The organism is Stenotrophomonas nitritireducens (assembly GCF_001431425.1).
GTDB classification, from domain to species: Bacteria; Pseudomonadota; Gammaproteobacteria; order Xanthomonadales; family Xanthomonadaceae; genus Stenotrophomonas; species Stenotrophomonas nitritireducens.
This window is the reverse complement of the sequence record NZ_LDJG01000005.1, coordinates 1-57,671: the sequence shown is the minus strand read 5'-3', so window position 1 is coordinate 57,671 and position 57,671 is coordinate 1. Positions and strand designations below refer to the sequence as shown.

The window sequence follows — 57,671 nt, the reverse complement described above, 5'->3', positions numbered from 1 at the left end:
CGCCCCGTCGTACGAAGACCAGTCCTCCTCGACCGAGCTGCTGGAAACCGGCATCAAGGTGATCGACCTGATGTGCCCGTTCGCCAAGGGCGGCAAGGTCGGCCTGTTCGGCGGCGCCGGCGTCGGCAAGACCGTCAACATGATGGAGCTGATCAACAACATCGCCAAGGCGCACAGCGGCCTGTCCGTGTTCGCCGGCGTGGGCGAGCGTACCCGCGAGGGCAACGACTTCTACCACGAGATGAAGGACTCCAACGTCCTCGACAAGGTGGCGATGGTGTACGGCCAGATGAACGAGCCGCCGGGCAACCGCCTGCGCGTCGCCCTGACCGGCCTGACCATGGCCGAGTACTTCCGCGACGAGAAGGACGCCAGCGGCAAGGGCAAGGACGTGCTGCTGTTCGTCGACAACATCTACCGCTACACCCTGGCCGGTACCGAAGTGTCGGCGCTGCTGGGCCGCATGCCGTCGGCGGTGGGTTACCAGCCGACCCTGGCCGAGGAAATGGGCGTCCTGCAGGAACGCATCACCTCGACCAGGACCGGTTCGATCACCTCGATCCAGGCCGTGTACGTGCCCGCGGACGACCTGACCGACCCGTCGCCGGCCACCACCTTCGCCCACCTGGATTCGACCGTGACCCTGTCGCGTTCGATCGCCTCGCTGGGCATCTACCCGGCGGTGGACCCGCTGGACTCGACCTCGCGCCAGATGGACCCGCAGGTCATCGGCTCGGAGCACTACGACACCGCCCAGCGCGTCCAGCAGACCCTGCAGAAGTACAAGGAACTGAAGGACATCATCGCCATCCTGGGCATGGACGAGCTGTCCGAGGAAGACAAGCAGGCCGTGTCGCGCGCGCGCAAGATCGAGCGCTTCTTCAGCCAGCCGTTCCACGTGGCCGAAGTGTTCACCGGCTCGCCGGGCAAGTACGTGCCGCTGAAGGAAACCATCCGCGGCTTCAAGGGCATCGTCGAGGGCGAGTACGACCACCTGCCGGAGCAGGCGTTCTACATGGTCGGCGGCATCGAAGAAGCGGTCGAGAAGGCCAAGAAGATGGCCGAAAAGGCCTAATTCCGGCGTAAGGCGGAGTCCGCTCCGCCTCCGCGGCATCCTGCGGTGGGCGCAGGCCCACCCAACCAGGCGAAGAGAGTTCCATGAGCACCATCCGTTGCGACATCGTCAGTGCCGAGCAGCAGATCTTCAGCGGCGAAGCGACCCTGGTCGTGGCCACCGGTGAGCTGGGCGAGCTGGGCATCGCGCCCAAGCACGCGCCGCTGATCACCCGCCTGAAGCCGGGCAAGGTCGTGGTCACCACCGCCACGGGCGAGCACCTGGATTTCGCCATCTCCGGCGGCATCCTGGAAGTGCAGCCGCAGGTCGTGACCGTGCTGGCCGACACCGCCATCCGCGCCACCGACATCGATGAAGCGGCGGTGCGCAAGGCCAAGGAAGAAGCCGAGCGCGTGCTGGCCAACCGTGGCGAAGCCATGGAACTGGCCGAGGCGCAGCAGCGCCTGGCCGAGGTCACCGCGCAGCTGCAGGCGCTGGAGCGCCTGCGCCGCAACCTCAAGCACTGAGCGCGGAACTGCGGAAGAACAGGAACGCCGGGCTTGCCCGGCGTTTTTTGTTGGGCGGCATTCCTCCGTGCATCCGGCCGCAGGAGCGCGCTTCAGTGCGCGGTGGGGCTGCGATGCGGGCACTCGCGCGACAGCTTGCCTGTCCTTGCGCGGGTGCACGGGGAAAGCTCCATCGCGCGGTGAGGCGCGCCCCTGCAGAAGCGTTCCGGCTCAGCGGTAGACCACGTGCCGCAGCAGGAAGAAATTCAGCACCGCCAGGCCACCTTCCACCAGTGGTTTGGCCAGCCAGGCCATCTGCAGGCCCAGCGTCTGCGCGGCCCAGGCCAGCAGCCCGCTGCTGAGCGCGGTCATCAGCAACCACAGGGCGAGGAAACGCGCGAAGCGCTTCCATCCATGGCGGCGCCCGTCCTCGCGCGGGAAGGTGTAGCGGCCGTTGAGCCAGAACCCCAGCAGCGCGCCGCTGCTGCGCCCGAGCAGGTTGCCGGGCACGGGCGGCAGGCCGGCGGCCGTGGCTGCCACGAACACCAGCCAGTCCAGCAGCAACTGCATCAGGCCGGCGGCGATGTAGCGGCCACCTTGTCGCAACAGGGTCATGGCGATGGGAGCAGGCGGTGGAAGCCGCCCATGCTACCGATTGCCGGCGCATGCGTATCCATGCGCCGGCGGCAGCGGGGCTGAAATGCGGCACGCCGCCGGCCGGTGCCGCCATGTCGCGGGAGTGCGATGGTCGCCACGGAGGGCCTTCGCGCCCCATTCCCCGGCACGGCCATCGCCTGGACCGGCCTGCATCCGCCCGGCATCGGCAGGTGCCGCGCTCGACGGCTTGCCGGCGCGTTCTTAGAATCCGGGCATCGATCCACGGAACTCCCCCGATGAGCCAACCGCTGCATGTCATCATCCTTGCCGCCGGCGCGGGCAAGCGCATGAAGTCGCTCCTGCCCAAAGTGCTGCAACCGGTGGCGGGGCGGCCGATGCTGGCGCATGTGATCGAGACCGCGCGGCAACTGCAGCCGGCCGGCATCCACGTGGTGCATGGCCACGGCGGCGAGGCGGTGCGTGCCGCCTTTCCCGGACAGGACGACCTGGTCTGGGCCGAGCAGCTGCAGCAGCTGGGCACCGGTCATGCCGTGCTGCAGGCGATGCCGGCGGTGCCGGATACCGCGCAGGTGCTGGTGCTGTACGGCGACGTGCCGCTGATCCGCGCCGATACGCTGCGTGCGCTGCTGCACGACGCACCGCGGCTGGCGGTGCTGGTGGCCGAACTCGACGACCCCACCGGCTACGGCCGCATCGTGCGCGATGCCGAGGGCAAGGTCGCGGCCATCGTCGAGCAGAAGGACGCCGACGATGAGCAGAAGCGCATCCGCACGGTGAACACCGGCATCATCACCGCCGAGTCGACCGCGCTGCGGCGCTGGCTGTCCGGCCTGTCCAATGCCAACGCGCAGGGCGAGTACTACCTGACCGACGTGTTCGCCGCGGCTGCGGCCGAGTACACGCCGGCCGCACTGGTGCACGTGGCCGATCCGCAGGAAGCCGAAGGCGCCAACGATCCGTGGCAGCTGGCGCAGCTGGAGCGTGCCTGGCAGCTGCGCGCGGCGCGTGCGCTGTGCGAGCAGGGCGTGCGCCTGCTCGATCCGGCGCGCCTGGACCAGCGCGGCACGGTCAAGGCCGGGCGCGACGTGCAGATCGACGCCAACGTGGTGCTTGAAGGCGAAGTCGAACTGGGCGACGGCGTCGTCGTCGGCGCCTTCGTGCGGCTGAAGGACGTCCGGCTTGGCGCAGGCACCGAAGTGCGCCCGCACTGCGACCTGGAGGGCGTGGTCAGCGAAGGCGCGGCGCAGATCGGTCCGTTCGCGCGGCTGCGCCCCGGCACCGTGCTGGCCGATGGCGTGCACGTGGGCAACTTCGTCGAGACCAAGAAGGCGACGCTGGGCAAGGGCAGCAAGGCCAACCATCTCACCTACCTGGGCGATGCGGTGATCGGCAGCGGCACCAACATCGGCGCCGGCACCATCACCTGCAACTACGACGGCGTGAACAAGTTCCAGACCACCATCGGCGACCGCGTGTTCGTCGGTTCAAACAGCTCGTTGGTGGCGCCGGTGACACTGGGCGACGGCGCCACCATCGGCGCCGGTTCGGTGGTCACCCGGGATGCGCCGGAAGAGCGGCTGACGGTGGCGCGCAGCCGCCAGCAGACCATCGAAGGCTGGAAGCGCCCGCAGAAGAAATCCTGATCAACCCAGCCGGGACAATGGCGTATGGATGGCTTTGAACAGCAACTTGCGGCATGCAGTGCGTTCTTCATCGCTACCGCGCAGATCGGCGGTGGCCTGCTCGGCCTGGTGTTCGTGGCGATGACCTTCGACCGCGACCGGCGCGGACTGGGCAGGGATGGCGCGATGCATGCGCTGGCCCAGCAGGTGTACCTGGATTTCCTCGGCGTGCTGGTGTGCTCGCTGCTGCTGATCGTGCCGGTGCTTGGGCGGATCAATCACGGCCTGCTGCTGCTCGCGGTGGGCGGGGTGCTGGTGATCCGCACCGTGCGCGGCATGGCCGCGCTGCGCCGCGAGCTGCGGTCGCGGCCGCTGCTGCTGCAGCGCTTCGGCCTGTCGATCATGGGCCAGCTGTTCTTCCTGGCCGCCGGCGTGCTGCTGGTGCTGCCGCGCGTGGCGGAGGCCTTCGTGCTGGCGATGTGCGCGGCGCTGGCGCTGCTGGTGGCGGGCAGCCGCAGCGCGTAGCTGCTGGTGGCGACGGACGGGGCCGGGCCGCGGGCCTGAGCCGCGTCAGGCTGGATCAGGCGCCCGCCGGCAGCAGGATGGTCACGCACAGGCCGCCATCGTTGCGGTTCTGCAGCGAGATGCGGCCGTCGTGCGCTTCGACGATCTCACGGGTCAGCGCCAGGCCCAGGCCGGTGCCGTTGCGCTTGGTCGAATAGAACGGCATCAGTGCGTTCTGCAGCACCGCCTCGTTCATGCCGCTGCCGCGGTCCAGCACCTCGATGCGCAGCCAGTGCGGCAGCCGTGCCAGCCGCACCTCCACCGCGTCGTCGGTGACGCCGTTGTCGCTGCTGGCCTCGTGCGCGTTCTTGAGCAGGTTGAGCATCGCCTGCGAGAACTGGGCCGGGTCCAGGCGGCTGCACAGGTCTTCCGGCGGCGGCACCATGCGGAACGGGATCTGCTGCTGCAGTCCGCCGAGGAACGGCGCCCAGGCGATGGTCTGCAACTGCGGCTGCGGCAGCTTGGCGAAGCGCGCGTAGCCGCGGATGAAGCCTTCCAGGTGGCGCGCGCGCTCCTCGACCGTGCCGAAGATGTCCTCCAGGCGGTCGGTACGGCCGCGCCGCACCAGCTCCGCGCCGGAGTGCGCCAGCGAGGCGATCGGTGCCAGCGAGTTGTTGAGTTCGTGGCTGATGACGCGGATCACCTTCTTCCAGGTCTGCACTTCCTGGCGGCGCAGCTCGGCGGTCAGCAGGCGCAGCAGCAGCAGGTCGTGCGGGCGGCCGTTGAGATGGAAGCCGCGCCGCGACAGGTGGTAGATCTGTTCGTCGTCCTCGTCGCCGTCCGCCTCGCGTACCGCGAACAGGCTGTCGCCGCCGCGGGCGATGGCGTTGCGCAGCTCCACCGGCATGTTCTCCAGCAGCTCGTGCATGCGCTTGCCCTCCAGCTTCCAGCCGCCGTGCAGCAGCTTGCGCGCGGACAGGTTGGAGAACGCCACGCGCTGGACGCCATCGCCGCCATCGGCCAGCAGCAGCATCGCCACCGGCGTGTTCTGCACCATCGTGTCCAGCAGCAGTTCGCGCTGCACCAGCGACTGGCGCTGCTCGCGCAGCACGTCGCCAAGCTCGGCATGCGCCTTCACCAGCTGCGCCAGCTCGTCGTCGCCGCGCCAGTGCACGCCGAAGTTGTATTCGCCGTCGCGGTAGCTGCTGGTGATGCCGGCCAATGAGCGCAGCAGCGAGCGGATCGGCGCGGTGGCGCGGCGCAGGGTCCACCACATCAGCGCCAGCAGCAGGGCCGTGGAGACCAGGGTGACCACCCAGCCGCGATCCATCCAGTAGGCCAGCAACCACGGCAGGGCCGCGGCCAGTCCCAGCACCGGCAGCAGGCGCAGGAACAGGCGGAAGGTGAAGGAGCGCGTTCTCAACATGGCCGTTTCATTCGCGCGGGATGCCGTGGCGGTCCATGCGCCGGTACAGCGCCTGCCGGCTCAGGCCGAGGTCGGCGGCGGCCTGGGCGATGACGCCGCCGGCGCGCTCCAGCGCGCCGACGATGCGCGCGCGGTCCGGCTCGTCCGCCGGCGCGGTCGGGCGCAGCGGCGCGCGCGGCAGGTTGAGGTCGGGCGCTTCGATCCGGGGCCCCTGCGCGAGCAGGCTGGCGCGCTGGATCACGTTGCGCAGTTCGCGCACGTTGCCGGGCCAGGTGTGCCGCTGCAGCGCCTGCACGGCCTGCGGCGACAGCGCCTTGCCCTCGTCGCCGAGGAAATGGCGCGCCAGCGGCAGGATGTCCTCGCGCCGCTCGCCCAGCGCCGGCAGCGCCAGCTCCACGGTGTTGAGGCGGTAATAGAGGTCTTCGCGGAAGCTGCCGTCGCGGATCATCGCCGGCAGGTCGGCGTTGGTGGCGCTGACCACGCGCACCTTCACCTGGCGCTCGCGGTTGGAACCCAGGCGCTCGAAGCGGCCGGTCTCCAGCACGCGCAGCAGTTTCATCTGCCCGGTCAGCGACAGGTTGCCGATCTCGTCCAGGAACAGGGTGCCGCCGTCGGCAGCCTCGAACTTGCCCTCGCGCGCCTTGTTGGCGCCGGTATAGGCGCCGGCTTCGGCACCGAACAGTTCGGCCTCGATCAGCTCGGCGGGGATCGCGCCGCAGTTGAGCGCGACGAACGGGCCGCCGCGCTTGCCGGAGTTGGCCTGGATGATCTCGGCGATCTTCTCCTTGCCGGCGCCGTTGGGGCCGGTGATCAGCACCGGCAGGTCGGAGCGGGCGACTTGGCACGCCAGGCTGATGACGCGCTCGCTGGCCGGGTCGGCGAACACCACGCCGGCCAGGTCGTAGCGCTCGTGCAGGCTCTGCCGCTGTTTCAGCTCGCGCTGGCGGCGGCGGCTCAGTTCGCGGCGGGTCTCGGCCAGCTCCAGCAGGTTGTTGACCGTGGTCAGCAGGCGCCCGTCGTCCCACGGCTTGGCCAGGTAGTCGGCGGCGCCGGCCTTGACCAGTTCCACCGCGCTGTCCAGATGGGTCCAGGCGGTGAGCAGGATCACCGGCAGGTCCGGCCAGCTGTCGCGGATCTGCCGGAACAGCACCTGCCCTTCCTCGCCGGAGGTGGTATCGGCGGTGAAGTTCATGTCCTGGATCACCAGGTCGAACTCCTGCTCGGCGAGCATCGCCAGCCCCTGCTCGGGCGAGCACGCATGCCGCGTCTCGATGTCGTGCAGCGAGAACAGCACGTCCAGCGCGGTGGCCACGGCGGCGTTGTCGTCGATGATCAGTATCTGCGGCATCACGGTTGGGGCAGGCGGGAGGAAAAGGGAAGCGCAGACCTTACACGCTGCGCACCGCATCCGCAGGTGGCGGCTGCGGCTTCGAAAGGCGTCTGGCGGGCGTTGGCCGGCATCATGCGCCGCGCGTTGCCATGGCCGGTGAAATCGACGCCGCGCGACGGGCCGGGCCGGACACCGCGCACTGGCCGGTGAGCAGCAGCACCGCCGCACCGATCGGCAGCCAGTGCAGCGGCAGCCGCGGCAGTTCGTGGTAGTGCATCAGCAACTGATTGATCGCCAGCGCCAGCGGCAGGCCCAGCGCCAGCCCGGCGCAGCCCAGCAGCAGGTTTTCCCAGCGGAAATGGCCCAGGATCTGCCGCCGGGTAGCGCCCAGCGCGCGGCGGATGCCGATCTGCCGGGTACGTTGCTCGATCCAGTAGCCGCTGAGGCTGGCGATGCCGATCACGGTGATCAGGGTGACCACCACGCAGACGGTGCCGAGCAGCCAGACGGCCGCGCGCCGTTGCGTGAATGCGTCGCGCCGCTGGCTTTCGTAATCGATGACGACCGGCGGCACGCCGCGCATCAGGCGGCCGCCGAACTGGCGTTCCAGCAGCGCGGGGATGGCCTTGGCCACTTCGTCCCGGCGCAGGGGATCGGTGCGCACCACGTAGGACATGACCGGCAGGTTGTCGAACCTGCGCGCCGGGTAGAGCATCGAATACTCGGCCTGGCCGTCGTCCAGTTCGCCGAGCTGGTAGCGCAGCAGATGGCGGACGGTACCGACTACCACGTAGTAGCTGTCGTCGTCGGGGCCTTCGTCGCCGCCCAGCCGGCCACCGAGCGCGCCGCCATCGGGGAACAGGTGCCGGGCCAGGGCTTCGGTGATCACCACCGGCACGATGTTGCCGCGGTTGCCATCGCCGAACAGGGCGCCGGTGGCGGCGTACTCGTCGTCGCTGAAATCCCGGCCCTGCACGATCTCCAGGCCCAGCGCCTGCACCAGTCCGTCGCCGGCATAGCCGGTGGCGGCCACCGCGACGCCGGCCGGGCTTTTCACCGGCAGTTCGAAGGTCATCACCTGGCGCATCGGCACGCCGGTGGTCGGCGCGACCGCGCGCACGCCGGGAAGCGCGCGCAGGGCTTCCCGGGTGGCCTGCACCTCGGCGGTGCTCCAGCGGCCCTTGCCCAGGATCAGCTGGTCCACCAGCAGCACTTCGTCGCGGACGATGCCGTCGTCGACCAGCAGCGGCGCCAGTTGCCTTTGCAGCAGGAACAGGGCGTTGGTCAGGATGGCGCAGGCCAGGGCGATCTGGGCGATGACCAGCAGCGGCATCAGCCGATGGCGGCGCAGCCCCGAGATGATCGGGCCGATGGCGGGTAAGGTGAAAGCGGTTCCCATGGTCATTCCCCGTCAGAGGCTCTTCACCTGCAGCGCCGGCTCGATGCGTGTCGCCCGCCAGGCCGGCAGCACGCCCACCAGCAGGCCGACCAGCATCGCCAGTGCGAGCAGGGCGAGGAACAGCAGCGGATTCAGGTGCGCCAGTTCGGTATAGCCACGGTCCTGCAGGCGCACCACCCACAGCCCGAACAGGGTCAGCGGCAACGCCAGCAGGCCGCCGGCCAGGCCGGCGATGCCGGCTTCGGTCAGGCATTGCAGGACGATGTCGCGGCGCGACGCGCCCAGCACGCGGCGTACCCCCAGTTCCGTGCCGCGACGCAGGAAGCGCGCCGCCAGCAGCCCGGCGACGTTGACCATGCACAGGCCGAGCAGGCCTGCCGCCAGCCACAGGTTCAGGTGCACGCTGGCCGGCACTGCGCGGTTGGCGGCCAGCCATTGCCGCACGCTGTACAGCCGCGACTGCGGGGGACGCACGAAGACGCCCTCGGCATGGCGCTGGCGGGTGTAACCGTCGAGCTGGTCGTTGAACGAGCGCACGGATTCGGGCGTGGTCAGCTCGGCCCACAGCTGCAGGAAGCGGCAGGCGCCGACGTCGAGTTCGTTGAAGCGGAACCCGCCATGCTTGCCGCGGTCGCAGTCCTGGCTGCTCGCCGGCGTCACGCCGGCATCCAGCGCGCTTTCCAGCGGCAGGTAGACGCGCACGGCGAACTGCTTGCCCCACGCGCTCTCGTTGCCCTGCAGCGCGTAGAAGTGCGGTTGCGGATTCCACCCGGCGCTGATGCCGATGACCTGGAACAACGTCCTGCCGATACGGACCCGCTGGCCGGTGCCATTGGCGGTGCCGAGCAGTTTCAGGCTGGTTTCGCGGTCGATGATCGCCACCGGGGCATGTTCGCGTTCCTCCTGCGCGGTCCAGTAGCGGCCGTGCTGCAGCGGTACCGCGAACATCGACGGCATCGGCCCGGTGGCGAGCAGCGCGCGCACCGAGGCCTGGGTGCTGCCGTCCTCGTTGTCGAGGGACAGCGAGGTCGGCACCAGCGCCGCCTGCCGCGCCTGCGGCATGGCAGCGGCAAGCGCCTTTACGTCGGCCAGCTTCAGCAGGCGCGGCGGCGTGCGGCTTTCGTCGTCGAGCTTGTCGCCGGCGTCGGGCGCCTGCCGCGAATCCACCCACGCCAGGTACAGGTTGCGGCTCTGGCCCGGCAGCGGATCGGCCGAGAGCATCGCCAGCAGGGTCAGCATGGTCATCGTCGCGGCCAGGCCCAGCGCCATCGTGAACACCGCCAGCAGCATCGTGCGCGGGTGCCGGCACAGTCCCTTCAAGCCCAGCTCCAGCGTGTAGTTCATGGCTGCACCGCCGGTGGATGGGCTGCGCGGTGGGCATAGCTCAGCACGCGGGTGATCGACCACTGGCCATCGTGCAGGCGCCAGAGCATGACGAAGTCGGCCAGCCCCTCGCACCTGCCGCTGGCGGTATCGCAGAAACGGTGGCTGCCCTGGGCGATGGCGCCGAAGTCCTTGACCGGGAATACCTGCAGGCTGCCGGCCACCCGTTCGCGGGTGTAGCGGCCGCAGGCGTGGCGGCGCGTGTTGTCCAGCATCGCCTCGCGGGTCCAGGTGACCCCGCCGGTGTCGTGGTAGAACTCGACCGCCGGGTCGAAGTAGCCGGCGTGCTTCTGCAGCTGCGCAGGGTCCTGGCACTGGTTGAAGCTGTCGAACACCGCATCGTCGAGCGCGGTGATGGTGGTGGCCAGGTCGTCGGCCGCCAGCACGGCGGCGGCGGGCGACATCAGCAGCAGGGGCAACAGGCGCAGCGTGGTCTTCATCAGGAGTTCCCGCGGATATCAGGCGCTGCGCGTGGCGACGGCCGGTGGAATGGAGGCGGCGCGGCGCGCGGGTCCAAGTACCGCGGCCTGGCCCAGCAGCCACAGCAGCAGCGCGCTGGCCGGAATGTAGACCAGCGGCAGGCGCGGCAGTTCGTACTGGCGCATCAGGGTCAGGTTCAAGGTATAGGCAAGCAGCACGCCGAGCACGATGCCGGTACTGGTGAGCACGAAATTCTCCGCCTGGAAATAGCGCAGGATCTGCGCGCGGGTGGCGCCGAGCGCGCGGCGGATGCCGATCTGGCGGGTACGCTGCTGCACCCAGAAACTGGCCAGGCCGACGATGCCGAAGGCGGTCACCGCCAGCAGCGCGACGCAGACGCTCACCAGCAGCCAGATCACCGCGCGGTCGCGGCTGTAGAAGTCGCGGCGCATTTCGCTCACCGTGCTCTGCGTGTCGATGATCCGGTTGGGATCGGTCCGGTTGAGCGCGGCCACGGCGGCCTTGAGCACTTCGCCGCGGCGTTCGGGATCGGTGCGCAGCACGTAGTCGCCGTTGGATGTCCACAGCGGGAAGATCATGGTGTGGAAGCTGTCCTCGAAGGTGCGGCCGCGCCCCGGCGCGATGAGCCGGTCGACCACGCCGACCACGCGGCTGGGCTTGTCGCCCCAGACGTAGATGTCCTGGCCGAGCGCGCTCCTGCCCGGGAACAACCGCGCCGCCAGCGAGCGGCTCAACAGGACGGAAGGCACCTGCGGCGTCGGTCCGGCCGCCTCCAGCGCATCCTGGCTCTGGTATTCGTCGGGATTGAAGCCGCGGCCCTCGGCGATGCGCAGACCCAGGGTGGGCAGCAGCCGGCCATCGTCCATGTAATTGGACGCGGTGACGATGGACTCGGCCTGGCCCGGGCGCAGGTTGATGCCCGAGGCCCAGACGTTGTCGCCGTAGGGCAGCTGGTTGACGCTGGTGACCGACCTGACCCCGGGCACGGCGGCCAGGGTGGCGGTGTCCTCGCGCCGCATCGCGTCGCGGTTGCGGTCCGGCTGCAGGCTGCTGACGCTGATGTAGACCAGTTCGTCCTCGGCGATGCCGCTGTCGCGGCGCATCTCCCCGGTACGGTGGCCGATCACGAAGATCGCATTGCAGATGATCGCGCAGCTCAGCGCGATCTCAAGCACGATCAACGCCGCGGCGGTCTTGTGCCGCATCAGGACGGAGAGGATGGGGCGGATTTCCATGGCGTTTCTCTCCTTACTGGCTCTTGAGCTGCAATGCCGGCGGCACCTGCATCGCCCGCCACGCCGGCAGCATGCCGGCCAGCAGGCTGGCCAGCAGGGCCAGTGCGAAGGTCATCAGCAGCGTGCCGATGTCCAGCTGCGCCAGGCGTGCGTAGTCGTCCGGCTGCTGGCGGATCAGCCACAGCCCCAGCGCGGCGAAGCCGAGGCCGAGCAGACCGCCGGCCAGGCCGATCGCGCCGGCCTCGGTCAGGCATTGCCGGAAGATGTCGCCGCGCGCGGCGCCGAGCGCGCGGCGCACGCCGATCTCGCCGCTGCGGCGCAGGAACTTGGCCAGCAGCAGGCCGACCGTGTTGAGCAGGCACACCAGCAGGAAGCCGAACGCCAGCCACATCTGCATGCGCACGTCGTTGGGCACCACCCGGTTGTAGTCGAGCCAGCCCATCACGTCGTCCAGGCGCACATTGGTCGGTCGCTCGAAGCGGCCGGCGGCGCGCTGCTGGTCCGAATAGTCGGCCAGGTACTTGTGGTAGTCGGCGGCCTTCTCTGGCGATTCCAGTTCCACCCAGTACTGCAGCCAGGTGCAGGGCGCATTGAGTCCGCGCGCGCCTTCCGGGTCGCCGTTGCTGTTGCCCCAGCAGTTCATGTTGCCCTGCGTGGGCAGGCGCATGTCGCGCGAGGTGGAGAACGGCAGGAACACCTGTTCGCCGCCGCCGAAGCGGCGGTTGCTCAGGTCGTAGAAACGCGGGTTGAGCTTCCACTCGTCCATCACCCCGATGACGCGCAGTACGCCCTGCGACACGTGGATCTCGCGTCCGATCGGATCGGCATCGCCGAACAGTTTTTCGGCCAGCTTGGCGCCGATTACCGCCACGCGCGCGCGCGACATGTCATCGTCCGCGCTCCACGCATGGCCGGCGCGCAGCGGCGCGTTGAACATGGCGAAGAAATCGGCCGAGGTGTAGCGCGACGCGGCGCGGAACGGCTGTGCGGCGGTACCCTCGGGCAGCACCGTCAGCGAGCCGGCGCTCATCATCGCCTGGCGCAGTCCGCGCTTCTGCCGCAGCAGTTCCTCGGAGTCGAAGCGGGTCATCTGCTCCATCGGCTCCGGGTCCACGCTGACATCGCGGCCGAGCGTGCGCGGTTCCAGCCGCGGATAGAACAGCCGCGTGCTCTTCTCCGGGATCGGGTCGCCGGACAGCACCTTGTACAGCGTGAGCGTGGTCATGGCCGCGCCGATGCCGATGCCGATCGTCACCACCATCAACGCGGTCAGTACCTTGTTGCGGCGGAAACTGCGCAGCGCGAGCTGCAGGTAGTAGCCGAGCATGAGGGCTCCAGGATTTCCTTTTCCCTTCGGGGGATGACCCCCGGGGGATTGCGGTGCGAAGTGATGGATGAGGGGACTGGCGCGATCCGGTGGTCTCCGGCCGCAGCCCCTCCCCCGTGGGGAGAGGGGCATTCGGCCGGCTCAGGTGCTGCGGGTGGCGACGGCCGGCGGGATCGCCGCGGCGCGGCGGGCCGGGCCGAACACCGCCATCTGCCCCAGCAACCACAGCGCGCCCGCGCCGACCGGCATGTACAGCAGCGGCAGGCGCGGCAGTTCGTAGCGTCCCATCAGCCACTGGTTCAGCAGGTAGGCCAGCAGCATGCCGATGACGATGCCGATCGTCGCCAGCAGGAAGTTCTCGGTCTGGAAATAACGCAGGATCTGGCCCCTGGTCGCGCCCAGCGCACGGCGGATGCCGATCTGCTTGGTGCGCTGCTGCACCCAGAAGCTGGCCAGGCCGACGATGCCCAGCGCGGTGACCAGCAACAGCAGGCCGCTGACGATCAGCAGCAGGCCGATCATGTCGCGATCGTTGGCGAAGTACCTGGCGCGGCCCTGCTCGTAGGTCTGCTTGCGCCAGACCAGGCGGTTGGGGTCGTTCTTGTCCAGCGCGGCCAGCGCCTGGTCGAGCACCTCGGCGCGGCGAGCCGGGTCGGTGACGCGGACCAGGTAGCGGCCGCCGTTGGAGAAGTTCATGCGGATCGGGAAGATCACCGAGAACGTGCGGTTGCCGCCCATCAGGTTCGGGCGCAGCAGGGTGTCGACCACGCCGACGATGGTCAGCTGGATGTTGGCCATGTACACGGTTTTGCCGACCGCGCCGCCGTCGGGGAACATCTTGTCGGCGGACGCCTTGCTCAGGATGATCGCCGAGCGCAGGCTGGCGACGTCTTCGATCGAACGCAGCTCGTCGTTGCTCTTGTACTCGTCGGCGTTGAAGTCGCGGCCGGCGATCAGCTTCAGGCCCATGGTGGCCAGCGCGCCCTCGTTGACCAGGTACTGGGTGGCGTTGAGGGTAGGCACTTCCTGCTCGGGAGTGAGCGAGAGCGAGGTGTTCCAGCTGCCGTTCTGGAACGGCAGCTGGTTGGTGATCGCCACGCGCTCCACGCCGGGGATGGCGCGCAGCGAGGCCAGGTCTTCGGCGGTGCGGGCGTCGGCGTCGGTCTGCTGGCCGATGCCGCTCAGGGCGATCTCGATCAGGCGGTCGTCGTCGATACCGCTGGCCAGGTTCAGGGTTTCCAGGCGCTGGGTGACGATGAACAGCGCGTTGCAGATGATGGCGCAGCTCAGCGCGATCTCCAGCACGATCAGGGCGGCAGCCATCTTGTGGCGCGCCAGCGTGGAGAGGATGGGGCGGATTTCCATGGGGTTCTCCGGGAGCGGAAAATAAAAAAACGAGGAGTGGGAAGTGAGAGGAGAGCCGGTCGCCTGCTCCCCACTCCTCCAGTTGTTCCAGCTTTATTGGCTCTTGAGCTGCAGCGCCGGCGTCACCTGCATCGCCCGCCATGCCGGCAGGATGCCCGCCAGCAGGCTGGCGGCGATGGCCAGGGCGAAGGTCAGCAGCAGCATCGAGCCGTCCAGGTGCGCCAGCGACGCGTACTCGGCCGGACGCTGCCGTACCGCCCACAACCCGCCCAGCGCGAACAGCAGGCCCAGCAGGCCGCCGGCCAGCCCCACCGTGCCGGCCTCGACCAGGCACTGCTTGAAGATCTCCATGCGGCTGGCGCCGAGCGCGCGGCGCACGCCGATCTCGCCGCTGCGGCGCAGGAACTTGGCCAGCAGCAGGCCGACCGTGTTGACCAGGCACACCAGCAGGAAACCGAAGGCCAGCCACATCTGCAGGCGCACGTCGCCGGGCACCACGCCGCGGAAGTCCATCCACTGCATCACGTTGCGCAGGCGGGTATTGGCCGGGCGCTCGAAACGGCCGGCGGCACGCTGCTGGTCGGAGTAGTTGTCCAGGTAGGTCTTGAACGTGGCGGCGTCGCCGGCCGAGTCCAGTTCCACCCAGTACTGGATCCAGGCGCAGGGTACGTTCAGCGCGGTGGCATCGTTGACGATCTCGCGGCCGAAGCAGTTCATGTTGCCGCTGCGGTCCAAGTCCAGGTCGCGCGAGGTGGAGAAGGGCAGGAACACCTCTTCCTTGCGGTCGAACTTGCCGACGAACACGTCGTAGAACAGCGGCTGCGGCGACCACGTATCGAGCACGCCGACGATGCGCAGCGGGTGGCCTTCGAACAGTACTTCGCGGCCGACGCTGTTCTCGCCCTTGAACAGCTTCTCGTTGAGGGTGCGGCCGATCACCGCCACCCGCGCGTGGCCGGTGTCCTCGGCACCGCTCCAGCCCTGTCCGTACAGGAACGGCGTGTCGAACATCGGGAAGAAATCGCCCGAGGTGAAGCGCGCGCCGACGCTGAACGGCTTGAGCGCGTCGACCCGCGGATCGACGATGCCGTCGCCGCCGGTCATCATCGCCTGCCGCGGCGCCTTCTTCTGCCGCAGCAGTTCCTCGGCATCGAAGCGGGTCAACTGCTGCTCCGGTTCCTCGCCGGGCTTGTAGCCGTCGCGGGTATAGGGATCGAGCTGGACGTAGAACAGGCGCTCGCTCTTGTGCGGGATGGGGTCGCCGGACAGCACCTTGAACACGGTCAGGGTGGTCATCGCCGCGCCGATGCCCAGCGCGATGGCCAGCACCATCAGCGCGGTGAGCACCTTGTTGCGGCGGAAGCTGCGCAGCGCGAGTTTGAAGTAGTAGGCGAACATGCTTGTTTCCTTGCGCGGTTCAGGCGCTGCGGGTGGCGACGATGGGTGGGACGGCGGCGGCGCGCAGCGCCGGGCCGATGACGGCGGCCTGGCCCAGCAGCAGCAAGGCCACCGCGCCAAGTGGCAGGTAGTGCAGCGGCAGCCGCGCGGTTTCGAAGTAGTGCATCAGCATCTGGTTGCCGCCATAGGCCAGCAGCATGCCGAGAGTGATGCCGGTGCCGGTCAGCAGCAGGTTCTCGGTCTGGAAGTAGCGGGTGATCTGGCCGCGGGTGGCGCCGAGCGCGCGGCGGATGCCGATCTGCTTGGTGCGCTGCTGCACCCAGAAGCTGGCCAGGCCGATGATGCCCAGCGCGGTGACCAGCAGCATCGCGGCGATCACGCCGACCAGCAGCCATGCCATGGCGCGGTCGCTGCGGAAATAGCGTTCGCGCAGTTCGGACAGCATGCGGCTCTGCTGCTGGTCGATCACCGCCTCGGGCACGGCGCGGGCTACCGCCGCGCGCGCGGCCTGCATCACCTGGGGCAGGTCGAGCGGATCGGCACGCAGCACGTAGGTGCCCGATTGCGCGTCGTCGCGCACCGGCACGATCACCGACCATTGCACGCCGGCCACGCCTTCCTCGGTGCGGCCGGGGGAGGTGACGGCGAAGTGGTCCACCACGCCGGTCACGCGGAAATGCGCGCCGCTCCACAGTTCCTTGCCCAGCGGGCTCTCGCCCGGCCACAGGTGCTCGGCCAGTGCGCGGGTGATCCACACCGGTGCGTCGCTCGGCACGAAGTTGTCGATCGGCTGGAAATCGCTGGCGGCGAAGGCGTTGCCCTGTACCGGGCGCAGGCCCAGCGTCTCGATCGCGGCGGCATCGGCCATGTAGAAGTGCAGCACGCCGCCCCACTGCTTCCCCTCGCGGTCGAGCGTGGCACCCATCATGCCAGCGCGCGGGCCGAACGGGGCGCTGTTGGCGGTGCCGGCGGCGCGCACGCCGGGGATCGCGCGCAGCGCGCCGAGCACGCGTGCGTTGAGATCGGCGTTGTTGCAGCCGTCGCAGCCGCTCAGCGCGATCATGCCCACGGTGTTTTCCTGCACGCCACTGTCGATATGCATCAGCTCCAGGCGGCCGGCGATCAGCAGGAAGGCATTGCACAGCACCGCGCAGGCCAGCGCGATTTCCAGCACGATCAATGCGGCGGCGATGCGGTGGCGGCCCAGGGCGGAGAGGATTGGCTTGATGTCCATGCGTTGGCTCCGCTTACAGGGTCTTCAGCTGCATCGCCGGCGCGATGCGGCTGGCGCGCGAGGCGGGGAACAGTCCGGCGACGATGCTGGCCGACACCGACAAGACGAAGGTGGCCGCGAACATCGGCAGATCCAGGTGCACGAGATCGGCGTATTCCACCGGCTGGCTGCGGATCGCCCACAACCCGAGCAGGGTCAGCAGCAGGCCGAGCGTGCCGCCGATCAGGCCGATCAGGCCGGCTTCGATCAGGCACTGCGCGAAGATCGAGCGCTTCGACGCGCCCAGCGCACGGCGCACGCCGATCTCACCGCTGCGGCGCAGGAACTTGGCCAGCAGCAGGCCGACCGTGTTGAACAGGCAGATCACCAGGAACGCCAGCGCCAGCCAGCTCTGCAGGCGCACGTCGCGCGGCACCACGTGGTTGTAGTCCAGCCACTGCATCAGCGACAGCAGGCGCGCATTCTCCGGGAAGGGAATACGGCCCAGCGCTTTCTGCTGCGCGGCGTAGTCGGCGACGAAGCGGCGGTAGTCGGCGACCTTGGCGGCGCTGCCCAGTTCCACCCACAGCTGCAGCCAGACGCACTCGCTGTTCTGCAGGTGGCCGGGCACGGCAGGCAGTGCATTGCAGGTGAACTGGCTGAAGTTGCCATCGTTGATTTCCAGCCCGGTCTGGAACGGCACCATCACGTCCTCGGGCTTGCCGTAGAAGCTGGCGGTGTCGCCCTGCGAGAAGTTGCCGCCGGCCAGGGTGTGGAACTGCGGCGACGGTCGCCACGGTCCCAGCACGCCGACGATGCGCACGTCGGCATCGCGGATGCGCAGGGTGCGGCCGACGCTGTCCTTGCCGCCGAACAGTTTTTCGTTGAGGTCGGACGAGATGACGGCGACCCGCGCGCGCCGCTCGTCGTCTTCGCCCGTCCAGGGGCCGCCGAAGGCGAAGGGCACCGCGAACATCGGGAAGAAGTCGGCGTGCGTGGAAAGCATCATCGTCATCAGCGGCGGTTGCCCGGTTTCCGGCGCGTGCAGTTTGATCTCGCTGTCGTTCACCAGCGCCTGGCGGTCGCCGCGCCTGGCACGCCACAGGTCCATCGCCGAGGTGTAGTCGAGCATGTCCGGCGGGTAGCGCCGCGCGCGCTCGGTCGAGAGCGCATCGACCTGCGGGTAGAAGATGTGCTGGCTGCGGCCCGGCAGCGGATCGCCGGACAGCAGGTGCATCACCGTCAGCGTGGTCATCGCCGCGCCGATGCCCACGGCGATGGACAGCACCATCAGCGTGGTGAGCACCGGCGTGCGCCGCAGGCTCTGCAGGCCGAGTTTCAGGTAGTAGGCGAACATGGACGGTTCCGGTTGCGGGGAATCGCTCCTCCTCTTTGCCGGGCAAAGGGGAGGTCGGGAGGGGGCGGACGCAAGCCAGGGCGCCCCTCCCCGGGCCCCGCCTGTCCGCGGGGCGGACGGGCGGGGGAACGGGTCAGACCTGCGCCAGCGACGGTTCGCGCAGCAGGTCGGTGGCCTGGCCGTCGACGATGTGCACGTTGCGCTGCGCGCGCGCGGCCAGCTCCGGATCGTGGGTCACCATGACGATGGTGGTGCCCTGGCTGTTGATCTCCTCCAGCAGTTCCATGACGCCGCGCGCCATCTGCGTGTCCAGGTTGCCGGTCGGTTCGTCGGCCAGCAGCAGGCGCGGGCTGCCGGCCAGGGCGCGGGCGATGGCGGCGCGCTGCTGCTGGCCGCCGGACAGTTCGGCCGGGTAATGCTTCATGCGCGAGCCCAGGCCGACGCTGCTCAACGCCTTCTCGATGCGCTCGCGGCGTTCGGCGGCGGGCATGCCGCGGTAGCGCAGCGGCACGTCGACGTTGTCGAACAGGTTCAGGTCGGGGATCAGGTTGAAGCCCTGGAAGATGAAGCCGATCTTCTGGTTGCGCAGGCGCGAGCGGGCGTCGTCGCCGAGGTGGCTGACGTCCTGCCCATCCAGCAGGTACTGGCCGCTGGTGAAGGTCTCCAGCAGCCCGGCGATGTTGAGGAACGTGGTCTTGCCCGAGCCCGACGGGCCGGTGACGGCGACGAACTCGCCTTCGCGCACGTGCAGGTCGAGCGAGCGCAACGCGTGGGTTTCGACCTGTTCGGTGCGGAAGACCTTGGAAACGGATTGCATCTGGAGCATGGGAAGTTCCTGCGCTGGAAAGTGGGAATGTGGAAAAGGCGGGGAAATCAGTTGATGGAAACGCGTTCGGCGTCGCCGAACAGGTCGGTACCGGAAACGACGACCTTCTCGCCCGGCTGCAGGCCGGAGACGATCTCGACTTCGCCCAGGCTGCTGACGCCGAACTGCACCGGGCGGCGGCTGGCGGTGCTGCCGTTGACCACCCAGGCGTAGCGGCCGCCGGACTGCTCGACGAACGGACCGCGCTCGACCTTGATCACGTCCTTGCGGGTGTCGAGCAGGATGCGCGCGCTCATGCGCTGGCTCTGGCGCAGGCCTTCGGGCTGCTTGTCGGAGAAGCGGATGCGTGCCACGACCTCGCCGTTGACCACTTCCGGCGAGACGGCCGAAATCTCGCCCGGGAACGGCTGGCCGGAACCGCTGGTGAGCTGCGACGGCATGCCGATCGCCAGGTCGCGGGCGAAGCTCTCGGGCACCTTGATCTCGATCTCGAAGCGCGACAGGTCGACCACGCCCAGGATCGGCGCATTGGTCGCGACCTGCGTGTGCTGGGTGGCCTGCACCTGGCCGACCTGGCCGTCGAACGGCGCGCGCAGGGTCAGCGCGTCCACCTGGCGCTGCACTTCGTCCACCACCGCCTGCTGGCGGTTGGCGAGCAGGCGCTTGTTGCGCGCGTCCAGGTCGGCGCCCTGGCTCTGCAGGGCGGCATCGCTCCTGGCGTGCTGCAGGGTGATCTCGGCCTTCTTCAGGTCGTCCTGCGCCTTGGCCAGGTTGACCTGCGGCACGGCGCCGCCATCGAAGCCGCGCTGGTAGCGCTCCAGGTCGCGCGCGGCGGCCTGGCGGTCGATGGCGGCCTGGTCGGTGACCTTGCTGGCGGTGGCGCGGGCCAGGGTGGCGTCGAGCGCGGCGCGGCCGGCCTCGGCTTCCAGGCCGGCCAGGGTGGCCTGTTCCTGGGCCAGTTTGCTGCGCAGTTCCGGGCTGTCGATCACCGCCAGCTCCTGGCCCTGCTTGACCACGTCGCCGGCTACCACCTTCAGGGTCACCGTGCCGGCGGAGATCGCATACAGCACCGGGCTGTTGGCGGCGATCACGCGGCCATCGGCGGCGATGTCGCGGACCAGGTCGCCGCGGCCGACGGTGGCGATGCGCAGGCGCGCGCCATCGAACGAGCGCGAGCCGCCGAGCCAGCCCTTGGCGACGAAGCCGATGCCGGCCAGGACCACCAGCGCGGCCACGGCCGGCCACAGCCAACGGCGCCATTTCGGCTGGGAGCGCTGGGAAAGGGTGTGGTCCTGTGCGGAGGTGTCGCGGATCATCGTCGGCATCGCTGGAAGAGTTGGTATCGGTTAAGCAGATCCCGTGCCAACTTCCATGTGCATGAAAAACAAGGAGTATTTTTCGGACTTCGATGTGTCCGGGTGTCCGCGGACACCGGCGCGGACAGTGTCCGCGGGCGCGATGTCCGGCGGTTGTCCGGTGGATGTCCGAAGCGGCTGACCTAGAATGTCCGCCTGTGAATCCGGATGGATGGACTATGTGCGGCATTGTGGGAGCGATCGCTGATCGCGACGTGGTACCGGTACTGATCGAAGGACTGAAGCGGCTGGAATACCGGGGCTACGATTCTTCCGGCATTGCCGTGCTGGACGATCGCGACATCCGTCGCGTGCGCCGCACCGGCCGCGTCGCCGAGATGGAAAACGCCGCCGCCGCCGAAGGCTTCGCCGCGACGCTCGGCATCGGCCATACCCGCTGGGCCACCCATGGCGGCGTCACCGAATCGAACGCGCACCCGCACGTCAGCCACGGCGTTGCGCTGGTGCACAACGGCATCATCGAGAACCACGAGGAGCAGCGCGAGAAGCTGGGCGCGCTGGGCTATGTGTTCGAATCGCAGACCGATACCGAGGTCATCGCGCACCTGATCCACCATCACCTCAAGGCCGGCCATGACGACCTGCTGGCCGCCCTGCAGCGCACGGTGAAGGAATTGACCGGCGCCTACGCGCTGGCGGTGATCAGCCAGAACGAGCCGGACCGGATGGTGGTGGCGCGGATGGGCTGCCCGCTGCTGGTGGGCCTGGGCGAAGGCGAGAACTTCGTGGCCTCCGATGTATCGGCGATCCTGCAGGCCACCCGTCGGGTGATGTTCCTGGAGGAAGGCGACACCGCCGAACTTACCCGCGAGGGGGTGCGCGTATTCGATGCGGACAACCTGCCGGTGCAGCGCGAGCAGCGCCTGTCCGACGTGTCGCTGGCCTCGCTGGAGCTGGGGCCGTACCGCCACTTCATGCAGAAGGAAATCCACGAGCAGCCGCGCGCGCTGGCCGACACCATCGAGGCCGCGATCGATGCCGGTGGGTTCCCGGCGACGCTGTTCGGCGCGAACGCGGAAACGGTGCTGCGCGACATCGAGGGCGTGCAGATCCTGGCCTGCGGCACCAGTTACTACGCCGGCTTGACCGCGCGTTACTGGATCGAGGCCATCGCCGGCCTGCCCTGCAGCGTGGAGATCGCCAGCGAGTACCGCTACCGCGATGCGTTCGCCAACCCGAAGCACCTGATCGTCACCATTTCCCAGTCCGGCGAAACCCTGGACACGATGGAGGCGCTGAAGTACGCCAAGTCGCTGGGGCACACGCACACGCTGTCGATCTGCAACGTGCCGGAAAGCGCGATCCCGCGCGCCAGTGAGCTGGTCTGCTACACCCGCGCCGGCGCCGAGATCGGCGTCGCCTCGACCAAGGCCTTCACCACCCAGCTGGCGGCACTGTTCCAGCTGACCGTGGTGCTGGGCAGGCTGCATGGCAAGATCAACGCCGGGCAGGAGGCGGACTACCTGGAACAGCTGCGCCACCTGCCTGGCAGCGTGCAGCACGCGCTGAACCTGGAGCCGCAGATCGTCGCCTGGGCCGAGCGTTTCGCCGGCAAGTCCAATGCGCTGTTCCTCGGCCGTGGCCTGCATTACCCGATCGCGCTGGAAGGCGCGCTCAAGCTCAAGGAAATCTCCTACATCCACGCCGAGGCCTATCCGGCCGGCGAGCTCAAGCACGGGCCGCTGGCACTGGTCGACGCGGAAATGCCGGTGGTGGTGATCGCGCCCAACGACAGCCTGCTGGAGAAGGTGAAGTCCAACATGCAGGAGGTGCGCGCGCGCGGCGGCGAACTGTTCGTGTTCGCCGACCAGGACAGCAACTTCAGCGAATCGGAAGGCGTGCACGTGATCCGCACGCCGCGCCATGCCGGCGTGTTGAGCCCGGTGGTGCACACCATCCCGGTGCAGATGCTGGCGTACCACACGGCGCTGGCCCGCGGCACCGACGTGGACAAGCCGCGCAACCTGGCCAAGAGCGTCACCGTGGAGTGAGCGCGGCGATATCCGCTTGACGACGGGGCGGCCGGAGCGGAAGAACCGCGTCCGGCCGCTTCTTCATTGCAGGCCGGCCGCGCCGAGCATCCCGCCCGCGGCGCCGCAGCCGATCACCGCCAGCCACGGCGGCAGCTTCCAGCGCGCGAGCGCAGCCAGGGCGAGGAGCGCCAGCGCGATATCCGATGGTCCATGGATGGCGCTGGTCCACACCGGGTCGTAGAGCGCGGCCAGCAGCAGGCCGACCACCGCCGCGTTGATGCCGGTCATTGCGGCGCGCATGCGCGCGTTGCCGCGCAGCCGGGCCCAGAACGGCAGGGCGCCGGCCACCAGCAGGAAGGACGGGGCGAATACCGCCACCAGGCAGAGCAGGCCGCCCGCCCAGCCTGACGGCGCGGCCTGCATGGAGGCGCCGAGAAAGGCGGCGAAGGCGAACAGCGGGCCGGGCATCGCCTGCGCCGCGCCATAGCCGGCGAGGAACGCGTCGTTGCCGACCCAGCCCGGCGGCACCACCGCGGCCTGCAGCAGCGGCAGCACCACGTGGCCACCGCCGAACACCAGCGCACCGGCGCGGAAGAATGCATTTGCTTCGGCCAGGGCCTGGCCGGGCAGCAGTGCGGCAAGCAGCGGCAGTCCGGCCAGCAGGGCGAAGAACGCGGCCAGCCACAGCATGCCGGCGCGATGCCCGACGGGCATCGTCCACGCGGCGTGTTCCCGCGGCGGCGTGGACGGGAACAGCCGCAGTCCGGCCAGCGCGGCGGCGGCGATGATGCCCGGCTGCACGAAGGCGGAAGGAGCGGACACGGCGATGCCGGCGGCCGCCAGCATGAGGGCGAGCCAGGCGCGGCCTGCATGGAGATTCCGGCCCATGTTCCAGACCGCCTGCGCCACCACCGCGACCGCCGCGATCTTGAGCCCGTGCAGCGCGCCGGCCGGTATCGCGCCGGGGTATGTGGACAGGAGCTGCGCGAAGACGATCAGGGCGACGGCCGACGGCAGGGTGAAACCGGCCCAGGCGGCGAGCGCGCCGCGATAGCCACGCCGCGACAGGCCCAGTGCCATGCCCACCTGGCTGCTGGCCGGTCCCGGCAGGAACTGGCAGAACGCGACCAGGTCGGCGTAGCTGCGTTCGTCCAGCCAGCGCCGGCGCACGACGAATTCCTCATGGAAGTACGCCAGGTGCGCGACCGGGCCGCCGAAAGCGGTCAGGCCCAGGCGCAGGAACGCCAGGAACACGCGGCCGGTGCTTTCGGCCGGCCCGGTGCGCATGCCGGCGCCGGATGGCCTGTCCGCCTCAGGCGCCATGGCCGCTCCATGGCGGGGCAGCGCCGGAACCGCCGCGGCGGCTGGCGGCGGTGCGCGGGCGCTGCGGCGTTGGCCGGAAAGCGGGAGCCGGGAAGCGTGCGGAGGACATCGGGGCGCGGAGAGCACGGGAGCGGTGCCCGACATTAGCGCGGGCCGATGACGGTGGCGTTCAACGCCGTGGGCCGTCGGTTCCGGTCGCTCCCGCCTGCCGGATCCGTTCCCGCGCGACGCTACCGGGCGGGTCCGGCCAGGGCCTGCAGCGACGTCCAGCCGACGTCGATGTTGTGCTCCAGCGGCAACGAGGCGTAGAGCCAGCGGCCCTCGCCGTCGACGCTGCTGGAGCCGGCCAGCGCGGCCTGCCCGGCGATCAGGCAGCTTCGTCCGCCGTCCGCCCGATGGCTGTCGCCCAGCGCCATCCAGGCGGTCCGGCAGCCATCGATCGGTCCGTCGTAGTAGAGCGTTCCCTTGGCGATGTTCCACTCGCGGTAGTGCGCGGCGGCGGGGAAGCGGGTGTCGTGCGCGACGATCGACTGCAGTCCGGGGTCGGCGCACCAGATGCCGGTCCGCGCTGGCCGGGTGAAGCAGACCCGCTGTCCGGCCGCGTCGTAGCGGGCGACGGCCACGTCCTCCAGCGTCGCGATGCTGCGCCAGTCCGGCAGCGAATAGAGCACCAGCCGCAGCCTGCCCTGGCCGCCATCGGTGCCGACCAGCAGGCGGTCCGGCCGGTCGGTATAGGCGGCGAAGGCCGGTGATGGCGCGGGTACCGGCAAGGGGGTCGCGGTGTCGCTGCCGGCTTCGATTTCGAACAGGCGGTCGCCGTTGTCGCCGCGCCCGATCACCAGCAGCCTGCGGCCGTCGCCCGACCATACCGGCGGATGGCGCGGCACCGGGACGATGCCCGCCACCGCGCGCAGGGTTTCCGGGTGCGCGGGCTGGCCGATCCACAGCTGCGCGTGCAGGCTGCGATCCGAAACGAAGGCCAGGGTGGCGCCGTCCGGGGAGATGCCCGGTGTCAGGTCCACGCCGCTGGAGGCGAATACCGGTTCGCCGGCGCCGCTGCCGTCGGTACGGAAGCGGAACATGCCGCTGCGCAGCCGGTCGATCTCGAAGGCCATCGACCAGTCGTCCGCGGCGATATCCGGCTGGATCGGATTGCCGCCGGCCAGCACCGGCAAGGGAACCGGGTCCCCGCCGGCCAGGTCGATGCGGTACAGCCGGACTTCTTCCTTGACCAGGCTGAAGACCACGCCCTGGCTGTCCGGCAGCCAGGCCCAGCCGCGGATGTCGCCGCGCAGGGTGGTGAGCCGGCGCGGCGCGCCGCCGCTGGCGGGCATCAGCCACAGGTCGCCGAGCGTGGTGCCGCGGCGGAAACCGAGCCAGCGCCCATCGGGGGAGTGGCGCGGCAGCGAGTCGACCGCGTCGCGGTCCACGCCGTAGTCCAGCGTCCGCCAGCGCCCGCTGGCCAGGTCGAGCCGGCGCAGGGCGCCGCCCGCGCCGGCAGCCGCGCGCATGCCGCCGGCGACGAGCGCGCGGCCATCGGCCGTCCAGTCGAACGACAGCCCGTCAGGGTCCGCGCAGTCGCCCGCCGTGCGCTCGCCGCTGCCATCGGCCGCCACAACCATGAAACGGCAGTCCTTGCCGGAGCTGCGGACGAAGGCGATGCGCCGGCCGTCGCGCGACCACGCCGGCAGGCTGTCCTGTTCTCCGGGACCGGGGAACGCGAACTGGCGCGCGCTGGCCTGCGAGGTGCGCTGGATGTGCAGCAGTTGCCTGCGCGTGCGCGGATCGAGGCGGGCGAATACCAGCTGCGTTCCATCCGGCGACAGCCGCGGCATGGTTTCCTGCTCGGGCGAGGAAACGATCGCCCGATACTGCAGCGACGGCGCGTGCAGGGAGTCGGCGGCTCCGGGCAGCGCGCCTTTGTCGCGCGTGGAGCCGGCATGCAGGAACAGCGCCAGCGATCCGAACAGTGCCGTTGCCGCTGCCGCCAGTGTCCACCCGCGTCGCCGTACCCGTCCGCGGGGGATCGCGGCAGGCGGGGGCGCGGACGGCGCAGGCTCGGCGGCCGCGACGGGCGGTGCCTGCCATTGGTGCGCGGCCAGCAGGCGATAGCCGCCCTTGGCGATGGTCTCGATGTAGCGCGGCGCTTCGCGATCATCGCCGAACGCCTTGCGCAGCAGGGCGATGGCCTGGGTCAGCACATCGTCGGTGGGCAGGGTGTCGGGCCATACGCGCGCCAGCAGCGCGTCGCGGCTGACCACCCTGCCGGCTTCGTCCACCAGCGCCAGCAATACCTGCAGCGACTTGAGCGTCAGTCGCCGGGAGCCGCCGTCGATGCGCGAGACCACGGTGCGCCGGGCCAGGTCGACCTCGTGGTCGCCCACGCACAGGAGCCCGGACGGAGGCGCCTGTGCTCCCGCTGCGTTGCCGTTGCGACGTTCGCCGATGACTGCCCGCTCTTCCATTACGCCGGTCTGCCCGAGTGCAGGCTTGGCCAGCATGCCCCGCCTTGATCATGGAGACGACGCGTGCCGCGCATGCATGGCACGTCGTCGTCGTCCGCCCTTGCGATGCAGGGCCATGCCGGCCGTTCCATCACCGGGCGGAGGATGCTGGCGGCGTGGATGCGGCGGCATGTGCCTTTGGTCAGGTCGCGCAAAGGCGTTCAGGCTGGCGACGCCTTCGGCCTGCGTGGCGTTGGTGGAGGAACGCATTGTTTGCATGTTCTGGCGCCAGCCCCGCTCCATGGTCATCGCGACTTCAAGCAGATTCCGCAGCCGCGCCCGCTGCCTAGCCTTGCATCCGTGCCCATCCCGGGCTCGGATGAAGAAGGAAAGCGCCATGTACCGATGTCTGATGATCGTCCTGTCCCTGGGGGCTGCCGCCCTGCTGCCCATGGATGCCTTTGCCGCCGGAAAGAGCGCCGAAGCGCCATCGACCTGCGTCACCTTGTCCGGCCAGCACACGGCCGTGCGCGCTGGCGCCGAACGCATGCTCATCGCCGATGGCGAGGAGCACATCAGCCTGGATTTCGGTGGCTACTGCGAGGCGACCATGCGCAGCTCGAGCGTGGTGATCGCCACCGGTGGCGAGGAGAACGTCGTGTGCACCCGCGGCAGCGTGGTGACCGGCAGGGGCGCCTCCTGCGCCGTGCGCGAGATGCGCATGATCGATGCGGCCGAATACAGGCGCCATGCCCGCCGCCGCTGACGCAGCGGTTTCCCGCCACCGACGAAGGCCCGCACCGGCATGCCGTGCGGGCCTTCGCGTTTCCGTGTCCGGCACGGACGGCGGAAGCGGGGCAGCGCCAGCGCCGGCGGGGATGTCCGCACTGTCCGGTTGTCCGCGGAGCGGACGGTCCACCTCGCGCGTGGCGCCCCGAACCGGCGATTTCGGAAAGATTTCGGCTGCATTTCCGGCATTTCAGGCCTCGAACGATCAAACAGATGGCCAGATCCGACAAAGGAGTGGTCATGCAGGTGCAAGTGCAGGTACTGAGGCTCGATCGCGGGGATGTGCAGGAGCTGGAGCGCGGCGGCGATCCTGGCGTCGCGTGGCTGGTGGCGGTCGCGCGTGGTGCCAGCCTGGCGGTCAACGCCGCCGAGGCGTCGCTCTGGCTGGTGCTCAGGGGCGGGCTGGACATCGCGGCCCGCACCGGTGCGTTCCGGCTCGGTGCGGGCCAGTGGATCCATTTCGATCGCGGCGCCTGCCCGGTGCTGCATGCCGGCGAGCGCACCGTCGCCATCGGCATGGTCATACCGGCCGACATGCAGCTGCAGGCGCTGCGTTCGCCGCAATTGGCGCTCTTCCCCGGTCGTGGCGCGATGTCGGCGCTGATGCAGCGGCTGCTGGCGCGGCGCTGGCGGGCGGTGGCGGGCACGCCTGTCCGCGGTATCCAGGCCATCGCGGCCGACCGCTGGCAGATGGAGCGATGGCTGCGCGCCGCCGCGGGCCTGCAGCAGGGACAGCAGGCGCAGATCGCGCGCTGCCCGGGGCGCTCGCTGTCGCACCGGCGCCAGGTGTACGCCCGCATGCAGCGCGCGCTGCTGTACATCGAAGGACACATGGACCGCGTGGTCCGGATCGGCGAGCTGGCCGAGCTGAGCAGCATGTCGGTCTGGTATTTCACCAAGACCTTCCGCGCGGTCTATGGCGAGTGCCCGCAGGCCGCCTCGGTACGCCTGCGCTTGGCCAACAGCGCACGGCTGATCCGCGAAACGCCGCTGTCCATCACCGAGGTGGGAGCGGCCAGCGGCTTCGAGAACAACTGCAGCTTCTCGCGCGCGTTCCGCACGCACTTCGGCGTTTCCCCCTCGCTGTACCGCAACGGTGAGCGGAGCGTGCCGGCAGACCGTGCAAACCCAATGGACAGGGCATGCGGCGCAGTGGCGTGAGCGGCTCTTTAACGTCGTGTGGCGTTAACGCCTCACTAACATCATCAGGAGAGAAATCCGTGAAAAACCACTATTCCATGCCGGCCATCCGGCTGGCGGCGCTCCCGCTGGGGATCGCCGCCGCACTGGTTCCATTCGCTTCGCTGGCGCAGTCGCAGTCGCCGTCCGACGTACACAGCCTGGACCGGATCGAAGTGACCGGCTCGCGCATCAAGCGCGCCGACGTCGAAGGCGCGGTGCCGGTGACCGTGATCGACCGCGCCGCGATCGATGCCAGCGGCCATGTCTCCGTCGCCGACGTGCTGCGCGACACCACCTTCGCCTCGTTCGGCAACTTCAGCCCGCGCTCGGGCAGCAGCGCGCAGGCCGTGTCCGACGTCGACCTGCGCGGCATCGGCTCGGATCGCACGCTGGTGCTGATCGATGGCCGCCGCGCGCCCTATGCGCCGTCGCTGGGCACCAATGCCGACCTCAACACCATCCCGCTGGCGGCGGTGGAGCGCATCGAGATCCTGTCCGACGGCGCCTCCGCGCTGTATGGCTCCGATGCCATCGGTGGCGTGGTCAATGTGATCCTGCGCAAGGACTTCGATGGCGCCGAGGTGCGCATCGGCAAGGGCACGCCCAGCGTGACCGGTGGCGATACCGACGAGGCCTCGGTGCTGTTCGGCATCTCCGGCGAGCGCGGCAACCTGATGTTCGGCGCATCGTACAACTCGCGCGGCATCGTCTTCGCGCGCGATCAGCTTGGCGGCGATATCCGCGGCGGCTCGCCGTACGGGAACAATTTCTATTTTGAAAGCGCGACCGAACCTGGCGAGGAGGGCGAGGCCGGCGGTGCACTGCCGGGCTATGCCTGCAACGACCCGAATTTCTGGATGAACGAGAAGAACTGCGTCTACGACTACAACGCGGAGGCGGCCAACGAAGCCTCGATAAAGAACAAATCGCTGTTCGCGCGCGGCACGCTGCAGCTCAACGATGCGGTGTCCCTGTATTCTGCGGCCAGCTACAGCCATGCCAGCAGCTTCGGCCGCTATGCGCCGACGCCGGGCGTGCTCTACGTGCCGGAAAACTCGCCGAACGACCCGGTCCCGGGCGATGGGCGCGGCGCGTTCGTCTACCACCGCTATGCGGCCGCGGGCAATCGCGACACCTTCGTCGACAACACCGTGCTGGACATCAACCTGGGGATGAACTGGCAGGTCAGCGACCGGCTTTCCATCGATGCCGGCCTGCGCCGCAGCGATGCCCGGCTGGGCGAGCTCGGGCGCGGTTACATCGTCACCCCGCTGGCCGAGGCCGCCGCCGCCGATGGCCGCTACAACCTGCGCGATCCTTTCGGCAACGCGGAGGACGTGATCAAGGGCTTCACCACCACCACCAGCCGCGACGGCAAGTTCGTCATCGAGGAGGCCTATGCCAATGCGTCGCTGGACCTGTTCGACATGGCCGGTGGGCGCTCGGCGGTGGCCTTCGGCGTCGAGTCCCGCAGCGAGGACTACGCCGACATCTACGACTCGTTGTCCGAGGCCGGCGTGGTCGCCGGTTCGGCGGGCAACTCGGCGGCCGGCAGCCGGCGCGTGCACGCGGCCTATGCCGAGTGGCTGCTGCCGGTGATGGACCGCTTCGACTTCACCCTGGCCGCCCGCTACGACCGCTACAGCGATTACGGCGGCGACCTGTCGCCCAAGGCGTCGCTGCGCTGGCAGCCGCTGCCCAACCTGACCCTGCGCGCATCCGCCGGCAAGGGCTTCCGCGCGCCTACGCTGAACAACATCCATGCAAAGCGTTCGTTCTCCGCCGAACAGGTGCAGGACTACCGGACCTGCCTGGCGATGGGGTATTCGGCCGTGGACTGCGGCGGCGACGCCAACAATGACGGCATCGCCGATGGCCCGGTGGCCAAGAACGTCAGCTACCAGGTGGATACCTGGTACAGCGGCAATCCGGACCTGGGGTCGGAGCATTCGCGGCAGTACAGCCTGGGCCTGGCATGGGATCCGCTGGATTGGCTGAACGCGACGCTGGACTACTACCACATCCAGATCGACAACCGCATCCGCCTGATCGAGTACCAGGAGCTGGTGGATTTCGACAACAACGGATTGCCGCTCCCCTCGGGCACCAGGGTGGAGCGGCGTTCGAACGGCTCGATCAGGCAGGTCGAAACCGCCTTCGCCAACGAGGGCGACCTGACCACGCGCGGCCTGGACCTGAACCTGCGCGGCAGCTTCCAGGCTGCCGAATGGGGCAAGCTCGACAGCTGGCTGCAGCTCGGCCGCGTACTCGAGTTCAAGGTGACCGATGGCACCCTGGTCAAGGACCGGCTGGGCTGGGTGACCGCACCGGAGATGCGCGGCAGCCTGCGCAACACCTGGACCCGGGGCAACTGGAGCCTGAACTGGAACGCCAATTACATCGGCGCCCAGAAGAATCCGTCGGTCAAGCCCAGCTTCGGCTTCTTCGCGGGCGATCCCGACACACGAGTGGGCAGCTACGTGACCCACGACCTGGCGTTGACCTACAAGACGCCGTGGAATGCCGGCATCACCCTGGGCAGCAACAACGTCGGTGATCGCTACCCTGCGGAGGTGGAAGTCAGCAGCCGCCCATGGAACTTCAACCTGTACAACGGGTATGGCCGGATCCTCTACATGCGCTATACGCAGAAGTTCTGACGGCCTGCAATAACGTTCCAGCGATGGGCGCCCCGGGGGGGGGCGCCCATCGTCGTATCCGGCCCGGCCGGGTGCAGGGCTTCGCTGCCGGCGATATGCCACAATCGCCGCCGCACGGCAGGAAGCTGCAGGACCCCGACGTTTTGACCACGACCACCCCCACGACCACCCCGCCGCTGTTCACGGTCGTACCCGCCGGCATCTTCGGCCCGCTGGCCTCGGCCAACCGCCAGAACTACTGGTCGCTGCTGTGCCGGATGTTCGACGAGTTCTTCGGCCCGGATGCGCCGGTGCCGCCCAGCCACGGCTTCCCGCGCCGCGAGATCACCGCCGCGATCGAGCGCTACCTGCTCACCGACGACCCGTGGGAAGACGAGGATGGGCAGGCCCCGGACGCGCCGCTGAACGTGCGCGCCAACGCCATCCACGACCGCTTCCGCGCCGCCGGCTGGCTGCGCCAGGAGCGCATCGGCGCGCGCGAGATGGTGACCATGCCGCCGATGGTGGCGCAGCTGCTGTCCACCCTGGTGGAGTTCAGCGAGCACGGCCCGACTTTCGTCTCGGCCAAGATGCGCTCGGTGGAGCTGCAGCTGCAGCAGGTCGCCGAAGGGCGCATGGACGGCGGCATCCTCGACGAGGCTGCCGACCAGGCGCGCCGGCTGCTGGTGTCGCTGGCCTCGATGAGCCTGCAGGTGCGCGACCTGATGCCGGAGCTGAGCAAGGCCGAGACCACCGCTCAGTTCGCCCGGCAGTGGTTCGAACGCTATGTCGGCCAGCTGTTCATCGGCGACTACGCCGAACTGCACCGCGCCGACCACCCGATGGCGCGGCGCAGCTCGATCCTGGCGATGGTGCAGCAGCTCGAATCCGGCGCCCCGCGCGAGACGCTGGTGGCCTGGTACCGCGAGCACGTCACCGGCGGCGACGAGGCGCGCGCGCAGCAGCGGCTGTCGCGCAGCCTGGGCCGGTTGCGCGAGCTGGAGCGCATCGACGAATACCTGACCCGCCTGGACGAGGACATCCGCCAGGCCAACCGCCGCGCGCTGGCCTTCCTCGACTACCGCCTGTGCGCGCCCGACCGACTCGACGTGCTGCTGCGCCGCGCCTGCCGCGGCGTGCTGTCGGCGCCGGAAGAGGCGCTGCGCCTGCCGGTGGCACCGGGGCCGCTGATGGACGAGACGCGCCTGCGCCCGCCGCACCGCAGGCCGGTGCCGATTCCGCGCAGCGCCAATGCCACCACCCCGCCCACACCCGAGCAGCTGGCGCGGCTGTCGCTGCTGCGGCGGATGAAGCGCGCGCGCCTGGTCAACGCCGAGGACATGGCGCGCTACGTCGGCCGCCACCTGCAGCAGGGCGCGGCGATCGACTCGGCGCGGCTGGACATCGCCAGCATCGAGGACCTGCGCGCCTACCAGACCCTGCTCACGCTCGCCCTGCGCGGCAACCGCATCGGCGGCCTGCGCCGCGAGGACCCGCTCGGCCGGCTGCTGCGCGGCTTCCGCGTCGAGCTGCTCGATGCCGGCAGCGGCGAGAACAACGATTACCTGCGCGGCCCGCGCTTCCGCATCCTGCGGGTCGGCGCAACACTCCCGGAAACCGCATGAAACGCAGCTGGAACACCCTGAGCCAGATGTCCAACGGCACCTACGCCGTGCAGGACTTCGAGCGCGCCGCCTACCGCCTGGCCACCGAGCAGGTGCTGTACGCCACCGACGCGCGTTCGCGCGTGGCCTACCACCTGGTCGAAGACCACTACCCCGATTTCGTCTCCGCGCTGGAGCCGCTGGGCATCCGCCTGGAGCGCAACGCGCACTACCGCTACGTGGTGGCGCTGCCGGCGCATGGCGAAGGCGCACCGGTGACGCTGGACGAAACCCTGGCCCTGCTGGTGCTGCGCCAGCGCTACGACGAAGCGATGCGGCAAGGCCTGATCGAGGATCACGGCGAAGTGGTGGTGGAGCTGCCCGAACTGCAGGAAAGCTGGCAGGCCTTGACCGGCCGCGCGATGCCCGACGTCGGCGCGCTGCGCGCGCTGGCGCGCACGCTCAAGCGCTGGGGCGTGAGCCGATTGGTGGAGTCGGAAGGCGACGACCCGCAGCCGTTCCACCTGCGGGTGCGCCCGGCCATCGTCGAGATCGTCGGTGAACAGTGGCTGCAGCGACTGGACCAGCACAACCGCGACGAAGCGGGCGACGCGGACGCGGAGGACGACGATGCAGCAGCTTGAACGCATCCACCTGGTCCAGTTCTTCCTGTTCGAGGCGCAGAGCCTGCAGCTGGACGCGACCAGCGCCATCATCGCGCCCAACGGCGCCGGCAAGAGCGCCCTGCTCGACGCCCTGCAGATCGTGCTGCTGGGCGGCGACCGCAGCCGCATCCGTTTCAACGCGCAGGCCGGCGGCAGCCACCGCGCGCGCACCATCCGCGACTACTGCCTGGGCGTGTTCCGCAGCGGCGATGAAGGCCGCAAGCGCCGCACCGCCACCACCTACATCTCGCTGGTGTTCCGCGACACCGAGACCGGCGTGCCGTTGACCGCCGGCATCGCGCTCGGCGCCTCGGTCGATGAACCCGAACACCGCACGCATGGCCTGTACCTGCTGCCGGGCGTGGCGCTGGAGCTGGACGAACACCTGGAGCGGGTCAAGGGCAAGGAACTGCCGCTGGCCTGGAATACCTTCCGCGAGCACATCGCGCGCCGCTGCAAGGACGTGGGCGAAACGCCGCAGCTGCATCCCAACGCCGAGCGCTTCCTGCGCGACCTGCTGCTGCGCCTGCGCGCCAGCCCGTCGGCCAGCCCCGACCTCAATGCCTACCGCAAGGCCTTCCTCAACGCGCTGAACCTGCAGCGGGTCGAGGACGTGGACCTGTTCGTGCGCACCCTGGTGGCCGAGGACCGGCCCACCGACATCGCCCGTTTCCGCGCGCTGCTGGACAGCTTCCGCCAGATCAAGGAAAAGATCGAGCAGGTGCGGCAGCGGATCGACGCCGCCGAAGGCGCCGAGCGCCAATACGAGAAGATCGCCGGGCAGGCGACCCGCGCCGCGTCCGCGCGCGCGCTGGCCGCCGAGTACGCGCGCGACCTGTACAGCGAGCAGCTGGACCAGGCCGAGGGCGCGGTGGCGCGCGCGGAAGGCACGCTGGCCGATACCCGGCGCCTGCTGGTCGATGCCCGCGGCGAGCGCGACACCCTGCGCGAGGAGCATGTCCGCGCCAATGCCCGCCTGCAGGGCAGCGCCGGCTATGGCGAACAGGCGCAGTTGGACGAGCTGTCCGGACGCGACCGCGAGCGTTTGGCGCAGTTGAAGAAGGATCTGCTGCGCGAAGTCGGCTTCATCGGCCAGCAGTTCCGTCAGCTCGACGCGCTGGCGCTGGACGACGTCGACGCCAAGGCACTGGCCGCTGCCCGCGCCGACTGGGACGAGTGGCATGCCGGGCTGTCCACGCTGTCGCCCGAAGACGCGCTGCCGTGGACGCCGGAGGAACTGTTCGCCCGCGCCCGCCAGGCGCTGCGGGCGGCCGCGCCGCTGCGCGAGCAGGTGGACCGTCATGCCCGCCAGCTGCATGCCGCGCACGACAAGGCCCGCGACGCGCTGGAAACCGCGCGCCAGAACCAGAAGCGGCTGGCCGCCGGCCAGGCCGAACTGCATCCGGACACGGTGCGGCTGATGAGCTACCTGCGTGACGCCGGCATCGACGCGCGCCCGGTCTGCGATCTGGTGCGGGTCACCGATGCCTCGTGGCAGCACGCCATCGAAGGCTATCTGCGCAGCAACGTCGAAGCCCTGCTGATCCCGGACAAGGATGAAGAACGCGCGGTCAAGCTGTACCGCGGCCTTTCCGGCGCGCGCTCGGTGTACGGCGTCAAGCTGGCGCTGTCGAGCCAGGCGCGCAGTTCGCGCGGCGCCGAAGAGCCGGCCGCAGGCAGCGTCGCCGCGCTGCTGGAAGGCGTCAACGCCGACGCGCTGGCCTTCCTGCGCCGCCAGCTCGGCGAACTGCGCTGCGTGGAGACCGAGGCCGAGCTGGTGCGCAGCCGCCAGGGCCTGACCCGCGACGGCCTGCTCTCGCGCGGCGGCAGCGTCGAGCGCCTGCGCCTGCCGGCGGCCGGTGACCTGCGCATCGGAGCGTCCGACAACCGCGCGCGCCTGCGCGTGCTGCACGAGGAAATCGAGAAGGCCGAGGCCGAGGTGCGCCGCATCGAGCCGAGCCTGCGCCGTGCCGACGACTGCCAGCGCGGGCTGGCGCGGCTGGCCGACGCCGACGCGGTGGCGCAGGCGCTGCACGAGCGCGTGCTGGAACACCGACAGGTCGCCGAGCGTTATCGCGCCGCGCAGGAAAGCCGCCAGGCCTCGCTCGACCCCGATCTGCTGCGGCTGTCCGAGCAGGTGCGCGAACTGGGCCTGCACCTGGCCGATTGCGAGAAGCGCGCCGACGACCTGCTGCGCAAGGAAGCGGTGGCCGAGTCCAACCTCGCCAGCACGCGCGGCCTGCTCGACGGCCTGCGCCAGCAGGAGGAACGGGTCACGCGACGCGCGGTGGAGGCCTTCGCCGAACCGGACGTCGACCCCAACCGGGTCGAGCGCCAGCGCCAGGAGCTGGACGAAAAATACCCGTCGTTGGAAGAGCGCGCACAGCGCTGCGAGGAGCGCGCCAAGGACAGCGATGCCCAGCTTGCGCGCCTGGTGCCGGTGGCCTGGGGCGAACTGGCGCAATATGCGCGCGACCATGGCATCGAGCTGGATTTCGCTGCCGACGCCTGGCGGCCTGCACGGGCTCTGCTGCAGCGCGAACTGACCCAGCTGCGCGACACCGAACTGGTGCAGTACGAGGAGGAAGCGCGCCAGGCCTACGCCACCGCCGTGGACACTTTCCGCACCGGTGTGGCGTCCACCCTGTACGACAACTTCACCCGGCTCAAGACCCAGATCGCCACGCTCAACCGCACCCTGCGCGCTAGCCCGGCCTTCTCCAACAACGAGCGCTACCAGTTCCATTACGAGGTGGTGCCGGAGTTCCGCGAGCTGCACCGCTTCATCCAGCGCGCTGCCGACATCGGCGGCGAGGACACGCTGTTCGAAAGCGCCGGCCAGGTGCCCGAGGCGTTCCGCGCGCTGGTCGAGGACAAGGCGGCCACCCACGTGGCCAACTCGCCGCTGGACGACTACCGCCGCTTCTTCCGCTTCGAGGTGCAGATCCGCCAGGACGACCGCGTGATCGGCAGCCTCAGCGAACGCATGCGCTCGGGCTCCGGCGGCGAACACCGTGCGCCGCTGTACGTGATCGCCGGCGCCGCGCTGGCCGCTGCCTACGGCAAGAGCGAGGCGCAGCCGGGCGGGCTGGGGCTGATCCTGCTCGACGAGTTCGGCGACAAGATCGACGCGCAGAACGCGCGCGCCACCACCAACTACCTGCGCTCGCTGGGCCTGCAGCTGGTGCTGGCGGCGCCGGACACCGCGCAGGGCACGCTGTCCGGCGTACTGGACAGCTACATCGAACTGTTCCGCGACGGCGACCTGCTGCAGGCCGAACGCATCGAAGTCACCGAAGCGGCGCGTACCCTGCTGCTGTCCGACCAGTTCGACCTGCACCCGGAACTGCTGGCGGCCGAGACCAAACGCATCGAACGCGAGCAGGCCACGGCCTGATCGCCCTGCCGGCGCCAGCGCCGGCAGGGCGGCGGGCGCCGGGAGCGCAAGGCGGCGGGCGCACGGCGCGTGACTTGCGAGGCCACCGCTGTCAGGCTGGCTGGCATCCGCCAGATGATCGCCCGCTGAATGGCCATGCGCCAGCGTATTACCCTAATCGCCTCCTGGACCCCACAGGACAGGTATGCGGGCGCTCCGACGGCGCCCGCCACGAGCCGGGAGGACAGGGTGCGATGATGCTCAACGCGGGAACCGCTGCGCCGGCGCGCCTGGCCGGGCGCGCGCGCGGACAGGAGCGGCGCTGATGCAGCCGGCCGGAAACGACCCCGCCGCGCGCGCCTTCGCCCTGCAGGCGGTGCAGGACTACAGCGGCGAACTGCACCGCTTCCTGCGCCGGCGCGTGGCCGATGCGCAGGATCTGGGCGACCTGGTGCAGGAGGTATACCTGCGCCTGCTGCGCGTGCAGAACCTGGAGTCGGTGCGCAACCCGCTGGCCTACATCTATGGCATCGCCGGGCACGTGGCCAGCGAATTCAACATGCGCCAGCGCCAGGGCCGCCTGGTGTTCGATTCGACCGTGGTCGAGGCGGTGGCGGACAATCCCGGGCAGGCGGGGTTCGACGAAGGCGGTGCCTTCTTCGAGCGGCAGGTGGGCGATGCGCTGGCGCAGTTGGCGCCCAGCCGGCTGGCAGTCCTGCTGCTGGAGCGGCGCGAGGGCCTGAGCCATGCGCAGATCGCCGCGCGGCTCGGGCTCAGCGTGCATACCGTCAAGAAATACAGTGTGGAAGCGCTGGCGCACGTGCGCGCCAGCCTGGAACGTTGAACAGGATGTTGTCGTGCGCCCGCGCACGTATCGAGTGATGCCATGAATATCTACCGCACATCGCCAAAACAGAGCCGGGAGCGCGCCGCGCGCGAGGCCGCCGAGTGGTTGCAGGTCATGCGCGACGGTCCCAGTGCGGCCGAGCGGGCCGCATTCGCCACCTGGGTGGCGGCCTCGCAGCTGCATCTGAACGAACTGTTGATGGCGCAGGTGGTGGAGCGCGAACTGGCGGTTTCCGGGGCGTTGCAGGCGCTGGACCTGGACGAGGTGCTGGCCCGCGCCGCCAGCAGCGACAACGTGGTGGCGCTGTACGATGTCCCGGCGCCCGGCGCTGCCTCGGCCGAAGAGGCCCGCGCCGGTGCGCGCGCGCCGGCGGCGCGGCGTCCGCGCCGGCGCCTGCGCTGGTTGGCCGCGGCGGCGGTGGTGGTGTGCGCCGGGCTGCTCGGCCGGCAGCTGCTGCTGGCTCCGCCCACGCAGGAATACGCCAGCGCGATCGGCGAAGAACGCCGCATCGCCCTGGACGACGGCTCGGTGGTGCTGCTGGCGCCGGCTTCGCAGGTGGTGGTGGAATTTTCCGCCGGCGCGCGCGACATCCAGCTGCGCCGTGGCGAGGCGACGTTCGATGTCGCCCATGACACCGCGCGCCCGTTCCGCGTGCATGCCGGCAGCAACACGGTGCAGGCGGTGGGCACGCGCTTCACCGTCAACCGGCTGCCGTCCGGCACCCTGGTGGCGGTCAGCGAGGGCAGGGTCAAGGTAATGGCCGCCCGGGAGGGATGGCTGGAGCGGTTGTGGGAGCCGGAGGGCGAGGTGGTCGGCGCCGCTGGCGGTCCCGTCGAATCGCTGGGCAAGCCGGCCGCACTGTCCGCGGGCGAGCAGGCGCGCATCCCGCAGGGCCGGCAGTCGCTGGTGCGCATGCCGCTGGAGAAGCCGGTGGAGACGCCGCAGGGCGCGCGCCGGCTCAGCTTCCGCAACGACACGCTGGCCGACATCGTGGCCGAGTTCAACCGCTACAACCAGCGCCAGATCGTGGTGGGCGACGAGCGGGCGCTGCAGCAGCGCTACAGCGGGGTGTTCAATGCCGACGACACCGAGTCGTTCCTGCAGTTCCTGGAGTGCTGTTCCGCACTGCGGGTGGTGCGCGAGGACGGCCGGGTGCGGGTGGCGCCGGCGTCCTACGGCAGGCAGTAGGGTCGGCGGCCCGCGTTTTCCCCGTTCAGTAAAATATTTTCGGCGCTGAGTACCCTTTCGGCCCCTTTGGACATACGGATGTAACAAGAGGCCGGTTGCGCATGGCGTGCAGGCGGTGTCTCGATCCATCCGTTGGTTCAATCGGGGATATCCGCCCATGGGGTCTCGCAATAATTTCCGCAAGAATGTGCTGGTCCAGGCAATGGCGCTGGCATTGCTGGCTGGCAGCGGCGCCGCGCTGGCGCAGCAGGCGCAGGAACAGCCGGCGCCGGCTTCCACCCAGCTGGCCCGTGAGGTCGATATCCCGGCGCAGCCGCTGGCCACGGCGCTGGAAGCCTTCGCCCAGCAGACCGGCATGCAGGTGGTCTACGCCGCCGGCGCCACCGCCAATGGCGAGCGTTCGGCCGAGGTGAGCGGCCTGGCGACCCCGGCCCAGGTGCTGGAGCAACTGCTCGCCCCGACCGGCCTGGAGTACCGCTTCGTCAACGACAACACCGTCACCGTGCGCCCCCGCGGCGGCGCCCAGGCCGCGCCCACGGAGGCGGGCGGCGCGCGCGCCGAGACGCTGGAGACGATCACCGTCACCGGCACCTACCTGAAGAACATCGACCCGGCCTCGCCGCTGATCGTGATCGATTCGCAGTTGATCGAGAGCCGCGGCTACGCCTCGATCGAGGACGTGCTGCGCAACCTGCCGCAGAACTTCTCCAACCGCACCAGCGCCGCGCGCGTATTCGGCGAGAACGAATACGGCAACGGCCGCCTGGGCGACGGCGGCGTCTCCGCGCTGGGGTCCTCCGGCGCCAACCTGCGCGGCCTCGGCAGCCGTTCCACCCTGATCCTGGTCGATGGCCGCCGCCGCAGCGGCTCGGCGCAGTCCCAGGGCGGCTACACCGACATCTCCTCGATCCCGGTCTCGCAGGTCGAACGCATCGAGGTGCTCAGCGACGGCGCCTCGGCGATCTATGGCTCCGACGCGGTGGCCGGCGTGATCAACATCGTGCTGAAGAAATCCTACGACGGCACGACCCTGCAGCTGCGCCATGAAAATTCCGGCAGCAATGCCGATGTCAGCCGGGCGGACCTGGCGCACACCTTCGGTTTCAGCGAAGGCCATCTGTCCGTCGCCGCCGGCATGGATCGCACCTCGCCGGTGGACATCCTGCGCTACATCCACGCCGGCCCGCAGGGCAAGGGCGACTTCAGCGACCGCAACGGCACCAACGTGCGCACCCAGAACAAGGGGCAGCCGGGCGTCGTGTACGAATCGGAAGACTGGGGCATCGACTATCACTTCATGGGCGAGCCCATCGGCGTGATCCCCGGCGGCCAGAACGGCAAGAACCTGGATCCTGACAGCCTGCTGCCGTACGACCCGGCCACGGCGCCGTCGTTGTACGAGGTCGGCCGCGTCGGGCCGAAGGTGGACAACACCTATCTGCGCCTGGACGGCCTGCAGGTGCTGGGCAAGGACCTGGAGCTGAACTACGGCGTCAGCTATGCCCGCCAGGTCAACCGGGAAAGCTGGAAGCCGGAGCTGTTCGACTTCAACCTGTTCGAGGACGGGTTGAATACCTATGTGCCGGAGAGCAATCCCAACAACCCGTTCGGCCGCGACGTGCTGGTCGGCTATTCGTTCGCCCGCGAATTCGAGGGCATGCGCCTGAGCGAGGGCCAGGAGCAGAGCAACCTCGACGCCCATGTCGGCCTGGACGGCAAGCTGCCCTTCGCCGCCGGCTGGGATTACGAGCTGGGCCTGAGCGCCAGCCGCGAGAAGGGCACCAGCGTGGTGCTGGGCGACCTGACCGGCTCGATGGGCGAGGAGGGCTACGCGCGCACCCTGAAGGTACTCGAGGGCCTGAACGTGTTCGGCGACGGCAGCGACCCGGCCATCGTCGCCCACAACCGCGAGCTGCTGGAGAGCCTGGTCGAGCGCTACGCCTACCACTTCCAGTCCAAGGCCTACACCTTCGACGCGCTGACCCGCGGCGAGCTGTTCACCCTGCCGGCCGGCAAGATCGAGGCCGCGTTCGGCGCCCAGTTCCGCGACCAGCGTTTCGACCACGAGAGCAACTTCGGCGAGCGCCTGGTCACCTCGAGCAAGACCCGTTCGGAGGCGCTGTTCACCGAAGTCGGCATCCCGCTGCTGAAGGACCTGCCGTTCGCTAAACAGTTGAGCCTGACCGTCGCCGCCCGCTACGAGCGTTTCGGCCAGGACGGCGACAACGCGCTGCGCAACTGGGCTGCCGGCCTGGACCAGCTCGGCGGCTTCGACATCGGCCGGCTGACCGGCACCACCGGCGACGGCGGCGACCTGTTCACCGGCAGCTACAGCCCGGTATCGCGCAGTTTCAGGCGTACCAGCCCGCTGGCCCGCCTGTCGTGGAAGCCGGTGGACCAGCTGCGCGTGCGCGCGACCTGGGGCGAATCGTTCCTGGTGCCGCAGGCGCGGCAGCAGTTCGGCCAGCTGACCCTGGACGACTACACCTCGCGCCTGCTCTTCAACGGCGTCGAGCTGCCCGAGGGCGCCACCCGGCTGATCGCGCTCACCGGCCCGAACAGCAACCTCAAGCCGCAGGTCGCCACCGTCAAGACCTATGGTTTCGACTGGAGCCCGACGTTCGCCAACGGCCTGCAGCTGTCGGCCACCTACAACGACACCCGCTTCGACAACTACATCGGCGACCCGCTGTCGGGGCTGAGCTACGCGCAGATCTTCGGCAACTTCGCCGACCTGCCATCGGGCATGTTCACCCTCGGCGAGAACGGGGTGATGCTGTGGGACAACCGCGAAGTGAACTTCCTCGGACGCCGCTCGCGCAGCGTGGACACCTCCGCCAGCTACTACTTCGGCAACGACTGGGGCGACTGGCGGATCGAGCTCAATACCGTGCGCACCCTGGAGCTGACCGCACGCTCCCTGTCGGAGCTGCCGACGCTGACCTACTCGGACAGCGAACTGGGGCCGAGCAAGTGGGCCGGCGACCTGTCCGTGGGCTGGGAGAACGCGTCCTGGTTCGCCTCGGTGGGCAGCCACTACACCTCGGCGCACCGCGTGCTGTACCCGTTGTCGGCCGAAGCCACCAGCTTCAACGACTACATTCCCAATGAGCACCCGCGTACGCGGTCGGCGTCCTACACCACCTTCGACATGCAGGTCGGCTACCGCAAGCTGGAGCGCAAGGGGTGGCTGGGCGGCAGCACGCTGCGGCTGGGCGTGCAGAACCTGTTCGACCGCGACTTTCCGTTCGTGGACAACGCCTACGGCTTCGTGTCCAACCGCGTCAACGTGCGCGGCCGGGTGATCTACCTGGACTTCAAGAAGGAATTCGGCCGCTGATGCCGCGCGCCTGACCGTCGCTACCGCGGCGTACCGGCCTGCGTTGGCCGGTGCGCCGCACCGTATCTTTTTTCCAAGGATTTCCCCTATGAGCCTGTTCTCCACCTCCCTGCGGGCCAGTGTCCTGGCCGGCGCGGTCATCGCTACGCTGGCGCTGTCGGCCTGCGGCCGCGACGAGGCGCCCGCATCCCCCTCCAGCGCCGCATCCGCCGCCGACGCCCGCCAGACCTTCACCATCAGCGGCAGGCTGGAAGGGCTGCAGGAAGGCCAGCAGGTATCGCTGCTGGTGCCCGCGCTGGCCAGCGACCCGACCAAGGTCGAGCCGATTGCCACCGCCACCGTGCATGACGGCGCCTTCGTGCTGACCGGCAGCGTGCCGCAGCCGGTGCCCGGCATACTGACCCTGGGCGACCATCGCACCGCGCGGCTGGTGGTGGAGCCGGGCGAACTGCGCGTCGAAGCGGGTGAGCTGGGCCCGGTGGCGCGGGGCGGGCGCTATACCGATCTGGTCTACGGTTACCTGCAGCGTCCGGAGTATGTGGCCGCGTTCAAGGCCAACCGCGAGGCCAACGTCAAGGCCTTCAGCAACATCGATGAAACCGACGAAGCAGCGATGACCGCCGCGCGCGAATCCACGGTGCCGGCCGCGCGCAGGCTCGCCACGGTCAAGAACGACTACGACCGCGCCATCCTCGATGGCGATGCGCCGACGCTGGTCAAGCTGCTGGTGCTGTCGGAGAACTACGACTGGAAACGCTACGACGAAGCCCGTCGCGCGCAGATGGTGGCGGCGTTCCGCGCGGAACTGGGCGCGCACCCGTTGATCGTGTCGATGGAGCGCGCCGCGGAAGAGAACGCCAAGGCCCGGCAGTTGGCCGAAAAGTTCGGACCCGGCAAGCCCTACGCCGACATCCAGGCGGTGGGCGTGGACGGCAAGATGGTCAAGTTGTCCCAGGTGCTGGCGCGCAACAAGCTTGTGCTGCTGGACTTCTGGGCGTCGTGGTGCGGCCCCTGCCGCGGCGAGTTCCCGCACCTGCTCAAGGTCTACCGCGAGTTCCATCCGCACGGCTTCGAGATCTACGCGGTATCGCTGGACGAGGACAAGGCCGACTGGACCAAGGCGATGCACGAGGAAGGCGGCAGCGACGACCTGCCGTGGATCAACCTGCAGGCACCGGGCTTCGAGGGCGAGGCGGCGCAGGCCTATGGCGTGATGCAGCTGCCGCAGAACTATCTGATCGCCGGCGACGGCACCATCGTCGGTGTCGGCATGCGCGAATGGGACGTGGAACGCGCGGTGCGCGCTCAGCTCAGGAAGGTCGACGATGCGCCGGCGCGTTGAGGCCGTGAAGCGGCTGGGGCTGGCGCTGCTGGCGCTGTGCGGCCTGTTGTTGCCGGCCGTCGCGCTGGCGCAGGTGCAGGCCGAACTGGTTGCCGCCGACCGCTCCGTACAGCCGGGGCAGCCGGTGCAGCTGGCACTGCGCATGCAGCACGATCCGCACTGGCACAGCTTCTGGAAGAACGCCGGCACCGGCTTGCCGACCCGGCTGATGTGGGAGCTGCCCGCCGGCTGGAGCGCCGACGCGATCCAGTGGCCGACGCCGGTGCTGGTACGCGACCGCGAGGGCAACATCACCGGCCATGGCTACGAAGGCCTGCTGTACCTGCCGGTGCGCCTGGCCGTGCCGGCCGGGTTGAAGCCCGGCACCGAGGTCGAGCTTAAGGCCCAGGCGCGCTGGCTGATGTGCGAGACCGTGTGCATTCCCGGCAAGGCGGAGCTGTCGCTGCGCATGCCGGTGCGCGCCGAGCCGCCGCAGCCGGACGAGGACGTGCGCGCGGCCATCGCCGCGATGCCGATGCCCGGCGCCAGCGAGGGCTGGCAACTGGCGGCCACCCGCGAGCAGGGGGGCCTGGCGCTGCGCGTGGCGGCGCCGACCGACATCGCCGAACTGCACTTCTTCCCGGCCGACGGCTTCGTTTCCTACAAGGTGCCGCAGACCATCGGCAACCGCGGCGCGCGCGCGCTGCTCAAGCTGCCGCTGGACGACGCGGAAACCTTGCCGGCCGATGCCCGCCTGCGCGGCGTACTGGCCTACAACGATGTTTCCGGCACGTACCGCGGGGTCGAGGTCGACCTGCCGTTCGTGGCCGAGGCCGAAGCCGCCGCGCTGGTCAGCACCACGGACCTCGGGGCCGCGCCCGCGCCGGCGACGACGCCGTCCGCCACCGGCGCGACGGCCAGGGATGCGCGCCTGTCGTTGCTGGTGGTGCTGTTCGCGGTGCTGGGCGGATTGATCCTCAACCTGATGCCCTGCGTGTTCCCGGTACTGGGATTGAAGGTCGTTGGCTTCATCGAGCAGGCCGGCAGCGACCGCCGCAAGGTCAGCCTGCACGCGTTGTCCTTCACCGCGGGCGTGCTGCTGTCCTTCTGGGCACTGGCCGCGGCACTGGCGGTACTGCGTGAGGGCGGACAGCAGCTGGGCTGGGGCTTCCAGCTGCAGTCGGCGCCGTTCGTGTTCGTGCTGGCCCTGGTCATGCTGGCGTTCGCAATGAACCTCAGCGGCGTGTTCGAGGTCGGCGTGCGCGCCACGGCCATCGGCTCGCGCCTGCAGACGCAGGGGGGCGCCGCCGGCAGCTTCTTCTCCGGCATGCTCGCCACCGTGGTGGCCACGCCGTGCAGCGCGCCCTTCCTGGCCCCGGCGCTGGGTGCCGCGCTGGCGTTGCCGACCGTGCCGTCGTTCGTCGTTTTCACCGCCATCGCCCTGGGCCTGGCGCTGCCGTACCTGCTGCTGTCGGTGTTCCCGCGCCTGGTGGGGCTACTGCCGCGTCCGGGTGCATGGATGGAGACCTTCAAGCAGCTCATGGCCTTCCCGCTGTACGCCACGGTGGGCTATCTGCTGTGGGTGCTGGCCGGGCAGCTGCACGAGGCGGCCCTGCTCAACGCCCTGTTGGCGCTGGCGGTGCTGGCCTTCGGGTTGTGGCTGTATGGCCGCGGCACGCGCCCCGGCGCCCGCGGACACGGCGCGCGCCTGGCCACGGGCGGCGGCCTGCTGGCGCTGCTGCTGGCGGCGTTGCTGGGTTGGCCGCGCGCGCCGGCGCCGGAGCAACTGCAGTGGGAGCCATGGAGCGGCGAGCGCGTGCAGCAGCTGCAGCAGGAAGGGCGACCGATCTACGTCGACTTCACTGCGCGCTGGTGCGCCACCTGCCAGGTCAACAAGAAGGTGGTGTTCGCCTCCGGCCGCGTGCGCGACTACTTCCGCCAGCATCGCGTGGCCGCGCTCAAGGCCGACTGGACCAATGCCGACCCGCTGATCACCGCCGAACTGGAGAAATGGAACCGCAGCGCGGTGCCGTTCAACCTGGCCTATCCCGCCAGCGGCGGCGCCCCGGCCGAACTGCCCGAGGTACTGACCCCGGAGATCGTGCTGGCCGCTTTCGACACCCCGACCCCACGCGGGCAGGAATGACTCCTGCCCGGATTTTCCCCGCGCCCCGCGCGCATTCCAAGAGAACGCAACGCATGATTTCGCCACGCCTGTTGTGCGCCGGCCTTGCGTTCGGCCTGATGGCAGCGACCGCTGCTTCGGCCGAACCGGTCAAGGTCAATGGTTTCACCCACGTCAAATCGCTCGATGGCATCGACGAGTACCGGCTCGATGCCAACGGCCTGAGCGTGCTCCTGCTGCCCAACCATGCCGCGCCGGTGGTGACCTTCCAGGTGACCTATCGGGTCGGCTCGCGCAACGAGGTGACCGGTTCCACCGGCGGCACCCACCTGCTCGAGCACCTGATGTTCATGGGCAGCACCCACTTCGACGGCGAGAACAACGTCGATACCTACCTGGACCGCGTCGGCGCCGGCTTCAACGCCACCACCTCGCTGGACCGCACCAACTACTACGCCACGCTGCCGCCGGCCGCGCTGGACGGTTACATCGCCATCGAAGCGGACCGCATGCGCGGCCTGCTGCTGCGCGAGAAGGACCGCCAGAGCGAAATGACCGTGGTGCGCAACGAGTACGAGCGCAACGAGAACAACCCCAATGGCGCGCTGATGAAGCTGATGTGGGCCACCGCCTACAGCGCCCACCCGTACCACCACCCGGTGATCGGCTGGCGCAGCGACATCGAGAACGTGTCGATCGAAAAACTGCGTGCCTTCTACGACACCTTCTACTGGCCGAACAATGCCACCGTCACCGTCGTCGGCGACATCGACAGCGCCAAGGTACTGGCCAGCATCGGCGAGAAGTTCGGCAAGGTGCCGCGTTCGCCGCATGCCATTCCCGAGGTCTACACCACCGAACCGGAACAGCAGGGCGAGCGCCGGGTGACGCTGCGCCGCGCCGGCGAGACCGGCACGGTGATGATGGCGTACAAGGCACCGGCCGGCGTGGACAAGGACATCCCGGCGCTGAACGTGCTGGAACTGGTGTTGCAGGGCGGCCGCAGCGCCCGCCTGCCGCGCGCGCTGGTGGATACCAGCAAGGCGGTGGCGGTGTCCGGCGGCATGTACCAGCAGCGCGATCCCAGCCTGTTCATGCTCAGCGTGGCGCTCGCGCCGGACAGCAGGCACGAGGACATTGAAAAGACCGTCCGCGACGAAATCGCCAAGGTTGCCCGCGACGGCGTCACCGTCGAGGAGATCAAGCGCGTGCTCGGTCCGTACCGTGCCGAGGAGGCCTACCGCCGCGACGGCACCGACCAGGCCGCCGACGCGCTCAACGAGTTCATCGCGATGGGCGACTGGACCCTGTATTCCACCGCCCTGAAGGACCTGGAGAAGGTCACCCCGGCCGACGTGCAGCGTGTCGCCGGCAAGTATTTCACCGCAGAGCAGAGCACGATTGGCTGGTTCGTGCCGGAGAGCAGCAAGTGAACAACGCAAAACGCATTCGACTGATCCCGCTGGCGCTGGCCGCACTGTCCAGCCTTGCCGCATTCGCCGCACAGGCCGGCGTCGCCGACACCGCCGTGCACGCCAAGGCCGCCGGCATCGACCTGATCGTCTACCCGATGGGGGTCAAGGACGTGGTCACCTTCACCGGCTCGATGCCGCTGGGTGATGCCTTCCTCGCCGCCAAGGCCGACAACCCGGCAGTGCCGACGCTGACCGCGATGCTGCTGGAAGCCGGCACCACCCGCCGCGACAAGTTCGCCATCTCCGACACGCTCGATGGCATCGGCGCGCAGCTGTCCTTCAGCCCCAGCGCCGCGCGCATCGGCATCTACGGCAAGAGCCTGAAGCAGGACCTGCCGACCGTGCTCGACCTGCTCGCCGAACAGCTGCGTGAGCCGGCGTTCACCGCCGAGGAACTGGGCAAGGCCAAGGTGCAGCTGGAAGCGGCCCTTCGCCAGGCCAGCGACAACCCCGGCGCGATGGCCCGCGAAACGATGATGCTGAGCCTCTTCCCGGCCGGCAGCGTCAACGCACCGGCACCGCGCGAAGCCATGCTCAAGGCCGTGCCGCAGGTGACCCTGGAGCAGATCAAGGCCTTCCACGCCAAGTACTACGGCCCGGCGCACATGACCCTGGTGTTTGCCGGCGACGTCGATGCCAAGGCGATCGAGGCCGCGGTGGCGCATGGCTTCAACGGCTGGAGCGGTGGCGTCGATTACCTGCGTGATGCACCGGCACGGCTGCCGGCCAAGGCCGCCGAGCACAGCATCGCGATGAAGGACAAGGCCAGTGTCAGCGTGTTCCTGGGCCAGGCCACCGGCCTGCGCTACACCGATGCCGACTACCTGCCGATGACGGTGGGCGTGGACGTGCTGGGTTCGGGCTTCACCGGTCGCCTGATGGCGGCGGTGCGGGCGAAGGAAGGCCTGACCTACGGCATCGGCGGCAACCTGCTGGGCAGCGACTACATGGACGGCGGCCTGGGCATCAGCACCACGTTTGCACCGGAGCTGATGGACAAGGGCATCGCCAGCACCCGCCGCGAACTGCAGCGCTGGTGGAAGGACGGCATCACCGCCGAGGAACTGGATGCGCGCAAGCAGGCGATGGTGGGCAGCTACCAGGTCGGCCTGGGCAATACCGACGGCATGTCGGCGGCGATCATCGGCACGGTCGAGCGGGGCGTTGGCCTGGCCTGGCTGGACAACTACCCGCAGGCGATCCAGTCGGTGACCCTGCAGCAGGTCAATGGCGCGATCCGCAAGTACGTGGACCCGCAGAAGATGGTGCTGGTCAAGGCCGGCACCTTCAAGAAGTAAGCCGCAGCCGCTGCCAAGTGGTTCGACACCAGCAAACGCCGGCGCAAGCCGGCGTTTGCTGTTCATCATCAGCCGCCGCCGATGCAATCCGTTGCTACGTAGCCCGGGTAGGCGAAGCGCGCCCTGGCAGGTGCGCTTTTCAGGTCGCGCCTCGCCCAGGCAGGCAACAGCCCATCCTCAGCGTGTCGTGCGCGATTCAGGCACGCACGGTATTGGAAATGATCTCCACCCAATAACCGTCCGGGTCCTTGATGAAGGCCAGGCTCTTCATGCGGCCATCGCTCAGGCGCTTCTGGAACGGCACGCCCAGCTCCTCGAAACGCGCGCAGGCCGCTTCCAGTTCCGGTACCGATACGCAGATGTGGCCGAAGCCGCGCGGCTCGCTGTTGCCGTCGTGGTAGACCGGACCGTCCTGGTTCTCGGTGCCGTGGTTGTGGGTCAGTTCCAGCACGCCGGGAATGCCGGCCATCCACAGGCGGCGCTGTGCGTCGTCCCCGGGCACCTGCGTGCCTTCCGGCACGTAGGCCAGGAAGTACAGGCTGAAGGCGGCTTCGGGAAAATCGCGCTGGTCGATCAGGCGGAAGCCGAGCACGCGGGTATAGAAATCCAGCGAGGCGGCGATGTCCTTGACCCGCAGCATGGTGTGGTTGAAGACGAAGCCGGTGGTTTCGACCGGCGGCTGGGCGGCCACGCCGGGCTGCAGGCGGAGAGCGTTCAGGCTCATGGTGGTGCTCCTGATGGGTGGGGGAAACGCAATTCTAGAGGGCCGGCTCTTCTTCCACATGTCCACCAAAGGAAGGCCCGGCGCGGCAGAGCCCAGCGACCCCTGTAGAGCGGGGCAGCGCCCCGCTGGGGCATTACCGACGAAGTCCCCCGCCGGGCGTTGCCCGGCGCTACAGAGCCACAATCCCCATCGCCTTGTAGAGCGGGGCAACGCCCCGCTGGGGCATTACCGACGAAGTCCCCCGCCGGGCATTGCCCGGCGCTACAGAGCCGCAATCCCCATCGCCTTGTAGAGCGGGGCAACGCCCCGCTGGGGCATTACCGACGAAGTCCCCCGCCGGGCATTGCCCGGCGCTACAGAGCCGCAATCCCCATCGCCTCGTAGAGCGGGGCAGCGCCCCGCTGGGGCATTACCGGCGAAGTTCCCCGCCGGGCGTTGCCCGGCGCTACAGAGCCACAATCCCCATCGCCTTGTAGAGCGGGGCAACGCCCCGCTGGGGCATTACCGACGAAGTCCCCCGCCGGGCGTTGCCCGGCGCTGCAGAGCCACAATCCCCATCGCCTTGTAGAGCGGGGCAACGCCCCGCTGGGGCATTGCCAGCCAAGCCCGTCGGGCGTTGCCCGACACCCGTAGGGCGTAGAACGGGACCAGGCCCATTGGAGCCTTCCCCGCCCGTCAGGGATGCCGGGAGTAGGGCTGCAGGCTGCCGTCCTTGCCGAGCAGCGCGACGGTGAACGCGTCGCGGCGGCCATCCGGTGATTCCATGCCCGGCGAACCGATGGGCATGCCCGGCAGCACCAGGCCGCGCGCCGCCGGCTTCTCGCGCAGCAGGCGCTGCACGTCCGCTGCCGGGACATGGCCTTCCAGCACATAGCCACCGACCTCGGCGGTGTGGCAGGACGCCTGCGCCAGGGGAATGCCCAGGCGCTGTTTCACCGCCACCATGTCGGCGCTGTCATGGGCCATCACGGTGAAGCCGGCCGCGCGCATGTGCTCGATCCAGCCGTTGCAGCAGCCGCAGTACGCATCCTTGTGGACGTGCACGACCTGCGTCGTGTCGGCAGCGTGCCCGGCCGCCTGTTTGCCGGGCGTGCCTGGTGGTGTGGCGGCGTCGCAGGCGGTGACGATGAAGGCGGAGGCGGCGACGAGCAGCAGCGACACCATCCTGTGCAGGGGAACATTCATTGGAATCTCCAAAAGGAAAAGCGAGCAGTGAGTGCAGGGGAGTGAGGAGTGAGAAAAGGCGGAAGCGGAGGCGAAGAGATCAGCAGGGGGCTGTTGCTTCTTCCAGCTCGTCTCCACTCACTCCTCCTCCGTTCAGAACCAGAAACGCACGCCGGCCACCCAGCGCGAATCGCACGGGCTTTCCCCGGCATCGCGGTGCAGGCCGGCGGTCCGGCCGAAGCGGCGCTCGTGCACGAAGCCGACGTAGGGCGCGAAGCGGCGCGTGATCTCGTAGCGCAGGCGCAGGCCGGCCTCGACGTGGCCGAGCCCGCTGCCGACGCCGCGGTGCGGATCGCTGTCGGCGGCCAGGCTGGCTGCCAGCGACGGCTGCAGGATCAGCCGGTTGCTCAGCAGCAGCGAGTACTCCGCCTCCACCGCCAGCTCGGCCCTGCGCGGCCCGCCCAGGTAAGCAGTGGCGGCGAACTCGAACTTGTAAGGCGCCAGGCCCTGCACGCCGATGGCCGCGCGGGTCAGGCCGGCTGCGTCGCCGCCATCGTGGCGGACACCGCCGACCGCGTCCCACCAGGGCGAGATGGCGTGGCCGTAGAGCGCGTCCAGCGACCACCCGCCGAGCCGGCCCTCGCTGCGCTGCCCCTCGCTGCGCAGCCACAGGCGGTCGATGTCGCCGCCGAACCAGCCCTTGGCGGCCCACGACTGTCCGCTGCCATGGGCGTTGTCCCAGGCTTCCATATGGTCGAACAGCACCAGGCTGTTGAAACCCGGGGCATGTTCCATGGCATGCGGCGCGAGCGTGGGGAACGCGGCGGCCAGATCCGCGGCGGTCGGCTCGGGAATGGGCTCGCGCGGTGCCTGCATCGCCGCGGCGCCGTGGCCGGCGTGTTCGTCGTGTGCCCCATGCGCGCCGTGCGTGCCGGCGTCGGAAGGGACCGCCGCCGTGGCCGGTGCATGGGCGCCATGCATGGCGTGTCCGGCATGGGCGTCATGGGAATGGGCGGGCTCGCCGGCTGGTGCCTCCATCGCATGGCCCGCATGCGGATCCACGGGGTGCGGCGTCGCATGGGATGCATGGCCCATGTGCGCGGCGTGGCCGGCGGGTGTGCTGTGGCCCGCATGCGGGTTGTCCGCCATGGTCGTGCCCCCCGGCCCGACGTGGCCCGCGTGCGGGTCTTTCTCCACGGCCTTGGCGGCGGTGGCCTGTGCATGGCCCGCATGCGGATCCACGGGTTGCGGCGTCGCATGGGATGCATGGTCCATGTGCGCGGCGTGGCCGGCCGGCATGCCTGACCGGCCGGAGGTGCCGGCCGGTGTGCCATGGCCTGCATGCGGGTCGTCCGCCGTGGCCGTGCCACCCGGCCCGGCATGGCCCGCGTGCGGGTCTTTCTCCGCGGCCTTGGCGGCGATGGCCGATGCATGGCCCGCGTGTGGGTCGGGCTTTGCGGTGGCCCCATAGCCGTGATGGCCTGCGTGCGCATCCTGTGCGGCGGCGCTGCCGGTGGCCGCGGCCAGGGCGATGAACAGCAGGGATCGGGTCGTCGTCTTCATGCCTCGATCCTCACTTCGCGCATCATGCCCGCTTCCATGTGGTACAGCAGGTGGCAGTGGAAGGCCCAGCGGCCCAGTGCGTCGGCGCGTACGCGATAGCTGCGGCGCGTTCCCGGCGGCATGTCGATGGTGTGCTTGCGCACCTGGAACCGGCCATCGGCGTCCTCCAGGTCGCTCCACACGCCATGCAGGTGGATGGGGTGGGTCATCATGGTGTCGTTGACCAGCACGATGCGCATGCGCTCGCCGTAGTTCAGCCGCAGCGGTTCGGCGCCGGCGAACGGGACGCCATCGAAATTCCAGGCGAACTTCTCCATGTGCCCGGTCAGGTGCAGCTCGATCTCGCGGCCGGGTTCGCGCCCGTCGGGGTCGTCGAACAGCGAATGCAGGTCGGCGTAGGCGAGCACCCTGCGGCCGTTTTCGCGCAGGCCGATACCGGGGTCGTCCAGCCGTGGCGAGCTGGCCGCGCTGCGCATGTCCACCAGCGGGTTGCCGCGTTCGCCGGGAGGGTGCTTCGGCGCGCTGCCGCCCTCGCCGTGTCCGCCATGGCCGGCATGCGCGTCGTGCCCGCCGTGCGCCATCTGCATGGCATCGTGGCCGCCGCCATGGGCCATGTCGGCCATGGTCAGCAGCGGCCGCGGGTCCAGCGCCGGCACCGGTGCCTGCAGGCCGTGGCGTACGGCCAGCGTGCCGCAGGCGTGGCCGGTGCGGCCCATGTCCTGGGCGAAGATCGTGAACGCGTCCTGCCCGGAAGGCTCGACGATCACGTCGAAGGTTTCGGCCACGGCGATGCGGAACTCGTCCACGCTCACCGGATGGATGTACTGCCCGTCGGCGGCCACCACGGTCATCTTCAGCCCGGGGATGCGCACGTCGAAGTAGGTCATCGCCGAGCCGTTGATGAAGCGCAGCAGCACCTTCTCGCCGCTGCGGAACAGCCCGGTCCAGTTGCCGGCCGGCGCGGTGCCGTTCATCAGGTACGTATAGGTGTGGGCGTTGATGTCGGAGATGTCGCTGGGCGTCATCCGCATCCGCCCCCACATGCCGCGGTCGGCCAGCGTGGCGCGCAGCCCATTGCGGTGGGTATCGCGCATGAAATCGCCCACCGTGCGCTGGTAGGTGTTGTCGTGCATCGGCATCTTCTTCATGCGCCGGTACAGAGCGGCCGGATCCAGGTCGGTCCAGTCCGACAACAGGATCACGTGCTCGCGGTCGAAGCGGTACGGTGGCGGCTCCAGCGGATCGATCACCAGCGCGCCGTACAGGCCGGCCTGCTCCTGGAACATCGAATGGCTGTGGTACCAGTAGGTGCCGGACTGGCGCAGCTGGAAGCGGTACTGGAAGGCTTCGCCCGGCGCGATGCCGTCGAAACTCAGCCCCGGCACGCCGTCCATGTTGGCCGGCAGCAGGATGCCGTGCCAGTGGATCGAGGTCATCTCGTCGGTGAGCGTGTTGGCCACGCGGATGTTGACCGTATCGCCCTCGCGCCAGCGCAGGATCGGCGCCGGCAGCGAGCCGTTGACGGTGACCGCGCTGCGCGCGCGGCCGGTGAAATCGACCGTGGAGCGGCCGATGGCCAGGCTCAGGTCGGTGCCGCGAAGTTCGCCGGCGGTGGCGGCACGGGCGGGAGCGGCGAAGGCATCGCCGGCACGCCACAGCCCGGTGCCGGCGACGACGCCGCCCAGGGCCAGGCCCTGCACGAAGCGTCGCCGCGACAGCACCGAGCGCGGGTCGGAAAGAAAATCGTTTTTCATGGGAACTCCATCGACCATCCACCGGGGAGGGCGGACGGCAGGCGCGGATTGCGCTGGACGTGCAGGAACGCGCCTGGCGCACGACGGCAACCAGCGTCGTCTGCGCAATGGGCAGTGCTCCTGCGGGACAGCCGCCAGCGGCGATGACTACGCGCTGGCGGTCATGGCCGGATCAGGCGATGGGAGGCCGGTTGAGCTTGGCCGGACGCACGTCGTAGCGCGCGGGCACGGGCGCCGCGGGTTCCGGGGAATGTGCGATCTCGCTGGCTGGCGACGCCGCCAGCGTGGGCAGCATGTTGCAGTGCTGGGTGCAGTCGCAGTGCTTGCCATCGCCGCAGGGCGAAGCCGGAGGCTGCGGCTGCTTGGCTGCGTCGTGCATGCCGCCGCCGTCGTGGCAGCAGGCGTGGTCCATGTCCCTGTGCGCGCCCGCTGCGGTATCGGCCGGCATCGCCATCGCCGTGGCCGACCACACCGACCCGATCGCACCGGCGATCAGGGACAGGCACAGCAGCAGGGGCAGCAGGATGCGCGGCACGCGGAGTCGGCATGGAACGGAGTGCGCACCATACCATCGTGCGGTGCTGGCTGCCGCAGCCGGGGCGGGTGCGCCCGTCCGCAGCAGACCATCCACAGTAGAATCGGGCATCAGTTTTCATCGAGTGTGCGATCCATGTCACAGCGCGCCTGGGTGGCGGCGGCCATCCGCAAGATCGAAGCCGATTTCAACCGTTCGGCCGATACCCACCTGATCCCGATCGACCTGCCCGGTTTCCCGGGTATCGACGTCTACCTGAAGGACGAGTCCAGCCATCCGACCGGCAGCCTCAAGCACCGCCTGGCGCGCTCGCTGTTCCTGTATGCGCTGGCCAACGGCTGGCTGCGCGAGGGCTGCCCGGTGATCGAGGCGTCCAGCGGCTCGACCGCCGTGTCCGAGGCCTACTTCGCCCGCCTGCTTGGCCTGCCCTTCATCGCGGTGATCCCGGCCAGCACCTCGCCGGAGAAAATCGCCGCCATCGAATTCCACGGCGGCCGCTGCCACCTGGTGCAGCGCGCCTGCGACCTGAACTGCGAATCGGAGCGGCTGGCGCGCGAGACCGGCGGCCACTTCATGGACCAGTTCACCTACGCCGAGCGCGCGACCGACTGGCGTGCCAACAACAACATCGCCGAGTCGATCTTCAAGCAGATGGCCGAGGAGCCGCACCCGGTGCCGGAATGGGTCGTCTGCAGCCCCGGCACCGGCGGCACCGCTGCCACGCTGGGACGCTACGTCAGCTATCGCCGCCACGACACCCTGATCCTGTGCGCGGACCCTGAAGTGTCGGTGTTCTACGACGGCTACTGCGCGGCTCTGGCCGGCGCCGACTGGCGCGAGATGACCTGCGAAGGCGGTTCGCGCGTGGAGGGCATCGGCCGCCCGCGCGTGGAGCGCAGCTTCATTCCCACCTGCGTCGATGCGATGCTCAAGGTGCCCGATGCGCTGAGTCTTGCGGCGATGCGCCACGTCAGCGCCACCCTGGGCCGCCGCGTGGGCGGTTCCACCGGCACCAACTTCATTGGCGTGCTGCATGCCGCGCAGCTGATGCGCGATGCCGGCCGCGACGGTTCCATCGTCACCATCCTCTGCGACGCCGGCGAGCGCTACGCGCACAGCTACTACGATCCGGCCTGGTACGAACGCCAGGGCATCGATGTGGCCGGTGCGGATGCCGCCATCGCCGCCGCGGTGAACGGGCAGGGGCTGCCGGCGCTGCCTTGTGCGTGGCTGGAGCCGTCGCCATATCAGGCGTGACCCCCGTTTGCAGAATCCCATGAACGCCAATCCCCTGCTCGACTTCTCCGGCCTGCCGCATTTCGACGCGATCCGGCCCGCGCATGTCACCCCGGCCATCGACGCCCTGCTGGCCGCGGCCGAAGCCGCGGTGAAGGCCGCCGAAACCGTGGCGCCGGTGAGCTGGGAGACCTTCGTGGTGCCGTTGGACGACGCCACCGAGCGGCTGTACCGGGCATGGGGCCAGGTCGCGCACCTGCAGGCGGTGGCCGACACGCCGGAACTGCGCGAGGCCTACAACGCCAACCTGCCGAAGATCAGCCGTTTCGGCAGCGCGATGGCGCAGAACCCGGCGCTGTACGCGCAGTACAAGGCGCTGGCCGCAGCGCCGGAGGCGGCGGGCTTCGACGAAGCCCGGCGCAGGGTGCTGGACAACGCATTGCGCGATTTCCGCCTCGGCGGCGCCGAACTGGGCGAGACCGACAAGGCGCGCTTCGCGCAGATCCAGCAGGAACTGTCGGCGCTGTCGGCGAAGTTCTCGCAGAACGTGCTCGATGCCACCGATGCGTTCGCCCTGTATGTGGAAGACGAGGCCGGATTGGCGGGCCTGCCGGCCGATGTGCTTGCCAATGCCCGCGCGGCGGCGCAGAAGGAAGGGCGCGAAGGCTGGAAGCTGACCCTGCACATGCCCTGCTATCTGCCGGTGCAGACCTATGCGGACAACCGCGCGCTGCGCGAGACGCTCTACCGCGCCCATGCGGTGCGCGCCTCCGAGTTCGGCGATGCCGCCCTCGACAATGGCGGCAACATCGACCGCATCCTGGCCCTGCGCACCGAGCTGGCCGCGCTGCTGGGCTTCGACAGCTACGCGGAGTACTCCATCGCCACCAAGATGGCGACGGATGCCGGGCAGGTGCTGGGCTTCCTGCGCGATCTGGCCGCACGCGCCAGGCCGTATGCGCAGCGCGACCGTGCCGAGCTGGAAGCCTTCGCCCGCGACGAACTCGGCATGGATGACCTGCAGGCCTGGGACCTGGCCTATGTCAGCGAAAAGCTCAAGCAGGCGCGCTACAGCTACTCCGAGCAGGAGGTGAAGCAGTACTTCACCGAACCGAAGGTGCTGGCCGGCCTGTTCGGCGTGATCGAGCGCCTGTATGGGTTGAAGGTGCAGCCGGACGACGCACCGGTCTGGCACGAAGAGGTGCGCTTCTACCGGCTGGTCGATGCCGGCGGCGCGCTGGTCGGCCAGTTCTACATGGACCTGTACGCACGCGAAGGCAAGCGCGGCGGCGCCTGGATGGACGATTGCCGCAACCGCCGCGTCACGGCGGCGGGCGTGCAGACGCCGCTGGTCTATCTGGTCTGCAACTTCGGCCGCGGCAGCGATGGCAGGCCTGCCACCTTCAGCCACGACGAGGTCACCACTGTCTTCCACGAGATGGGGCATGGCCTGCACCAGCTGCTGACCCGTGTCGGCGAACTGGCGGTGGCCGGCATCAATGGCGTGGAATGGGATGCGGTGGAACTGCCCAGCCAGTTCATGGAGAACTTCTGCTGGGAATGGGAGCGGGTGCAGGCGATGACCGCCCATGTCGATACCGGCGCGCAGCTTCCGCGCGCCCTGTTCGACAGGATGCTGGCCGCCAGGAACTACCAGAGCGGCATGTTCACCGTGCGCCAGCTGGAGTTCGGCCTGTTCGACATGCTGCTGCACAGCCAGTACCAGCCGGCGCAGGAAAGCGTGCTGCAACTGCTGGAGCGCGTGCGTGGCGAGGTCGCGGTGAACTTCCCGCCGGACTGGAACCGCTTCCCGCACCAGTTCAGCCACATCTTCGCTGGCGGCTATGCGGCCGGGTACTACAGCTACAAGTGGGCCGAAGTGCTGAGCGCCGACGCCTATGCCGCGTTCGAGGAAGCGCCGGAGCAGGTTGCAGAGACCGGCGCGCGCTTCCGCGACGAAGTGCTGTCGCGCGGCGGCAGCCGCAGCGCGGCCGGCAATTTCCGCGCGTTCCGTGGCCGCGATCCGCGGATCGACGCTCTGTTGCGCCACAGCGGCATGGCAAGCTGAAGGACCACGACGTTGCCCCGGCGGAATTCAGCTGGGGTTTTCGGCATCGCGCTATTGATGCCGGACCTTTTCCTCCAGGCATCGGACATGCCCCGTCTCCTTCCGCGTCTTGCGGCCGCCGCAGCCATCGTCGCGGTGGTGCTGTGGTTCCAGCCCGAGATCGTCGAGCCGTCGGCCAAGGTCGGCGGTAGCGGCCTTAACCTGCGCAGCGCGCCGGATACGCGGGCCGGACGGGTGGCAGTGCTGCCGGTGGGGACGACGGTAGAGGTGCAGCGCTGCCTGGACGACCTGAGCTGGTGCAATGTCCGCCATGGCGGACAAAGCGGCTGGGTAGCGGCCGACTATCTGATCGCGCGCAGCGACGGCAAGCGCGTCAAGGTGGCCGAGGCCGGCAAGGAGCTGGGAGTGGTCATCGAGACCGCGAAGCCGGGAGGGTGAGGGTGCTGCCCGTGTTCCGGGCGCAGCGGTGCATGAATGCGGGAAGTGTGCTTTCGCCTCTTCCCAAAACCGCAGACAGGCTGCATACTCTCGCTCCCTCGCCGCCGACCCCGGTTGGCAACGAGGAAGGAAGTTGAAGTCGCCCTCATCGAGGTGTTGACGGAAACGAAAAGCCTGACATAATAGGCGGCTCGCTTCGGCGAAAGGCCCTGCGGGGTTG

The 57,671-nt window shown here is 69.4% G+C and carries 43 protein-coding genes (1 of these 43 running past the window's edge); 21 read left to right on the top strand and 22 right to left on the bottom strand.

The genetic code is table 11. From position 1 onward, the window contains the following. Both atpD and ABB22_RS04020 read left to right on the top strand, forming a co-directional pair. Positions 1-1,075, top strand: partial view of a F0F1 ATP synthase subunit beta gene (atpD, locus tag ABB22_RS04025; protein ID WP_055770515.1) — the 3' portion only. Its footprint begins 332 nt before the window's first position; only the last 1,075 of its 1,407 coding nucleotides appear in the window; the start codon falls outside the window, past its left edge; the stop codon is at positions 1,073-1,075. An 83-nt stretch (positions 1,076-1,158) separates the two neighbouring features. Then, a complete protein-coding gene (locus ABB22_RS04020; RefSeq protein WP_055770512.1) occupies positions 1,159-1,581 on the top strand; it encodes a F0F1 ATP synthase subunit epsilon in 423 nt (140 codons plus the stop codon). Positions 1,582-1,791: 210 nt separating this feature from the next. Here ABB22_RS04020 and ABB22_RS04015 read toward each other — a convergent pair whose 3' ends face one another. After that, entirely contained in the window at positions 1,792-2,175 is a 384-nt protein-coding gene (locus ABB22_RS04015) for a GtrA family protein (RefSeq protein ID WP_055770507.1), read from the bottom strand. 278 nt (positions 2,176-2,453) lie between these two features. Between ABB22_RS04015 and glmU the strand changes: the two genes are divergently transcribed. Together glmU and ABB22_RS04005 are read left to right on the top strand one after the other, a co-directional pair. Continuing rightward, complete coding sequence (gene glmU / locus ABB22_RS04010; protein ID WP_055770505.1) at positions 2,454-3,821, top strand: bifunctional UDP-N-acetylglucosamine diphosphorylase/glucosamine-1-phosphate N-acetyltransferase GlmU; 1,368 nt, start codon at positions 2,454-2,456, stop codon at positions 3,819-3,821. Positions 3,822-3,845: 24 nt separating this feature from the next. Next, complete coding sequence (locus tag ABB22_RS04005) at positions 3,846-4,325, top strand: hypothetical protein (RefSeq protein WP_055770502.1); 480 nt, start codon at positions 3,846-3,848, stop codon at positions 4,323-4,325. Between the two features lie 55 nt (positions 4,326-4,380). Here ABB22_RS04005 and ABB22_RS04000 read toward each other — a convergent pair whose 3' ends face one another. From ABB22_RS04000 to ABB22_RS03940, 13 genes are all read right to left on the bottom strand, one after another. After that, the gene (locus ABB22_RS04000; RefSeq protein ID WP_082443693.1) at positions 4,381-5,727 is read right to left on the bottom strand and encodes a sensor histidine kinase; all 1,347 of its coding nucleotides are present in this window, start codon (positions 5,725-5,727) and stop codon (positions 4,381-4,383) included. 10 nt (positions 5,728-5,737) lie between these two features. Further along, complete coding sequence (locus ABB22_RS03995) at positions 5,738-7,078, bottom strand: sigma-54-dependent transcriptional regulator (RefSeq protein ID WP_055770496.1); 1,341 nt, start codon at positions 7,076-7,078, stop codon at positions 5,738-5,740. 112 nt (positions 7,079-7,190) lie between these two features. After that, positions 7,191-8,459: an ABC transporter permease gene (locus ABB22_RS03990; RefSeq protein ID WP_055771009.1), complete on the bottom strand. Its 1,269-nt coding sequence runs from the start codon at positions 8,457-8,459 to the stop codon at positions 7,191-7,193. A gap of 12 nt (positions 8,460-8,471) precedes the next feature. After that, entirely contained in the window at positions 8,472-9,803 is a 1,332-nt protein-coding gene (locus tag ABB22_RS03985) for an ABC transporter permease (RefSeq protein WP_055770493.1), read from the bottom strand. Then, complete coding sequence (locus tag ABB22_RS03980; protein ID WP_055770491.1) at positions 9,800-10,282, bottom strand: nuclear transport factor 2 family protein; 483 nt, start codon at positions 10,280-10,282, stop codon at positions 9,800-9,802. Before ABB22_RS03980 ends, ABB22_RS03985 begins: the two co-directional genes overlap by 4 nt. A gap of 18 nt (positions 10,283-10,300) precedes the next feature. Continuing rightward, entirely contained in the window at positions 10,301-11,518 is a 1,218-nt protein-coding gene (locus ABB22_RS03975; protein WP_055770489.1) for an ABC transporter permease, read from the bottom strand. A gap of 13 nt (positions 11,519-11,531) precedes the next feature. Next, the gene (locus ABB22_RS03970) at positions 11,532-12,845 is read right to left on the bottom strand and encodes an ABC transporter permease (protein WP_055770486.1); all 1,314 of its coding nucleotides are present in this window, start codon (positions 12,843-12,845) and stop codon (positions 11,532-11,534) included. A gap of 141 nt (positions 12,846-12,986) precedes the next feature. Beyond that, positions 12,987-14,210 carry an ABC transporter permease gene (locus tag ABB22_RS03965; RefSeq protein ID WP_055770483.1) on the bottom strand — a complete coding sequence of 408 codons (1,224 nt, stop codon included), beginning with the start codon at positions 14,208-14,210 and terminating at the stop codon, positions 12,987-12,989. A gap of 93 nt (positions 14,211-14,303) precedes the next feature. Continuing rightward, positions 14,304-15,608: an ABC transporter permease gene (locus ABB22_RS03960; RefSeq protein WP_055770480.1), complete on the bottom strand. Its 1,305-nt coding sequence runs from the start codon at positions 15,606-15,608 to the stop codon at positions 14,304-14,306. A 19-nt stretch (positions 15,609-15,627) separates the two neighbouring features. Further along, positions 15,628-16,842, bottom strand: coding sequence for an ABC transporter permease (locus ABB22_RS03955; RefSeq protein WP_055770477.1), 1,215 nt, complete (start codon positions 16,840-16,842; stop codon positions 15,628-15,630). Positions 16,843-16,855: 13 nt separating this feature from the next. Continuing rightward, the gene (locus ABB22_RS03950; protein WP_055770474.1) at positions 16,856-18,178 is read right to left on the bottom strand and encodes an ABC transporter permease; all 1,323 of its coding nucleotides are present in this window, start codon (positions 18,176-18,178) and stop codon (positions 16,856-16,858) included. 133 nt (positions 18,179-18,311) lie between these two features. Continuing rightward, positions 18,312-19,004 (bottom strand): ABC transporter ATP-binding protein, encoded by a 693-nt coding sequence (locus ABB22_RS03945; RefSeq protein ID WP_055770472.1) that lies wholly within the window; start codon positions 19,002-19,004, stop codon positions 18,312-18,314. 47 nt (positions 19,005-19,051) lie between these two features. After that, on the bottom strand, positions 19,052-20,320 hold the full coding sequence (locus ABB22_RS03940) for an efflux RND transporter periplasmic adaptor subunit (protein ID WP_055771006.1): 1,269 nt from the start codon (positions 20,318-20,320) through the stop codon (positions 19,052-19,054). Between the two features lie 218 nt (positions 20,321-20,538). On the opposite strand from ABB22_RS03940, the gene glmS reads away from it, so the two are divergent. Then, on the top strand, positions 20,539-22,371 hold the full coding sequence (glmS, locus tag ABB22_RS03935) for a glutamine--fructose-6-phosphate transaminase (isomerizing) (protein WP_055770470.1): 1,833 nt from the start codon (positions 20,539-20,541) through the stop codon (positions 22,369-22,371). A gap of 63 nt (positions 22,372-22,434) precedes the next feature. On the opposite strand, the gene chrA is transcribed toward glmS, so the two are convergent. The 3 genes from chrA to ABB22_RS18375 form a co-directional block, all read right to left on the bottom strand. Next, positions 22,435-23,676, bottom strand: coding sequence for a chromate efflux transporter (chrA, locus tag ABB22_RS03930; RefSeq protein WP_082443671.1), 1,242 nt, complete (start codon positions 23,674-23,676; stop codon positions 22,435-22,437). Between the two features lie 230 nt (positions 23,677-23,906). Then, a complete protein-coding gene (locus ABB22_RS03925; RefSeq protein ID WP_082443669.1) occupies positions 23,907-26,177 on the bottom strand; it encodes a winged helix-turn-helix domain-containing protein in 2,271 nt (756 codons plus the stop codon). A 12-nt stretch (positions 26,178-26,189) separates the two neighbouring features. After that, the gene (locus ABB22_RS18375; protein WP_161809345.1) at positions 26,190-26,519 is read right to left on the bottom strand and encodes a hypothetical protein; all 330 of its coding nucleotides are present in this window, start codon (positions 26,517-26,519) and stop codon (positions 26,190-26,192) included. On the opposite strand from ABB22_RS18375, the gene ABB22_RS18370 reads away from it, so the two are divergent. From ABB22_RS18370 to ABB22_RS03860, 13 genes are all read left to right on the top strand, one after another. Next, a complete protein-coding gene (locus ABB22_RS18370) occupies positions 26,518-26,886 on the top strand; it encodes a hypothetical protein (protein WP_161809344.1) in 369 nt (122 codons plus the stop codon). The two genes, ABB22_RS18375 and ABB22_RS18370, sit on opposite strands and share 2 nt — an antisense overlap. Before the next feature lie 263 nt (positions 26,887-27,149). Further along, positions 27,150-28,070 carry a helix-turn-helix transcriptional regulator gene (locus tag ABB22_RS18365; RefSeq protein WP_055770461.1) on the top strand — a complete coding sequence of 307 codons (921 nt, stop codon included), beginning with the start codon at positions 27,150-27,152 and terminating at the stop codon, positions 28,068-28,070. Between the two features lie 59 nt (positions 28,071-28,129). Beyond that, on the top strand, positions 28,130-30,751 hold the full coding sequence (locus ABB22_RS03910; RefSeq protein ID WP_161809343.1) for a TonB-dependent receptor plug domain-containing protein: 2,622 nt from the start codon (positions 28,130-28,132) through the stop codon (positions 30,749-30,751). Positions 30,752-30,894: 143 nt separating this feature from the next. Then, positions 30,895-32,355, top strand: coding sequence for a Wadjet anti-phage system protein JetA family protein (locus ABB22_RS03905; protein WP_152984024.1), 1,461 nt, complete (start codon positions 30,895-30,897; stop codon positions 32,353-32,355). Beyond that, positions 32,352-32,978 carry a DUF4194 domain-containing protein gene (locus ABB22_RS03900; RefSeq protein ID WP_057505056.1) on the top strand — a complete coding sequence of 209 codons (627 nt, stop codon included), beginning with the start codon at positions 32,352-32,354 and terminating at the stop codon, positions 32,976-32,978. Before ABB22_RS03905 ends, ABB22_RS03900 begins: the two co-directional genes overlap by 4 nt. After that, on the top strand, positions 32,965-36,396 hold the full coding sequence (locus tag ABB22_RS03895; protein WP_057505055.1) for an SbcC/MukB-like Walker B domain-containing protein: 3,432 nt from the start codon (positions 32,965-32,967) through the stop codon (positions 36,394-36,396). Before ABB22_RS03900 ends, ABB22_RS03895 begins: the two co-directional genes overlap by 14 nt. Before the next feature lie 304 nt (positions 36,397-36,700). Then, entirely contained in the window at positions 36,701-37,219 is a 519-nt protein-coding gene (locus tag ABB22_RS03890) for an RNA polymerase sigma factor (protein ID WP_055770448.1), read from the top strand. 42 nt (positions 37,220-37,261) lie between these two features. Beyond that, positions 37,262-38,410, top strand: a complete 1,149-nt coding sequence (locus tag ABB22_RS03885) for a FecR family protein (protein ID WP_055770445.1) — start codon at positions 37,262-37,264, stop codon at positions 38,408-38,410. 157 nt (positions 38,411-38,567) lie between these two features. Continuing rightward, positions 38,568-41,750, top strand: a complete 3,183-nt coding sequence (locus ABB22_RS03880) for a TonB-dependent receptor (RefSeq protein ID WP_082443661.1) — start codon at positions 38,568-38,570, stop codon at positions 41,748-41,750. 88 nt (positions 41,751-41,838) lie between these two features. After that, a complete protein-coding gene (locus ABB22_RS03875; protein ID WP_055770439.1) occupies positions 41,839-43,092 on the top strand; it encodes a TlpA family protein disulfide reductase in 1,254 nt (417 codons plus the stop codon). Beyond that, a complete protein-coding gene (locus tag ABB22_RS03870) occupies positions 43,076-45,217 on the top strand; it encodes a protein-disulfide reductase DsbD family protein (RefSeq protein ID WP_055770438.1) in 2,142 nt (713 codons plus the stop codon). The genes ABB22_RS03875 and ABB22_RS03870 overlap by 17 nt, the downstream gene beginning before the upstream one ends. A 53-nt stretch (positions 45,218-45,270) precedes the next feature. Then, positions 45,271-46,629 carry a M16 family metallopeptidase gene (locus tag ABB22_RS03865; RefSeq protein ID WP_082443659.1) on the top strand — a complete coding sequence of 453 codons (1,359 nt, stop codon included), beginning with the start codon at positions 45,271-45,273 and terminating at the stop codon, positions 46,627-46,629. Then, positions 46,626-47,969: a M16 family metallopeptidase gene (locus ABB22_RS03860; RefSeq protein WP_055770435.1), complete on the top strand. Its 1,344-nt coding sequence runs from the start codon at positions 46,626-46,628 to the stop codon at positions 47,967-47,969. Before ABB22_RS03865 ends, ABB22_RS03860 begins: the two co-directional genes overlap by 4 nt. A gap of 196 nt (positions 47,970-48,165) precedes the next feature. On the opposite strand, the gene gloA is transcribed toward ABB22_RS03860, so the two are convergent. The 5 genes from gloA to ABB22_RS03835 form a co-directional block, all read right to left on the bottom strand. Further along, on the bottom strand, positions 48,166-48,693 hold the full coding sequence (gene gloA, locus ABB22_RS03855; RefSeq protein ID WP_055770432.1) for a lactoylglutathione lyase: 528 nt from the start codon (positions 48,691-48,693) through the stop codon (positions 48,166-48,168). Positions 48,694-49,368: 675 nt separating this feature from the next. After that, a complete protein-coding gene (locus ABB22_RS18705; protein WP_235504324.1) occupies positions 49,369-49,878 on the bottom strand; it encodes a DUF411 domain-containing protein in 510 nt (169 codons plus the stop codon). Positions 49,879-50,010: 132 nt separating this feature from the next. Beyond that, entirely contained in the window at positions 50,011-51,420 is a 1,410-nt protein-coding gene (locus tag ABB22_RS03845; protein WP_235504323.1) for a copper resistance protein B, read from the bottom strand. Further along, the gene (locus tag ABB22_RS03840; protein ID WP_055770429.1) at positions 51,417-53,174 is read right to left on the bottom strand and encodes a copper resistance system multicopper oxidase; all 1,758 of its coding nucleotides are present in this window, start codon (positions 53,172-53,174) and stop codon (positions 51,417-51,419) included. The genes ABB22_RS03845 and ABB22_RS03840 overlap by 4 nt, the downstream gene beginning before the upstream one ends. Before the next feature lie 172 nt (positions 53,175-53,346). Next, complete coding sequence (locus tag ABB22_RS03835; RefSeq protein WP_055770426.1) at positions 53,347-53,709, bottom strand: CopL family metal-binding regulatory protein; 363 nt, start codon at positions 53,707-53,709, stop codon at positions 53,347-53,349. A gap of 135 nt (positions 53,710-53,844) precedes the next feature. Here ABB22_RS03835 and ABB22_RS03830 point away from each other — a divergent pair, with 135 nt between their 5' ends. The 3 genes from ABB22_RS03830 to ABB22_RS03820 all read left to right on the top strand — a co-directional run bounded on the left by ABB22_RS03830 (position 53,845) and on the right by ABB22_RS03820 (position 57,451). Further along, positions 53,845-54,966 (top strand): PLP-dependent cysteine synthase family protein, encoded by a 1,122-nt coding sequence (locus ABB22_RS03830; RefSeq protein ID WP_055770422.1) that lies wholly within the window; start codon positions 53,845-53,847, stop codon positions 54,964-54,966. A 19-nt stretch (positions 54,967-54,985) separates the two neighbouring features. Beyond that, positions 54,986-57,013 (top strand): M3 family metallopeptidase, encoded by a 2,028-nt coding sequence (locus ABB22_RS03825; RefSeq protein ID WP_055770419.1) that lies wholly within the window; start codon positions 54,986-54,988, stop codon positions 57,011-57,013. 87 nt (positions 57,014-57,100) lie between these two features. After that, a complete protein-coding gene (locus ABB22_RS03820; RefSeq protein ID WP_161809342.1) occupies positions 57,101-57,451 on the top strand; it encodes an SH3 domain-containing protein in 351 nt (116 codons plus the stop codon). Positions 57,452-57,671 lie beyond the last annotated feature (220 nt).

Bases quoted from the DNA above. Each gene is read 5' to 3' on its own strand.
- ABB22_RS04020 (WP_055770512.1), top strand. From the start codon at position 1,159: ATGAGCACCATCCGTTGCGACATCGTCAGTGCCGAGCAGCAGATCTTC.
- ABB22_RS04015 (WP_055770507.1), bottom strand. From the start codon at position 2,175: ATGACCCTGTTGCGACAAGGTGGCCGCTACATCGCCGCCGGCCTGATG.
- glmU (WP_055770505.1), top strand. From the start codon at position 2,454: ATGAGCCAACCGCTGCATGTCATCATCCTTGCCGCCGGCGCGGGCAAG.
- ABB22_RS04005 (WP_055770502.1), top strand. From the start codon at position 3,846: ATGGATGGCTTTGAACAGCAACTTGCGGCATGCAGTGCGTTCTTCATC.
- ABB22_RS03995 (WP_055770496.1), bottom strand. From the start codon at position 7,078: ATGCCGCAGATACTGATCATCGACGACAACGCCGCCGTGGCCACCGCG.
- ABB22_RS03990 (WP_055771009.1), bottom strand. From the start codon at position 8,459: ATGGGAACCGCTTTCACCTTACCCGCCATCGGCCCGATCATCTCGGGG.
- ABB22_RS03985 (WP_055770493.1), bottom strand. From the start codon at position 9,803: ATGAACTACACGCTGGAGCTGGGCTTGAAGGGACTGTGCCGGCACCCG.
- ABB22_RS03980 (WP_055770491.1), bottom strand. From the start codon at position 10,282: ATGAAGACCACGCTGCGCCTGTTGCCCCTGCTGCTGATGTCGCCCGCC.
- ABB22_RS03975 (WP_055770489.1), bottom strand. From the start codon at position 11,518: ATGGAAATCCGCCCCATCCTCTCCGTCCTGATGCGGCACAAGACCGCC.
- ABB22_RS03970 (WP_055770486.1), bottom strand. From the start codon at position 12,845: ATGCTCGGCTACTACCTGCAGCTCGCGCTGCGCAGTTTCCGCCGCAAC.
- ABB22_RS03965 (WP_055770483.1), bottom strand. From the start codon at position 14,210: ATGGAAATCCGCCCCATCCTCTCCACGCTGGCGCGCCACAAGATGGCT.
- ABB22_RS03960 (WP_055770480.1), bottom strand. From the start codon at position 15,608: ATGTTCGCCTACTACTTCAAACTCGCGCTGCGCAGCTTCCGCCGCAAC.
- ABB22_RS03955 (WP_055770477.1), bottom strand. From the start codon at position 16,842: ATGGACATCAAGCCAATCCTCTCCGCCCTGGGCCGCCACCGCATCGCC.
- ABB22_RS03950 (WP_055770474.1), bottom strand. From the start codon at position 18,178: ATGTTCGCCTACTACCTGAAACTCGGCCTGCAGAGCCTGCGGCGCACG.
- ABB22_RS03945 (WP_055770472.1), bottom strand. From the start codon at position 19,004: ATGCTCCAGATGCAATCCGTTTCCAAGGTCTTCCGCACCGAACAGGTC.
- ABB22_RS03940 (WP_055771006.1), bottom strand. From the start codon at position 20,320: ATGATCCGCGACACCTCCGCACAGGACCACACCCTTTCCCAGCGCTCC.
- glmS (WP_055770470.1), top strand. From the start codon at position 20,539: ATGTGCGGCATTGTGGGAGCGATCGCTGATCGCGACGTGGTACCGGTA.
- chrA (WP_082443671.1), bottom strand. From the start codon at position 23,676: ATGGCGCCTGAGGCGGACAGGCCATCCGGCGCCGGCATGCGCACCGGG.
- ABB22_RS03925 (WP_082443669.1), bottom strand. From the start codon at position 26,177: ATGCTGGCCAAGCCTGCACTCGGGCAGACCGGCGTAATGGAAGAGCGG.
- ABB22_RS18370 (WP_161809344.1), top strand. From the start codon at position 26,518: ATGTACCGATGTCTGATGATCGTCCTGTCCCTGGGGGCTGCCGCCCTG.
- ABB22_RS18375 (WP_161809345.1), bottom strand. From the start codon at position 26,519: ATGGCGCTTTCCTTCTTCATCCGAGCCCGGGATGGGCACGGATGCAAG.
- ABB22_RS18365 (WP_055770461.1), top strand. From the start codon at position 27,150: ATGCAGGTGCAAGTGCAGGTACTGAGGCTCGATCGCGGGGATGTGCAG.
- ABB22_RS03900 (WP_057505056.1), top strand. From the start codon at position 32,352: ATGAAACGCAGCTGGAACACCCTGAGCCAGATGTCCAACGGCACCTAC.
- ABB22_RS03895 (WP_057505055.1), top strand. From the start codon at position 32,965: ATGCAGCAGCTTGAACGCATCCACCTGGTCCAGTTCTTCCTGTTCGAG.
- ABB22_RS03890 (WP_055770448.1), top strand. From the start codon at position 36,701: ATGCAGCCGGCCGGAAACGACCCCGCCGCGCGCGCCTTCGCCCTGCAG.
- ABB22_RS03885 (WP_055770445.1), top strand. From the start codon at position 37,262: ATGAATATCTACCGCACATCGCCAAAACAGAGCCGGGAGCGCGCCGCG.
- ABB22_RS03880 (WP_082443661.1), top strand. From the start codon at position 38,568: ATGGGGTCTCGCAATAATTTCCGCAAGAATGTGCTGGTCCAGGCAATG.
- ABB22_RS03875 (WP_055770439.1), top strand. From the start codon at position 41,839: ATGAGCCTGTTCTCCACCTCCCTGCGGGCCAGTGTCCTGGCCGGCGCG.
- ABB22_RS03870 (WP_055770438.1), top strand. From the start codon at position 43,076: ATGCGCCGGCGCGTTGAGGCCGTGAAGCGGCTGGGGCTGGCGCTGCTG.
- ABB22_RS03865 (WP_082443659.1), top strand. From the start codon at position 45,271: ATGATTTCGCCACGCCTGTTGTGCGCCGGCCTTGCGTTCGGCCTGATG.
- gloA (WP_055770432.1), bottom strand. From the start codon at position 48,693: ATGAGCCTGAACGCTCTCCGCCTGCAGCCCGGCGTGGCCGCCCAGCCG.
- ABB22_RS18705 (WP_235504324.1), bottom strand. From the start codon at position 49,878: ATGAATGTTCCCCTGCACAGGATGGTGTCGCTGCTGCTCGTCGCCGCC.
- ABB22_RS03845 (WP_235504323.1), bottom strand. From the start codon at position 51,420: ATGAAGACGACGACCCGATCCCTGCTGTTCATCGCCCTGGCCGCGGCC.
- ABB22_RS03840 (WP_055770429.1), bottom strand. From the start codon at position 53,174: ATGAAAAACGATTTTCTTTCCGACCCGCGCTCGGTGCTGTCGCGGCGA.
- ABB22_RS03830 (WP_055770422.1), top strand. From the start codon at position 53,845: ATGTCACAGCGCGCCTGGGTGGCGGCGGCCATCCGCAAGATCGAAGCC.
- ABB22_RS03825 (WP_055770419.1), top strand. From the start codon at position 54,986: ATGAACGCCAATCCCCTGCTCGACTTCTCCGGCCTGCCGCATTTCGAC.
- ABB22_RS03820 (WP_161809342.1), top strand. From the start codon at position 57,101: ATGCCCCGTCTCCTTCCGCGTCTTGCGGCCGCCGCAGCCATCGTCGCG.